Source organism: Dapis brunnea BLCC-M229 (genome assembly GCF_050015995.1).
GTDB lineage: Bacteria > Cyanobacteriota > Cyanobacteriia > Cyanobacteriales > Microcoleaceae > Trichodesmium.
In genome coordinates this window covers 1-41,421 of sequence record NZ_JBNHEP010000057.1, presented here as the reverse complement: position 1 = coordinate 41,421, position 41,421 = coordinate 1, and the positions used below count along the sequence as shown (strand labels likewise).

Here is a 41,421-nt window from a genome sequence, read left to right as displayed (position 1 = left end):
AACTGATAACTGATAACTGATAACTGATAACTGATAACTGATAACTGATAACTGAAATGACCCACCGCCAGACCTAGCTATTGAAATGGATGTTACTTCTAGAACTCAACTAAATGTCTATGCTAACTTAAGTGTACCTGAACTTTGGCGTTATGAGAAAAATCAGCTTAAGGTTTATCTTTTGCAAGGAAAAGATTACCAAGAAGTTTCTGCCAGTCCAACATTCCCAAAATTACTAATTCAGGAGTTGGTGGCAGAAGTTTTAGCTCAAAGTCGTGAGATTGGTAGAAGTCCTGCTTTACGAGCTTTTCGCAAAGAATTAAAAAAATACTCTACAAATAACTAAAAAAAATACTCTAATAGAATAATAGGTAAATCAGGACTTACGTCAAAAGAGAAGCTATTAACAATTTAGACAGCGGTTTCAGCAGTTATCAATCTTCTGAAAAGTTCTATTTTTGAAATTTAGATACAATTTAAAGACTATAAATAAGAGGTTTTCAAAATGCCTAGTTTAACTGTTAAAGATTTAGAAAAGCTACAAGCACAACATCCTGATTATCAAATGGAATTAGTAGGTGGAGAAATTATTTTTATGAGTCCTTCAGGTTTGGAGTCAGAAGAAGTAGCGATCGAAATTGCTGCTCAACTTCGGAATTGGGTACGTCCCCGTAAGTTAGGCAGAATATCTGGTTCTAGTGGTGGTTTTCTTTTGCCTAATGAAGATGGAGATGTTCGCGCACCCGATGTTTCTTTTATCTTAGCTGAACGTTTACCTCGCACTACAGAAGATTACGCCGAATTGCTTCCTGACTTAATGTTTGAGGTTAAATCTAAGAGCGACAGTTTGGCAAAATTGCGTGATAAGATACAGCAATTTCTGGAATTGGGAACTAAGGTTGGCGTTTTAGTCGATCCAAGAACTCGCATAATGGAAGTTTATCGCCCTAATAGTGATAAGGTTGTGCTAAAGGATGGAGATGTGTTGCAAGTTCCAAAATTACTTCCTGGGTGGGAGTTATCTGTGATAGAGGTGTGGGCACCTGAGTTTGATTGAGAAAACCAGTTTATTCTTCTTTAATGAAATAATAATTAAGCGATCGCTCAGATAGTTATAGTTACAAGCCATTTATATGATGGGGTGAGAAGTCTTCCTTTAGATGTTGAACTAAACATAAGTTCATCCTCTTTATCAGATGGTAAAGAGGATAAAGAATTTGTCAAAAAACCTGATTTGGCCATCAAGTTAGGAGTAATTCTCAATCAAGCAGATTCGTTTGCGCTGACAACCCCTTAATACAGCACCGACGCACTGGTTCCCCTCCTGGGAGGGGTTAGGGGTGGGTCTTAATCCAATCCTCAATCACACTCAAAACTCCCTCCACCTCACCACAAACTTCTTGTTCCTGAAACCGTAAAAATTGCACTCCCAAGGACTCCAAACGCCCTTGTCTTTCTGCATCTTGTTCTTGTGCTTCGGGACTATCATGGGAAGAACCGTCAATCTCAATGGCTAGCATCAGTTTTTTGCAATAAAAGTCCACAATAAATTGATCGATGGGACGTTGGCGATCGAAGTCATGGCCACACATTTGCTTTCCTTTAAGGTGTTTCCAAAGGGTGACTTCTCCAGGGGTCATGTTTTTGCGAAGTTCCCTAGCTCTTTCTTTTAATATTGGATTGTAGGAAATAATTTTAATTGCCATGAGAATGATAAGGATAACACTTTTTTGAGTCTTAGTCTAACACACTTAACTCACCCTAGTCCAACCCACTCCTGGCCTAACCCAGCCAAACAAACCCACCCCTAACCCCTCCCAGGAGGGGAACTGGAGGGGGGAGCGATCGCCTGATTTCTTGGCTTCAGAATTAGGTGTCATAAGTAGGGGCGAATGGCATTCGCCTACTATAGCGATCGCCTGACCGTTAGACAGAGCGATCGCTCTATTTCATCACTTCAGAATTAGTCCACATTCTTAGCTTTGATCATCTAATAAGCGATCGCCTGACCGTTAGACAGAGCGATCGCCCTATTTGCTAACTTCAGAATTAGCTCACATTCTTAGCCTTGATAATCCAATTAACGTAGATGTTCTTGGGACGGGTTTCTTTGCCACCCGCAGGACCAGTCTGCGACGGATTAAAACTCCAGTAGTCTCCCGAAAAACCAGGCCCTCGAATGATCTCTTGTGTCTTGTGCGTATGCTCCTTGAATTCATCCTCCTGCAACGAACCAACATTATCACCTGTAATTCCACCTGAAGCCGAGGCGGTACGAGTCGCTGCATCGGGATCTCGTCCTACCCCGTGATCTACACCTCGGAGAAAGCGTCCCCGCAAATCGGGTAAGTTGTAGGTGCTTGTGCTATTGCCTCCACCAAATAAAGTTCCAATTACATTAAACAATTCTGGATATTCCTGACGGTTTATTTCATCGCCATTGCAGATAAGCCAACCGGCATTAGCTAAAGGCGCAGTACCGGATACCAAGCCAGCATAAGCTAGGATTGTTCCAATAGGTACTCCTTGAATTGGCGGTATCACTTGCATTGCTAAAGTTGCTAATTCAACATCAGCCAGCAGTTCATTCTGCTTCTCTTGGGGAAGCGATTTAATTTTTTCGCATAGGATCTGATCAATTTCGGTCATTTCAGTTTTTCCTTTGTTGAATTTGAGTGTTTACTTGATAGTTCAATCCAATTTCATGAGACAAGAAATAGGGGTTTGATATTTCCTGTTATGGCGATCGGATTGAATGGTTTTGATTGTGAATTTTCATGATTTCAGATTCCCTATTGTTTGGTTAAAGTGTTGATTTGATATTCCTTTTCCCATTCAAGGACAGGAAATTGCGATCGCATTCATTAGCGTCGCCAGGGATTTCCAATGGGAGAACCACCCCAATAAGTCGGTTGGGTAATCACAGTAAACGGTAGTCCCACACTATTGGACATAGAAGGATTAAGTGCCAACTTTCCATAGAGAGATGAAGCATCAGGTCGTTCGTAGGAAGCAGCACTTGCAGCTGAACTTGTAGCTACACTACTGGTGCTATTTGTAGTAGAGTCTATTAAACTTTCGGTTGCTTTTTCGGCTGCCGACTCTGCCTTTCTTCCTATTTTTACCAAACGTTTTTTGTTAAATGCTTTTGAAGCCTTGCTTACCTGTTTAAGAGAACGATAGTTATATTCAGCTTGCTTTAATAGCGCAGAAGCACCACCAAATCCAGAAATCCCACCTCCTATAGCACCACCTACTCCTCCTACCACTGCTCCTTTCCAGATTGCATCAGACAAACTTCCTTGATTTTTCACCCCGAAAGCCTCATTAATTCCAAACTGGGCAGCAGCCTCACCAGCACCGACTCCAGCACCAACTGTAGCACCGACTCCAGCACCAGCTAAAGTTCCAAAGGCTAAACCTGCTGCTGTTGAACTCGCACCTGCTGCGACTGCTGAACCAGCAGCGAAAGCCGCTACACCCCCAGCCGCTGATGCTGCTCCTGCTACAGCACCGATTCCTGCCCCCGCAGCGATATATCCAGCTAAATCCCATCCTTCGAGTCCCTCTTCCACACCTTTATAAGCAGCAACGCCACCGCCAGCTGCTGCACCGACTAAAGCACCAACTGCAACAATCGCTAGGAAGGTTACAAGCTCTGCTCCATCTGGATCGACCAGATTAATCGGATTGTTACCCGCATATAGATAAGGACTGGCAAATTGCGCCTTTGGATCAGTAGCATAAAATCGTCCCAAACGCGGATCATAAAATCGCGCTCGATAGTTATACAGTTCTAACTCTGCATCAAATTCCTGTCCCGTATAGCGATAACTAATCATCTCTGGATTTCCGTGAGCAGTTCTCATCAAGTCCCCAAAAGACAAATAATCAAAAGCAGCAATTACCGTTCCTGCTTCATCCACCACCACACGAGTTGAACCTAGATGATCTTTAAGTATGGTGTAAACTTTGCCATCTATTATCAGTGCGACTAATCCACCAATCCCATAGATATACTGTACGGGTTGGTCACTCATTTCTAACAAAGGATAATCATTCAAACCATGAACATATAACTTGCTTGCGGTTTGCTTTCCTGAACTATCCTGAGATGTTTTCAAGACTCGCTGATTTCCCCCATCATACTTAAAGGAAACTGATGTTTCTCCCTCAAGCTGTATCTGAGTGGTTAACTGAGTTAAGGGATCATAATCAATGTTAGAAATCTGGCGATGAGACGCACTTGTAACATTCCCATTGGCATCATAACCATAGTTTTGAGGTTCACTGTCGTTACTAACCTCGTTTACCTTATCCGTATTCTCGATATATTCATACTCATTAGTCGTATCACCCTGTTTCAAGGTTTCAATATTGCCATTGATATCGTAAGTTGTCGGTTGATCAACTCCTAAACTTGCTTGCTCATTTTGAGGATTTTGAGCAACTTCTAACCGTCCTAACTTATCGTACTGATATTGATAGTCATAACTTTTGGGTGCATTCTCCCATGTCCCGTAATTAATGCTATTTTTGGCAATATTCCCGTTGTAATATCCCGAACCTTCATAACCATCCTCTGTATAAGCAAGAGATTGTTCCATCAACAGGGAGTTATTGGTTTGATTACCAATGCGAGTTGGCCAACCCGGAGAGTTATAATCAAAACTGTTTTGGATTCCCCCATTATTTAAGTTAGTTGTTGCCAAACTACCATCAGCATTGTAGCGATAACTAGCAAACCGTTGAGGATTTTCGGGTGTTCCGATAGCAATGGTTTCTCCCAAACTGTTATAGCTGTAAACCACTTCAGGAATACTATTACTGTTATCAGGATAGTGAATTTTGATAACATTACCGAGATTATCGTATTCGTAACCAACCGTTTGTGGTTCATGTCCCGTCACCTTCAGGGTTTTACTGGCTACATTTCCCAACTTGTCATAATCATAGACTTCTTCAACATCGGTATTACCATCCCCTTGATTACTACTTAAAACCTGCCATAAACGACCAATTAAATAAGGATTTGACCCATCTCCATCAAAGATATAATGTTTACGCCAAGCCGTTTGTTGAGGATAATTAGGATCAGTATCAGCTTTCTCTTGTAAAGTGCTACCATCACCCCAGTCTTCCGACAACCAACCTTCTTCAATTAAGCGTCCAATAACATCATATTTCTTATAAAGGATAGTATTGGGATTAGATTCTAACCCCACTGCATCTACCATAAACCGAGGACGACCTGCCTGATCATAGATATACTTAGTTGTTCCTGAATCTGGATTCGTTTGACTGGTCATTTGTCCCAGGAAATCATACTGCATCGTGATTTCCCATGCTTCAGGTTGCGAACCCGTCGGAGGGACAAACTGATTAGGAAGCAACACCTTAACCACATTTCCTGCATCATCATAAATACTGCGAGTGGTTTGATAAATATCACTATCTGTTGCAATGGGACCTGCTTTTTTCGCTAAAGTATTACCTAATTTATCTTTGAGGGTATAAACAGATGTTCCATCAGCATCCGTTACTTTTTCCACTAAATATTGTCCCGATGGATAATTATCTTCTGCAAAAAATCCTTGTATATTTGTCCCATATTCACTGGTAGTAATATGAGTATTGCCATTACCAATAGCAAACGTTTTCCCTGGTATTCCTTGCTGTATCGGACGACTCAAGGGTGATGCTTCAAAGACTGTCCTGCTGTAAGGATAACCTTCATCATCAGGATAATAATTAGCTACTTCTCCCGTTAATACCCCTGACTCCCAATCTATGGTTTCTACAAATGTTGGACGATAACCGAAGAGAGTATTATCAAATTGTGCTGTTTTAGTAGCGATCGCAGCACGATCTAAAATATCATAAACCGTTTCTGTTACCAGACAGTTGTTTCCTTCTAAGGCTTGAGTTTGCCTTTCTTCCCCTACACCATCATTATAAGTAATCCCAATTTTCGGATTTTTGAAAGTAACAATCTTAGAGAAACTAACTTCATCTGCGGTAAATATTTCTAGCGCACCAGCAATATTATCTTCTATAGTTAGAGTAAAGATTTGTTCACCATCAGCATAGAATAAAACGGTATTATTGGCAGCCACTAATAACCATTCATGGGGAAGAGAACCTGTGTTAGCAACTTGAGAAGATGTCCCCTTAAGGGTTAAAGTCCAACCTTGATTTTGTGTCCAAGTTACCGTTAAATTCTCACTAATACGAATACCTAATGATTGTTTTAATGTACCCGATGGATGAACTGATAGCCTTACCCCATAGTTACTAAAAGAAGCGGTAGATTGATAAGTAATGCTATCTGAGGTGTTTCCCGTATGAACTAAAGCATTATTCTCTACTTGCCAATTATTCGGCTGAGAAGATTGCCACTCATTCCGCCATTGTTCACCATTAATAAAGTTAGCATAAACGCCACCTAATGCTGCACCAATACTGAGAACACTGTTAGGTTTATCTTGAGGAAAGACAGAACTTTCATCCTCATTTCCCTGTTGAGTTAAATAGGATGTCGTAACTCCATTAACTGTTTCATCAAGTCCAATTTCTGCTACTTTTCTTTGGAAAGAATCATAAACATGACGAACCGTATCGCCACTATTTCCAAGTTGTGCGGTAACAATTTTGTACTTGGGTTCATAAACATTTGCTTGAAAACCACCCATCAACGGAGTAAAGCAAATATCATCAATTAAGAAAGATTTAGACGCTTTTTGATTAGATATTTCTAGTCCTAACTGTGTTCCTTTAATTTGACTTGGATTAATAGCATAATGTAAGTATTTCCAATCATTATCAGTTGCTTCAGTAGGTACAATGATTATATTTCCGACAGGGTTATTGTTATTGTAAAATTGTAGTTTAACTTCAGCTTTACCTCCATCTGTCTCAAATCCTGCTTCCGTTTTAATCCAAGCAGAAATAATATAGCTTTGCTGAGTATTGATTAGGGTTAGAGGTGTTTTTAAGTTGAGAGTAAGATTAGGTTTTAGTTGTAAACTAGACACCCCTGTATGAGCATCTCCTGTGACGATTAAATCAGTTAGATTCCCCTGATTTACATTCCAATCACTGGTATTTTCGTAAGCTTCAAAGCCGATATAAGTGGCTTCTTCAATACTAGCATTAGCAAATTGAGCAACAGAATAAAATTGCTGGTTATCTAATATGATTGACCTGTGAACTCCATTGACATCTATCGAATCTTGTGCTAATCCATTTGAGGTACGAGAAATCACTTCTGAAACCTTCAACCAATCTGTTGTATTGGGTTCAGTTTGATTGTCCCATTGGTCAAAAACAGCATCTTTATTAAGTCCTTGATAGGTTCGGTATAAACCCCATTTACCTTCTCCCCAATCTTTCCAAGTTGAGACTGCGATGGCGGTTGTTTTATCATTCGTTTTACTAACAGTTTGGACAACAGGAGTCAGGATGTTTTGTTGTCTCAATTCCTCATATTTTTCCCAACCATAGACAGAACTTTTGGTTAATGTTTCCTTCTCACCTAAACTATTGTAATTGTAAGTTGTTTGTTTTTTTAATAATCCTGTTGCTGAGTCATATTCATATTCAACCTCTCGTTTAACTTCCACATCTGAGGTATTCCCATTTGATTTTATGGTACTAATTTCTTGTCCATAGAGAATACTTTCCTCCCGTTTCTGTTGAATATGATAACCGTATAAATGAACCGGCTTCTTCGACTTTTCTAATGGCTGTCTGTGGGTTACTATGTCGTATTCCACAGTTTGGCGAGCCAACTCATCATCCGTAGAATTATAGGCTTTTTGTTGATGCAGAGAACCATGTAATAAACTGTAGTAATGAGGAGGCATTCCTTTAAAATCGGTTAATCCTAATCCTCCTGCTGAAAGTCCATTAAAGAAGTAATATTCAGTCTTACCAAAAGGAGGTAATGGTGAATTGTCACTGCCTTGAATTAACGTAACCTGAGAATATTCAGTAACAATTCCTTGAACACTAATAGCTATCTTGCTGGTGTCATAATCATAGCTAGTTTGGCTTTCTTGATAGCCATCATTGATAGTTACTTTTACTACGGGAAAATCAGTAACATTGCCTTGTATCGATTGATCAAAAACCTTATACAGTTTTAGGTTAGAAGCTTGATCAAAATTATTACCTTTATAAGTAACAAAAGCATTAAATCCAGCTAATATTGTTCCCGATTTCCCCTTACTGCTTTCGTTATCAACATAAATCCTTTCCGAGAGATATTCAGTATTAACAACCTTACCATTTTTCAATAATAATATCTGACTGTCTCCATCATTCGTCTCATAAGCAATATAATTAGATGCACGGTTAATAATACTATCTGGCTTAATTCCTGATGAAATTGATTGTCTATCTTTGTTAAGTTGTCCTTGATTATCTAGGTAAAAAATACCATTACCAATAGTGACAAAATTGCCACTAACACTAGGCTGATATTCATCTTTTGACCACGAACCTTCTATACTAGGATATGACCAACGATCACGGTAAGGATCATAAGCTTTTATATCACTAGAATTTGAACTAGAAGCGATCGCTAAATCAGAACCATAAGCAAACTTAGTTGTTTCATTTCCACTAGAAACGTTCAAATTACTATCTATCCACTCACTACCATTATATCGCCAGAGATGACCAACATTTGCCAGTAAGCTACCCGTCGTTAGGGAATAGCCAAAGGGTAGCTTTGTCTTTTGAGAGACGCTGTAGGATTTCCTTAAAGGTGAAGTGATACTAAATTCAGCATCCCATTGATAGACTCGCACTTCATAGTCAATATTAGTAACAAGCTTTTTGATAAAAGTTACTGTAGCAGAATTATTACTTAAACTCCAATTAAAATAGGGATTATCTTTTGTATCTTTTTCAACTGGACTAATAGTAGCAATATCTTTTCTAGGCCATTGTTTGTCGATTTCATCATGGTAATATAACGCCAGGTCACAGCTTTTAGAAGCAGCATCATAGATACCGATAGTGAAATAATTACCCAAAGCAGCTAAACTATAATTCCCTTTACGTATAAGTGTACTTTTACGCTCCCAAGTCTTTGACTGCTGATTCCAAACATAAAGACCTAATTCTGTGCTATTAGAAGCGCAAGCAACAACAAAATTACTGCCAACAGCAAGGTGTGTTTGCACATCACTTGAAGCTAAATCCAAAGAGTAATTTTCAGGATACTGCCATTGTCCAAACTGTCCCATTTCCTGATGAAATAGGTAAACCCTCATGTCAGATTGTGTCTTAAAACTCAGTGCAAAGAAATCAGCTTGAGTCACCACTTGTAAACTATCAATATCTAGCTTAAAATTAAATCCCCCTGCACTGGGTTCATCACTTATCCAATTACCATTCCAGCTATAAACTTTAACATCTAAATTACCCCGACTATCATCATAATAAGCAACAACGACATAATCACCACCAAACCAAACACGAGGAGTTCCTTGCCCAGAAATATTTATCCCGTGAGATGTACCAACTAAATCCTTTTTGTCATAAGTGAAAGTAGCAATACCACCAGTAGGATAGATAATATCCTTTAAAGCACCACGATGGATATTCTCCTTTATATCCTTCGTATAATATTCAAACTTATAACCCGGTAACGACTCCCCATCAGCATTTTTCTGAGTTATTCCTGTTAGATAACGCTTGTAGAAATCCGCATTATTAAAATCAGTTAAGGAAACATTCTCTAATTCATAATCAAACGAAAGAGAAAATAACAGCGAGTCTGATTTTTCTCTTACTTCGATAGAATCAAGAAAGTTTGTTTCGTATTTATCTTGATAAGCATGAAGGTTTGATTGTTCAGTAGATTGATGAGGAATTTGATACTCCTTTACTTTGTCATCATACTGTTTCTCTTGATAGATGAAATTAACAGTCCGTCCATCTAAAGCAGTAATTTGTTTTAAGTAAGTAGCTTGGGTATATTTATAACCATCGGAGCCAATTTCTTGTAAAACAACTTCGTAGCTAAAAGTGACTTTTTCACCCCAAGTATTTTCGATTTGGGCTAAATTCCAAGCTAGTACAATTGGTTCTTGTCCTGATGTATTTGTTGTACTACCTATCCAGTTACCATTACTACCACCCCATTTTATCCCCCATTGAATATAGGGGTTATTTTCTGGTAAGTTATCTTTCTTACCTCCATAAGTTTGTTTGACACCATTTTCTTTAATAAGAACCCATTTTTCATCTTTTGGATAATAGCGAATATCCCAAGGTTTATAATCTTCCGTTTCAAAATTCCATGCACCATCTTCAGTTACACCATCTTGATACAACCGATTAGCTGAACCACCAGAAACAAGATAATATTGATCATCGTAAGTAGAACCTGTATTTTTATTGTCAATGGCAATCATTTCGTATGGCATATTCCAGCCTAACCCCAGAATACCCGTCGGTGCTTCTAAATTCCAAGTATCCACCAGATTTTGGATGTTACTCTGGTACATGATGGCGACCTTAACATCTAGATCGCCTCTACCCGGAAGTGAGATTAATTCTAAAGGGAGGTTAACATCGTCTCGGAAGAGATTAACCGCATTAGGGATATTTCCGATACCTCCTCCATCCATCTGAAACGTTCGGATTGCAGGGAGTTGAGATAATGTGCTTGGAGAATAGTTACTAGACACTATAATATACTCCTTTGTCTAAGTTATTGGACTTTGGATAAAATTTGATTTTCTATCCTCCGTCTCTACACCCTTAAGACGATCTCAAAACCCAATTTCTGAATTTTTCGAGTTAGCAGCAATTTTTTCTCTCGACTCACCCCATTAAACCTACTTCAAAACCAAAAACCCTTTTGCACCAGATTTTGTGGCCATTTTAATGGCTTTATTGATATGGCGATCGCCTAATGAGGAGAAAAAGTAGGCATTTGAGTCGGCGAAAGCTCTTAGTTATTTCTATTTTTCAGTGATTTTTTTCACTGGAGTACAGAGGGATATTTTCCGATTTAGTTAGGGTAATTATTACGCTAACTACTATTCCTTTTTATCCAAAGTCCAATAAGTTAGAAACATTTTATTTTTATTACTCTGACAGACATCTAAATCATCAGATTTTCTATTCCTATTGATAAAGCTGCATTCAAAAGTGAGGGGGTCTGCTTCAGCCTTGCTTAAAATCAAGTGAATGGGCACACTTGGTAAGAGAAGGTTCCTAAGAAATTAGGACATTAAACTTTAAAATCTTTGGTATAGATTTAGGACATCAGCTAAATCTATAAATATCAAGTTCAGGTAATCAACCATAACTAAAATATCATTGCTAAATCAACTAAATAATTACAAAATGTAAATGTTCCTTGATTCTAAACTTTTGATGGATAAATAATGACCAAAAAATAAGGTCAATGGCCTCCCCTTGGATAAGGGACAAAAAAAGAAACTTCAGTATTTCAAGCATAAGGCTTAAGCCGGAGGTACTGTTAACTGATAACTGATAACTAATAACTAATAACTGAAATGACTACTACTTATACATTTTTGGGTAAAGGTGGCACTGGTAAAACAACTATTGCATTTGCCACTGCCAAACGATACGCTAGCCAAGGTAAACGAGTCTTATTTGTAGGACAAGAACCTGCTTCAACATTATCTTTAATATTAGGTGCAAATATTGGTCCAGAACCTACAGAAATAGACTCGAATCTCAAAGCAGTCAATATTCAGGCAGCAAGTTTACTAGAAAGCGGTTGGGAAGAACTGAAAAAACTAGAAGCTGAATATATCCGTACGCCTTTCTTTAAAAAGGTATATGGCCAAGAACTGGGAGTATTACCAGGAGTAGAAGGAATTCTGACTATTAACGTTATGCGGGGATATAGTGCTAGTGGGGAATATGACGTTATTATTTACGATGGCACGGGAGATAAAGAGACTTTACGACTTTTAGGTTCGGCAGAAATTATGAGTTGGTATATTCGTCGCTTCCGTCAAGTTATTCTCGACTCAGACCTCTACAAAGCTATTTCTCCATTTGTTCAACCTATTAGTAGTGCTATTCTGAATGTTGATTGGACAGGGGATAATTTTTCTCAACCGACTGAAAAAATTAATGAACTGTTAGATAATGCCAAAGCTACTATAGCTGACCCAAATAGGGTAGCAGCATATTTGGTTACTACAGATGATAAGGCAGCGATCGCCACAGCAAGATATTTATGGGGAAGTGCCCAACAAGTTAATCTTACTGTAGGGGGAGTAATTCTTAATCAAGCAGATTTAGCAGATAATGTTGCTGATGAATTTGCACCACTATCTGTAACTCCTATTCCGCATCGTTCTACTGAAGATTGGCAACCTCTAATGGATGCTCTGCCAGATTTTAGTCAAGCAGTTAAGGCTCCTCAGCCATGTATCATAGATATTGAAAAAAGTCAAGTAAGTTTATTTTTGCCTAGTTTTGATAAAAAACAAATTGGACTTACTCAATATGGACCAGAAGTAACTATTGAAGCGGGAGACCAGAGAAGAAATATTTTCCTTCCTCCACCTCTAAGTGGAAAACCTGTTACTGGCGCAAAGTTCCAAAATGATTATTTGATTATTTCTTTTTAACAGGGAGTAGGGAAGATGGGGTGATGGGGTGATGGGGTGATGGGGTGATGGGGAGTAGGAAAAAAGATTGATTTTTGAGTTTGGTCAAAAGTTTATAGTAGCAATTTCCATGTAAGTTTTCAGCTATTAGCTATCAGTTCTCAGTAATAAGAGTAGGTTGGTTAAGTTAGACGTGGTTTAAATCAATATCAACGACTTTATAGCGCTACTTGAATCGGGAATAGGGAACACTTAACTGGGAACAGTTGACTATCAAAAGGTTTCAGGATTTAGAAATGTCCTAATCTATTTGCGTAGTGCTATAAGCTTAAGAGAGCATACTTTTGTAGTAAAATTGAATTCTAAGTTAATTAATATGGCTTTTATCGTCCATGAAAGAAAGCTGATAGCTGATAGCTGACGCCTGAATGCTTATTTTTTACTAATCAGAATAATCTAATTAAAAATGACTAATCAAGAACAAAAAGAAGTTGAAAATAGCACTGCTAAAACCAGACAACTATTAGGAATGAAAGGTGCTGCAAGTGGAGAAACTAATATTTGGAAAATCCGCCTGCAATTAATGAAACCCATAACCTGGATTCCTTTAATTTGGGGAGTAGTTTGTGGAGCTGCATCTTCAGGAAACTACACTTGGAATCTAGAAAATTTCTTAATGTCTGCTGCTTGTATGTTATTAGCAGGACCTTTGATGGCGGGTTATACACAAACTCTAAATGATTTTTATGACCGAGAAATAGACGCTATTAATGAACCTTACCGACCTATTCCTTCTGGTGCAATTTCTATTCCTCAAGTTGTGACTCAAATTGTTGTTTTGTTATTAGCAGGAGTTGGTTTATCGTATCTCCTAGATTTGTCTACTGGTCACGATTTTCCAATTATTACTATGCTTTGTTTATTTGGTGCATTTTTGGCTTATATTTATTCGGCACCACCACTGAAGTTAAAACAAAATGGTTGGTTGGGAAATTATGCTTTAGGTTCTAGTTATATTGCTTTGCCTTGGTGGACTGGTCATGCTTTATTTGGAGAGTTAAATTTAACTATTGTAATTCTAACTTTGTTTTATAGTTTTGCTGGATTAGGAATTGCGGTAGTTAATGATTTTAAGAGTGTAGAGGGAGATGAAAAGTTAGGTTTAAAATCTTTGCCTGTAATGTTTGGTATTGGTACTGCTGCTTGGATCTGTGTATTAATGATTGATATTTTTCAAGCTGGAGTTGCAGCTTATTTAATTAGCATTCAAGAAAATTTGTATGCTGTTATTTTGTTGTTAATGGTAATTCCTCAGATTACTTTTCAGGATATGTATTTCCTCAGAAACCCTCTAGAAAATGATGTGAAATATCAAGCAAGCGCTCAACCTTTTTTAGTATTAGGAATGTTAATTACAGGTTTAGCTTTAGGTCATGCAGGAGTTTAGTTTCTTCAGTTATCAATTATTAGTTATTAGTTATCGGTAAGGAAGAAGGCTAATAATTTTTTAATAGATATCTCTAAAAATTAACAATCAAATCAATTGTTTATTCCTAGTATGTACTGTAAGGACGTTGCATGCAACGTCTCCTTTTTTTGAATTTCAAAATACATAATAAACTCGGCTATATAGAATGACCAAAAAGTTGATATTATCAGTACCTACAGACAAAATAAACCAGACTTTGTTAAATGACAAAAAAAGTTGATATTAGTAGTAAACCTATAATTAGAATTGCCCCTAGTCATTTCAGTTATCAGTTATCACTTATCAGTTAATAGAAATTGGATTAGAATTGAAATTTGGCGAATCAGGAAAAGAGATATTTTCAGAGATTAATACCATGGAAGATATTGAGGTTTTAGAAATAATTATTACCTCTCTCAAAACTGTCGCAACTATTGAGAAATTAAGGCAAATTTATCTTAAATAGGGATCAGGGAGTAGGGAGTAGGGAGTAGTTAGGAGCTAAGGGAATTATACCAATTCTCAAAAGTAATGCTATACTTGGGTAATACTTCAGTTATCAATTAATTAGTACATATCAAATCATTTTTTTGCTAGTTTGAGCTAATTTAATATTAATTATTGTCATATTTACTTCTCTGTACGGACGTTGCATACAACGTCCCTACTCCCCCACTCCCCTGCTCAACAAGATATAGAAAAGTTTTTGAGAAATGGTATTATAGGAGTAAAAGTCTTTGATTTTTCTGGAAGTGTTTAGCTCTATTAATTTAAACCCTGAACCCATCTCTACTATGGCAACATTTAATATATCAGTCTACTACAATAATATAGTGAGTCATTTTAGTTATTAGTTCTCAGACATAACTTTTGACTTTTGAATTTTTGATTTTTTAATTTTGACTGATGTGATGATGAAAGCTAATACAATTGAAAAAATTCCAACTCAGGTAAAGCAAGAAAAATCAGAGGAAAAAGTAGAATCCCAGAATTTATACCTGCGCCTATTTAGTTATGGTTTGCCACATAAAACACCTTTTTTAATAGGCATATTATTAACAATTCTGGCTTCATTTATTACATTCTTTATCCCTCAAATTAATCGATATGTTTTTGATGTAATTATTCCCGAAAAACAATTTAATATGTTGCCTTGGGTAGCAGGAATTATCCTATTGACGAGTTTCGTAGGAAGTGTACTGTCTTTTTGGCAATCGTATGCGATGAAAATCTTTGGAGAAAACACGGTTAAAAGTATTCGCGTACAGCTATATAAACATCTTCAATTCTTATCTATTAGTTACTTTGAAAATCAACGTACTGGGGAATTAATCTTAAGATTGGGAAGGGATGTAGAAATTATCGGGCAATTACTTAATTCTAATTTAATTTCAATTCTAATTGATAGCTTTGGTTTTATTGTCATTTTTATTTATTTTTTAATTAGCAACTGGCCTCTAGCAATCGCGATCGCTCTGACTTGGCCTTTGATGATTTATCTTTGGCAATTTACTCAGAAAAGACTCAACAAAATATTCCAAGAAACTAACCGAGCAAGGGAAATAATTAGTAATCATTTACAAGACACTATATCGAATATTACAGTTATCAGATCTTTTGGTAATGAACAATATGAAATTGATCGATTTACTGAATTTAGTCATAATTATATGGAGAAAAACCTTGAGGCAAATAGGTTTTTATCTATATCTAGACCTATAATTGATACTCTGAATAAAGTAGGTAATGTAATTACATTAGTTTTTGGTGCTTGGGGAGTAATGTTTGGTCGTTTGACTATTGGGGAATTAACAGCACTTTTGACTTATGCCACTATTCTTAATAGACCAATTAATCGCTTTAATGGATTAATGATTATGCTTCAAAGAGCAGCAGTATCTGCTCAAAATATTTTTTCAATTTTAGATACTAAGCTAGCAGTTAGTGATAAGGAAGATGCGATTAATTTAACTTCTGTTAAAGGTAATATTAAGTTTGAAGAAGTGGGGTTTGCTTATCAAGATAATGAGTTAGTTATTGACAATTTTAACTTGGATATTAAACCAGGAATGTCGGTTGCTTTTGTGGGGTCTTCTGGTGCAGGAAAAAGCACTATTGCTAAACTTGCAGCACGTTTTTATGATCCGAAAAATGGGCGAATTTTACTTGATGGACAGGATCTAAGAGATGTGAGTTTAAGTTCATTAAGATCGCATATTGGCATTGTTCCTCAAGAAACTTTGTTGCTCTACGGTACGGTACGAGATAATATTATTTACGGTAAGTTAGACGCGACAGATGAAGAAATTATAGCAGCAGCAAAAGCAGCAAATGCTCACGACTTTATTATGAATTTTCCTGATGGTTATGACTCTATTATTGGGGAACAAGGAGTTAAATTATCAGGAGGACAAAGACAAAGAATAGCGATCGCCAGAGTTTTGTTAAAAAATCCCCAAATTGTTATTTTAGATGAAGCAACTTCAGCTTTAGACTCTGAGTCAGAAAAATTGATTCAAGACTCTGTCAAACAACTTTTTCAAGGACGTACTAGCATAGTTATTGCTCATCGGTTATCAACTATTTATCATGTCGATTTAATTGTGGTTCTGGAAAAAGGTAAAATAGTAGAAATGGGAACTCATGCAGAGTTAATTGCTCAAGAAGGAAGGTATGCTTATCTTTATCAATTACAATTTTCTCAACTTTCTTTGGAAGAGGAAAAGTTATCAAGTTAAAAGTTAAAAGTTAAAAGTTAAAAGTAATCTCTGATAACTGATAACTCAAAAAAGGCAGGTATGCTTAATTTTATCAATGACAACTTTCTCAACTTTCTCTGGGATAGGGAAAGTTATCAAGTTAAAAGTCAAAAGTTAAAATTAACCTCTGATAACTGAGATAACTCTAGGAAAAGTTATCGACTCAAAAGTTATCAACTCAAAAGTTAAAAGTAATCTCTCACAACTGATAACCGAGATAATTCAAAAAAGGCAGGTATGCTTATCTCTATCAATGACAATTTTCTCAACTTTCTCTGGGATAGGAAAAGTTATCGACTCAAAAGTTATCAACTCAAAAGTTAAAAGTAATCTCTCACAACTGATAACCGAGATAATTCAAAAAAGGCAGGTATGCTTATTTTTCTCAATGACAATTTTCTCAACTTTCTTTGGGATAGGGAAAGTTATCAACTCAAAAGTTAAAAGTAATCTATCACAACTGATAACTGAGATAATTCAAAGAAGGCAGGTATGCTTATTTTTCTCAATGACAATTTTCTCAACTTTCTCTGGGATAGGAAAAGTTATCGACTCAAATATTTTCTATAAGTACCTAATATAGCAATCCTGAATAGGTTTTAATATTTGATCATATAGCGCTTTTCATATTGATGAACCACATCGTCACAAACAAAACCGAGTAGGGACGTTCCATGGAACCTCCCTACTGTGGTCTACCGTGCAGGAAAACTACTGTAAGTGCTACTGGATTTGATATAATATCATGTCCATTGGTATCGTTATCTGTAAAAGCTGGGGAAATATCTACCATATTTAAGGTTTTTCCTTATCTTAAAACTTCTTCCTTCTTCCTTACTTTCGCACTTACAATACCGATGCTACCGGACATGATATAACTAATAAAATCCTAATAGTAAAAAAACAAATATAAGAGGAAAAAGTGACAGATAAAGAACGGAAAAATATTAAAGAAATCTTCTCAGAAACAGAAGCAGATATTATCAGAAAGTCTAAGTATATAGAGTCTGAAGTTAGGAGCAATAAAAATCACTTAAACTCAGCCTCAAATATGTTGGGTGAAGAAAATAAAACTCCCCTACAAGCGCCTCAATTCGATGAAATAAAAAACCATAAAAAACAAGCTAATGCTACGGAAAAAAAGACAAGTAAAAATAGTATAAACATAAATATAAAAGAAATTTTATTTAGTCGGAAGGTATGGTTAGGATTAGGTTTGATTGGAATTAGTAGTATTGTTATTTACGGCGGGTGGCAGTGGCGAAAATTACAGCAAAGTTTACCAGAAATTGCCGATATTTCCTCCTATAGTAGAGACGGTACTTTAACAATAAAAGCCGCTGATGGTAAAATTATCCAACAAACCGGACCTGCTACTAGAGAAAAAATTAAATTAGAAGATATTCCGACTCCTTTAGTTCAAGCTTTTATTGCTATTGAAGACAGACGTTTTTATGAACATAGAGGAGTTGATTATCAAGGAGTTATTAGAGCATTTATATATAACATAATTGCTAGAGATGTAGTTCAAGGGGGTAGCACTATTACCCAACAGTTAGCGCGGATGGTTTTCCTCGATATGGAACAAACTATTTGGCGTAAACTCCGAGAAGCAATGCTAGCTTGGAAAATGGAAAAGGAGTTATCTAAAGAAGAAATTCTGGAACTATATCTAAATATAGTTTATCTGGGTTCCGGTGCTTATGGAGTAACTGATGCTGCCTGGGTTTACTTTAGCAAACCAGTCTCCGGTCTAACTTTAGCAGAAATGGCAACTTTGGCAGGTTTGCCTCCTGCACCTAGTGAATATTCACCCTTAGTTAACCCAGAAGCAGCTAAACGTCGCCGAAATATAGTATTAGCAGAAATGCAAAAAGCTGGTTTGATTTCTGATGAGCGGGCAAAAACAGCGATCGCTAAACCAATGGAAGTACAACCTAGTGCACCGAAACGTCTCATAGTTGAAGCTCCATATTTTGGTAACTATATTCAGAAAGAGTTACCCAAATATGTTTCTCCAGAAGTTTTGGCAAGAGGTGGTTTGACAGTAGAAACTACTCTCGATAGAAGTTGGCAGCAAATAGGAGAAAAGATAATTCAAGAAGCTGTTGATATTGATGGTTATCGCCAAAGATTCGATCAGGCAGCATTAGTTGCTATTGACACTACCACTGGAGAAGTGAAAGCGTTAGTCGGAGGTCGAGATTTTGCCGAGAGTGAATTTAACCGAGCTATTCAAGCGCAACGTCAACCAGGTTCGACTTTTAAAAGTTTTGTTTATGCTGCTGCAGTTGCTGCTGGTTTTCCTCCTACTGATGGTTATCGAGACTTACCGTTGACTGTAGATGGTTATAAACCCAAAAATTATGGTAAAAGGTATGCTGGTTGGCGATCGATGATTGATTCTTTGGCATATTCTATCAATGTAGTAGCAGTACAGGTATTGATGGATGTAGGGTTTGAACCTGTGATTAAGTTAGCTAAGGATATGGGGATTAAATCTGAGGTTAAAGCTACTTATTCTATGGCGTTGGGTACTTGGGAGGTGAATTTATTAGAGTTGACAAATGCTTATGCGACTTTTGCAGCACAGGGTAAGTATATTCCTGCTCATGGAATAAAAAGAATAATTAATCAAAATGGTGAAGTTATTTATGAGGGTAATTTTAAACCAAAGCAAGCGTTAGACAAGGATACTGCAGCAATTGTTACCTGGATGTTGGAGAATGTGGTGAAATATGGTAGCGGGGCGAATGCTTATTTGTACGATCGCCCTGTGGCAGGTAAAACAGGTACGACTGAAGAGGCGCGAGATTTGTGGTTTATTGGTTATATTCCCCAGGTGGCAACCGGAATTTGGTTAGGGAATGATGATAATAAACCTACTTGGGGTGTGAGTAGTACAGCAGCATATAATTGGCAACTGTTTATGAGGGAGGTCGTTGAGGATATACCTGTTAAAGACTTTCCTAAAAAACCAAGTTTTTACGATCGCAAACCTACTATTGAACCTAAACCTGTGGAACCAAAATGGATTAGATATGGTCAAATAGGGCCGGACGGTAGAGATTTGAATGAGAAGAAAAATTATAGAAATTATTAGACCTTGTATAAAATCCGGTAATATCGGTATAAAAAAGTATATAAACCGGGTTTGTATTAAGCCACACCATACAACACCTACTTTCCATAAACCCGGTTTCTTATAATATCAAATCCAGATAATTATATCATGTCCGGTTGAACAGTTATAAATAATTAGGCAGGAAACAGGAGACAGGAGACAGGAGACAGGAGATAGAAGACAGGAGATAGGGAAAAAAGTGTTTTCATCACGCTCTTATCCGGACATGGTATTACTATAGCCTGCGTCATTGCGACTGGAACTCGTGGAAGGAAGCAATCTCAGGGGTTGACGAGATTGCTTCCCTAGATATAAGACAGGAGACAGGAGACAGGAGACAGGAGATAGGAGATAGGAGGTAGAAGATTCGTCCTTTGTCCAACATAAAACGGTCGCAATGACAAGTGTTTAACTGGATTCTATATAATATCACCTCCGGTTAAATAGTTATAATTACAGGGCTTTTCAGATTGATGAACCACATCGTCATCACCAAAACCCTATAGGGGCGAATGGCCATTCGCCCCTACTGTGGTCTACTCAAATGAAAACTGCTGTAAAGCTTGTAGTAGGGCTTGAGCAATATCTATACTTCGGGCTAGAGCAATACTACAAACAAAAACTTTTTTATCATTAATCATCCGGACATGATATAACACACTAAAGCAAGCAGATTTGATATTATTTGCTCTATCAGAATAGACCTCTCCGGAAAAGAGGGAGTAGGGAGTAGGGAGTAGGGAGTAGGGAGTAGGGGGAAATAATTGATGGTTTATACCCGATAATTGATTTAATTTTTGATTATCACCAGATGTCTAATAGTAATAATAGGCAACTTTGATGAAGATTTGATGAACATGTAACCTAGTTTTATGAAGGTTTGATGAAGATTCTCATATCATGTCCGGTAGCATCGGAGCGTGTATATAATTAAGTCACAATTGTAATAAACCCTTCTGTAATCTGCCTTCTACACTCTGTCTTCCTTCCACCAAAAGTATAAGTATTCAAGCGGACATGATATAATTTCCTATTGCTATTGCTTTTTTTTGAGGTTATGGTTGTTATTAAAGATAAGCAAATCAAAGGAAATAAACATGAAAAGCATTAACTATAGCCAACTCAACCAACAGCAAAAAGAACAAGTCAGCAATTTAATTGCACAAATGGAAGGGCAACAACAAAATAGCAACTCTACTGTTCGCTTCGTTGCTCGCGGCGGCGATCCCGTTCCCGGTGGTGAGTTTGGCGGCCGATAATTTGAGAAATGCGGTTGGTTCAACCATGAATACCTATGGAGAAGTAACCAACTCAAACAGTAGGGACGTTGTATACAACGTCCCTTATTAAAATCTCGGATCGCATCCGGATGATTAGCTATTAAGTCATTGCGACTGGAACGGAGTGGAAGGAAGCAATATCAGGGGTGTTGCGAGATTGCTTCCTATTGTCGCAATGACTATTTTTTAGAAGGATTTAATATCAAATCCGGTTAAATAACCTCACAATCAATAAGCTCAAATCCTGATTATGCCCTAATTATATCTATGTGCAATTAGGCGGATTTAATATAATATCATTCCTATTCCTATCATAAATACCAGTAAATTTTCGTAAGAGTAAGCTAGTTTGATGAAGGTTTGATGAAGATTTTTATTTCCTATTGCTATTGCTTTTTTTTGAGGTTATGGTTGTTATTAAAGATACCTAAATAAAAGGAAATAAACATGAAAAGTATTAACTATAGCCAACTCAACCAACAGCAAAAAGAACAAGTAAGCAATTTAATTGCACAAATGGAAGGACAACAACAAAATAGCAACTCTGCTGTTCGCTTCGTTGCTCGCGGCCGCGATCCTGTTCCCGGTGGTGAATTTGGCGGCCGATAATTTGAGAAATGCGGTTGGTTCAACCATGAATACCTATGGAGAAGTAACCAACTCAAACAGTAGGGACGTTGTATACAACGTCCCTTATTAAAATCTCGGATCAAATCCGGATGATTAGTTATTAAGTCCGCAGCGACTGGAACGGAGTGGAAGGAAGCAATCTTGCGCTACCCCTGAGATTGCTTCCTATCGTCGCAATGACAATTGTTTAGCTGGATACAGTAGGGACGTTGTATGCAACGTCCCTATAATATTAAAATTTAAGACTCAAGTTATTCTATCAATTTTATGGAGCTGTAATGTCAATCAACACAGAGCTAGACTTTGAAATAGCTGAAAATCAATATGAACTCAGTCAATCAAGTTTTTTTTGGACTGACCCTAAACTTTTTGACGATCGCCAACAGCAGAATATTAATACCCTGATCGCTATACAACAAGTCTTGATGCGTCACCCTACGTTTGATGGTTCTGAGGAAGACATTTCGGAGATTCAAGAATTTTTAGAAGTTTATCATCAAATCGCTACAGAAGCATCAGAAAAGTTTAGCTTAATTTGGTCAGATCCTTTTGCTAATCATTGGTGTCTATTAGCATTCGATTTAGTTACAGCAACCCTAACCAAGAAACCTTTACCTCTCGTTACTCAAGAATATTGTCAGGCAATTCAACAAAAAACACCTCTTCAAGCACTAATATTTCACCTCAATCAGTTTAAGCTATTTGCACTTGCATACGGTTTTCTGTCTCAGCAAAGTTATCAATTTAAAACCCCTTTAATTTGTCATTTACCAGTAGCAATTCCTGGTACATCCCTTTACCTAGAAGGAAATGGAAAAATAGAAATTTATGGTATTAATTCAGAAAAATCAGAACTTTTAGTCACACACAACAAACAAACTCTAGAATTAACCACAAATGCAACATTAGCTGACGAGAATTTGAAAGTAGGCAAATCTCCAACTATTCAACTTGCAAGTCGGGAATTACGATTTCAACCTTATTGTTTTAATTCTCCAGCTTTTCCAGATGGTCAAACAGTTGTTGAAACAGGAATGACCTATCAGGGGCAATATGTCACCCTGGTTAAAGATGGATTAGCACTGATTGAGCAATATCATCCTCAGACTTTTGAGCAATTGCATTATTTTATGCAGGTATTAGCTCTCAAACCGATAGATGTAGGAACTTTCACCAACCTCACTAGCTCAGATTTTTCTGGCGCTCTAATTTGTAGCGTGATTGAAAACCCCTATAGATTAGCTGATAACTTTATTCACGAGTTTCACCATAATCGCTTATTCTTGATTGAACAAAATAATCCCCTTTTGTTGGATTCGGTTGAAGATGCTGAAGCTAGCAATTTGTATTATTCGCCTTGGCGTTTGGATTTGCGTCCCCTACGAGGAATTTTCCATGCCATATATGTTTATACACCTGTTGCTCAGTTTTGGTTAAATGTTTATCGAGCAAACCCTACTGGCGAACTTTTAGACTTTACCAAAAGCCAACTAATTAAGATTCCTTTACAACTGGAAATCGGACTTGAGCAGTTGCGCAAGTATGCTAAATTTACTCCTTTAGGTCAGGATCTTTTTAATGAATTAGAGAAACAACTTGCTCAAATTAACCAACAAATTGCTCTACTGCAAATCCCCTTAGATGTTCCTGACTTAGACTTTCAACGCAATGGATCTTTTCTTTATAATCTACGACGGGGAACTGCCGAATTTTTGACAGTTAAAGAAGCAACGTTAAATCACATCAAGCGTTTTGATTATTTTAAACAAATTGACACTCAATTACAAGCAAGTTTAGGTTTAGATGGGTTCTCTAAGAATGGAATAGAAGACAAAGTAGCAGCGATCGCCTACGGAGAAAGATTGACGGGAGCTTTTGAGTTCGTATCCTCTCTAGCAGAAACCTTAAAACAAAAAATCGATCGCTTTTCTGAAAGCGAAATAATTGATTTGAGGGAAGAGCAAGGAGTAACCAGAAATTATGGTGAGCTTTGGCAACAGTCTACAACCTTACTCGGTTACTTACAAGCACAAGGTTTATCTCCTGGAGATTTTGTGATCATTCATGTTGAACATTGTTATGATTTTGTAGCAGCGGTTTGGAGTTGTTTTTTAGGTGGTTTCGTCGCTGTACCTGTAGCAACTTCCTCCAATAGTTCCAACATTACTGCTCAAAATGCTAAACTGCAACAAGTTTGGCAAGCTTTAGATAATCCTGTAATTTTGACCGCACATAATCTGACAGAAACAATTCACAATATTCTCAAAGATTCTACTCCTAACCTACTAACTATAGAAAAATCCCAAGAATTTGCTCCGAGTCAGCATTTCTATGACAACCAACCCGAAGATTTAGCTTTATTGCTCGCTAGTTCTGGTACAACAGGTACTCCAAAACTGATTTCCTTCGATGCGGTTACAGCGATCGGTCAATTCTTATTAGGAAATGAGAAATCTGAGTCGTCTTACTGCTCCTTGACTTGGGTTCCTTTTGATAATGCGTCAGGATTTGGTATCGTCAACCCAAAATCAGCTAAAACCCTTTATCTTCCTGCAGAACGCTTTTTCGGAAATCCTTTGCTTTGGTTAGATATTGTTGATCGATACAAAGTGAATGGCAGCGTATTAACGAACTTTGCCATGACACAAATTATAGAGCAAATTCAGGAAGTTTCCAAACCTCGCTGGGATTTAAGCTCAATCGAAACCATTGGTTTAGGGGCGGAAAAAATTGTGCCTCAAACTTGCCGTTCTTTTTTACAGACATTACAACCATTGGGATTGGGTTCGGATGTGCTGAATGTTGGCTATGGTCTTTCTGAAACGGGAGTTGTTGCCAGTAACCGTGAGTGGATAGCAATGGGTTATAACCAGCGTGGCGAACAATTTGTACAAATTGGTAAACCTTTACCTGGTTGTGGAATTCGTATTGTTGATGATGAGAATAATTTACTTAATGAGGGTGAGGTTGGTCGTATCCAAATTTGGGGTGTAAACAGAACTGGTGTATATTACAATAATCCCACATTGAATAGGACGCTCTTTACAGAAGATGATTGGTTGAATACTGGAGATTTAGGATTTCTCAATCAGAATTACCTCACGGTGACAGGACGAGAAAAGGAGATAGTTATTATCAATGGCAAGAATTATTCCTGTCAAGAAATTGAATTGATAGTCGAAGAAATTGAAGGGGTTCAACCTTCTTATACTGTTGCGTCTAACATTCGACAACAAAACGGCGATACCGATGAGTTAGCTATTTTCTTCCATACACCAATTACGGAAGATAGTCAATTAGTTAAATTAGTCAAACAAATTCGCGGAAAAGTAACTCAAACCCTGGGTATAAATCCGAATTACATCATTCCTCTTGATAAATACGCAATTCCGAGAACCTTAACTGGCAAAATTCAACGCTTGCAACTAAAACAAAATTTAGAGAATGGTGGATTTGATGTCATACTCAAACGAGTCGATAAAATCATCCAGCAAGAATTTGAACAAACATTTGTTGCTCCCCGTGACGAAATAGAACTCCAATTGAGCAAAATATGGGAAAAAGTTTTAGGTATTCAGTCTATTAGTATTAAAGATAATTTCTTTAATTTAGGCGGTCACTCCCTATTAGCTACTCGTTTGTTCAGTCAAATTGAGGAGGAATTGAACAACAAGATTCCAATAGCTACTCTTTTAGAAGCACCAACAATTGAACAACTAGCCAAGGTAATTCGTGAAAAAGGATATTCAGCAAGATGGCGATCGCTAGTTCCCATTCAACCACTTGGTACTAAAACACCTATATTTTGTATGCACGCTCTTGGTGCGAGTGTCTTGTACTACCGAAGATTAGCACTTGAGTTAGGTTTAGACCAACCGTTCTATGGACTACAAGCACAAGGATTAGATGGAAAGGAACCCCCTCTGACTAAAATCGAAGATATGGCAGCTCGCTACATCAAAGAAATACAAACTATCCAGCCAGAAGGAGATTATCTCATAGGAGGCTCTTCCTTTGGAGGTATGGTAGCTTTGGAAGTAGCTCAACAACTAATCGCCCAAGGTCAAACGGTCTCTCTATTAGTTGTGTTTGATACTCCAGCACCAGGATGTTTCACTCGAATACCAGTAAATCAGCGACTTTCCGATCATTTTGATAACTTTTGGAAACTTGGACCCAACTATATCCTCAAGAAAATAACAGGGAGATTCCAGTGGTTCAAGCATAGAAATAAAGAGAGAAATCAGAGGAATTCCTTTTCCTTAGATAATATCAATCCCAACCAAATTGTGCAAAGAGCTAATAAACAAGCTGGAAGAAAATATGTTCCGCAAGTTTACCCAGGCAAAGTTGCTTTATTCCGAGCTATCCATAAGTCAGCACCTGAAGGATGGCAAGTTGACCCTCAAATGGGTTGGGGCAAACTAGCTAGTGGAGGAGTAGAGGTTTATGAAGTCCCTGGAGGTCACAGTACAATATTTAGAGAACCTCATGTTCGGGAACTGGCTGAAAAATTAAGAGTTGCAATAGATAATTTAGACTCCAATGGGATGACCACAATATTTCGGTAATATCAAATCTGGTAGCATTAGTATAGCGCTACGCGCTAGGGAATAGGGAATAGGGAATAGGGAATAGGGAATAGTAAACTGTCAAAGGGTTTGAGAATTTAGAAATGTCAAATACCTGAATTCGTAGCGCTATATAATTAGTCGTAGGGGCGAATAGCCATTTATTTGCCCCTACAGTATTTTGGTTATGACTGGTATCAGAAACTGGGTTTGTTGGAGGTTAATTTTATGATGAAGGGGTATTTACAGCGCTTTTCAAATTGATGAACCACATCTTCATATAAAATCCGGTTAAATATTATTATATATTTGGGCGAGATGGGGGGATAGGGAGATGGGGAGATTGAAGTCTAGATAGAATTATGAACATATACTATATAACCGGATTCCATATCACAAGCAAAAATCTTGTAGGGGCGAATGGCCATTCGCCCCTACTGTGGTCTACCCTGCAGGAAAACCGCTGTCATACAAACCCGGTTTCTATGCTTTTTTAGTGATAATTAAAGCTCATAGTAGGGCTTTAGCCCGAAGATACATATTTCTAGGGCTAAAGCCCTACTACAAACAAAAACTTTTTTATAAATAATTATCCGGACATGATATTAGACCACATTAGAAACGTTTTGCTGCGCAACATGAAACCCATTTTTGTTATGGAACGTCCCTACTGGGTTATTATTTTTTTAATGTAGTTCATTAACCTAAAAACTGCTGGAATTTTTCCTATTCCCTATTCCCTATTCCCTATTCCCTACTCCCTACTCCCTAATTAAAATGTTTGATTGTATTATAGTTGGCTCCGGACCAGCAGGAGCAAGTGCGGCATATCATCTAGCAAAAAACGGACGTTCTGTATTAGTTTTAGAAAAAGAAAGTTTACCTCGATATAAACCCTGTGGAGGTGGAGTTTCTCCTATTGTTCAAGAATGGTTTGATTTTGATTTTACACCAGCTATTTCTCTGAAAATTAACTCCATTCGTTATACCTGGAAAAAAGGGGATTTAGTAGAAGTAAAATTACAAAATCAACAACCTATTTGGATGGTGCGTCGAGAAATTTTTGATTATTTTATCGTTAAGCAAGCGCAAAAACAGGGAGCAGAAATTAGAGATAAAACTCCAGTTATCGGCATAGAATTTAAGAACAATAATTGGCAAGTTTATACAAATAATCAATCTTTTACTTGTCGCTATTTAATTGCTGCTGATGGTGCTAAAGGTTCCATGGCAAAATGGTTAGGTTTTAAAAATCGTAAACGGTTTGCTGGTGGCGCGATGGAAATAGAAGTACCAGTTAAAAATCAACAAATTGATAGTGCTTATTTTGAATTTGGAATGTTAAATAATGGCTATGTTTGGAACTTTCCTAAAGCTGATGGATATTCAATAGGAGTCGGTACTTTTTGGCGAAAGCACGGTCAAAATTTTGGAAGTTTATTAACAGAATATGCCACTCTATTTGAGGTAAATATTCAAAATGTTCAGAAGTTTGGTCATCCTTTATGTCTATGGAATGGGAATCAAAAATTACATACTCAAAATGCTGTTTTAGCAGGAGAAGCAGCTTGTATTGTTGACCCTTTTACTGCGGAAGGAATTCGACCTTCTATATTTACAGGTATTAAAGCAGCAACAGCAATTCATAATTCTCTAAATGGGGATTTATTTGCCCTAGAAAAATACACTCAAATAATTAATGAAGAATGGGGGAAAGATATGGTCTGGGCACAACGTTTAGCTCAAGGATTTTCTCGTTTTTCAAATATTGGTTATCAAGTAGGAGTGAAGAGACCTCGCGCTACTACTATTATGACGAAAATTTTGTCTGGAGAATTACGTTATTCTGATGTAGTGAGTTCTGCTTTACGAAAACTTTGGCAAAGGTAATACCGTTTCACGGAAGTTAAAAGTCAAAAGTAAAAATTTAAAAGGTAAGCACTCAGATTTTTGAATAAATTAGGCAAATAAATGAATTAATAACTCATAATATCATGTTCGGATAATCACTTATAATAAAGTTTTTGTTTGTAGTATAGCTCTCACCCCTATCTACAGTTCGGGCTGAGAGCTATACTACGAACTTCAATTATAATAACTATTTAACCGAACATAATATAAGCTGTTGTATCTCTAGATTCTATATTCCCTATTCCCTTTGACAAAAATTGAATATATAGTCTCAATGCTAAACACCTTAGTTGATAGCTGAAGTATGAATGCTTACGTTAAAAATTAAAAGTTAGATTTTATACGCTCAAAACTTTGACGCTAGAGTAATTTAAAGTTTTAAACTATTTATAACATTCTTTTTTAAAATCTGTAGAATAGTAAGCATTCAGCTATTAGCAGTCAGCTTGAGCGCAATAAAAATGAACGATGTAGCTCCATAGACTTTTAAGGTTAACTGATAGACTTTTACAGTAACTTTTAATTAGCATGAAATCTCGCTTATTACTTTTTCCTCTTTTAAAGGTAATGAAGCTGTTAACGTTTCGCGGAGCGACTTGAATTGCGAAGCTCCTCTGAAAGAGGCAGTTACGACCCAGGAGGCTAGCTGAGAGCTGACCGCTGAATGATTACGTAGAATAGGGAATAGGGGGGTATAAAAAACTCTTTTATTCTTATCAAAACTCAAGTTTTCCCTAACTATAAAAAATCAATTTTGCCAATCCATTTATATCTACTACCTATAGAATATTCATAATAAATATTCTTCCTTCTACTCTCTTCTTTTTGGTATAGCAATCCTAAATTAGTTTTGAAAATTTTTCTGACAGTTAATTTTAACTTAAAACCTTTGAAATTGTGACTCCTGACTCCTGACTCCTAAGTATCACCAAAATATAACAACTGAAATAGGGTTGCTATATATCTTTCTCAATCTTGATTGTTAAAATCTACTCTTTCATAAATATCGCTGAAAGCTATTTGAAAATCTAGAGAAGTTAACTTTAATATTGACTCTTCAGATTCATAATATGTGACTTCCCATTTTTCCTCAGCAGTTTTAACATACTGTTCAATATAAAACTGGTATTGGTCAATCAAAATATACTCTTTAATATCGGGAATTGAGCGATACAATTTAAACTTTTCACCTCGGTCATAATTTGCTGTTGATTTTGATAATACTTCAACAAGTATTGAGGGATTAGTAACTGTATCAGTGCGATTTTGATAATAGTTAGGTTCACCTTCAATTATCATTAAGTCAGGGTAGGTATATAAATTATAATCAGGTATCCACAAACGTACATCACCGATAAATACGCGATAATTTTTGCCTTTTAAAGCAAACTTTAAGTAAGCACAAAAATTACTGGCAATTTCGTTATGATTAGTAGTTCCGCCTGTCATTGGTATAATTTTTCCATTTCTATATTCATGTTTATTTTCAGCAGTTTCCTCTAATAAAAAATATTCTTCAGGAATATATATTTTATTTTCTGTTTGAACTTGCATATTTTTCTCCAAGAGTATTGTTATCTACAGCAGGTTATAAGTATATGAAGTACAAATACTTTTCCACAATTGTCAATTATTAATTATAGGGTTTCTCAGGGTACGGAGGTACACCTATCTTTATTTCTATTCTATTCCCTAAAACAAACGAATTTTGTACCTTACCAGTATGGAAATTGCTATATAAATTATTCAGAAATAAAATATTTGTAGTGCGGGAATATTGCCCGCTAAAGGTTTACCTCACTGATATAAAATCTGCTCTAATAGAATCTTTATTGGGGTTGATCGTAGTTATAATGATAGAGGTTTGGAGATTATATCAAATCCGGTTAAACAGTCATAGATTGGTTAAGTCAAAAGGAGTCAGGAGCCAGAATTCAGAATTCAGAATTCAGGAGGAAAGAGAATCACTTTGACTTAGTAGTTATGACGATTGGAGAATTTTTTTATGTCTAATCAGACGGATTTGATATTAAATTCCTTTTCTCTATCTCTTTTTTTAGATTGACAGCAGATTTCAGATTAATGTGGTACAATTAATATTTTTTGCTTGTTATATAGAATCCGGTTATATAATATATGTTGATAATTCTATAATTACTTCAAGCCTTCAATCCCCCCACCTCCCCATCTCCCAATCTCCCTAAAGGGAAAAGTCAAAATTGATTTGAAGTAATTATTACCCTAGGTTCAGCAAGATATAAATCAGTACGATAAACGAAATAAACTAAACCTTTTTTATCCACCCATCGCTCATATAATATCTTTAAATTTTTCGTAATCTCTTCCCGTTCATAACCTTGATTTGGGACTGATGAAGAACTCATTATTCGACCAATTAATCCAGGTAAATCTAACTCTTGCCGATGAGCAAATACTGAATGTCTAAAATTAACAAAATGCGGACTTTCTTCTAAAGATGTAATCGAAACATGACCCTTATTTTTGGCTAGTGGATGAAGTTTAGATATCTGCTTCATTAAATTACTATTTTCTTGAGTAAATCCATCTTCTTTATTCCAGTTATTCCGTACAATAGCTAACCTGCCAGATGGTTTTAAAATTCTATGAAATTCTCGTAGAGTAGGTTCCAAGTTAAACCAATGAAAAGCATGAAAACAAGTTACTAAATCTACAGATTTATCGGGTAGATTTATAGCTTCTGCTGTTGCCTTCTGAAACTTGATTAAAGGATGAGGTGCAGCAACATTTATCATTTCAATATTTGGCTCAATAGCGATTACATTGATTCCCTGTTCAGCTAACATTCTAGAGCCAATCCCTGTACCTGCTCCAATATCTGCTGCTACTAATTCAGAAGGATTGTCAAATCCACCTATTATAGCAGTAATTGCTTCTTTTGGATAGTTGGGTCTATACTTGGCATAATCTGTTGCTCGGTCAGAAAACCGATTTAGTGGGTTCATGTTATCTTAGTAGCCCTTTATTGATATTATTTTCATCCACAACTTTAACTCAATTCTCAAATAATGGTATTCTGGAAATATAAAGTAAATAAGCATTCAGCTCTCAGCTATCAGCTCTCAGCAATAAGACCCTACTTTTGTAGTAAGATTTAACTCTGGCTTAATAAAACCCCGCTCTGTCTGGTTGCTTTCAATAAAGCTTTTATCTAAAACCAAAAGCAATAGCTAGACCTCTTGCAGAAGTCAGGCAATAGGGAATAGGGAATAGGAAATGAAGTCACCAATTTCAAGATATGAAATTGATTTAATTAAAACTTTTGCAAGAGGTCTACTAATAACTGTTAACGTAGTTCCGAGCCACGAGGCTAGCTTAGAGCTGAATGGTTACGAAAGTAATGTATCATTTATAAAATAGATTAGGTACAGAGGTTTTATATTTTAGGAAATAGAAAACATAAACGAGGGAAAAAATACTGTTTCTCATTAACAAACCGTTATCTAATTAACAGAGATTAAGAAAATATTTAATATTTAAAATTTAGTCTGGATTTTGATAACTTAAAAAGATTATTAGCATTCAGCTTAAAGCTTTTCCTCTTTTAAAAGAATCAAGCAATTACGAAGGTTAGCTGATGACCTTTTTCTTTCCTGTGGAATGCTGAGTAAACATAAGTTTTAATTCTCCTTGGAAACTAATTCCTCCTTCGGTCTGATAAGGAGTTAATAACTGATAACTGACGGCTGAATGCTTACATTAATCCTATTTACCAAACTAATAAAAAACAGTTATAGACATTTGTAAATATTACTGAAAAATGAACATTGACCCCCGTGAATCTTTAATCTGTGCAGCGACACACTTTTATCAAAAAGGTTGGATGGTAGGTACTGCTGGAAATCTTTCTGCTCGTCTACCAGATAATAGTTTTTGGATTACTGCTAGTGGCCGCCCGAAAGGAGAATTAACTGCACAAGATTTTCTCCGAGTAGATATAGATGGTCAAGTATTAGAAAAGCCAAATCCTCATTTTCGCCCTTCTGCTGAAACAAGTATTCATCAAGCTATTTATCAATGTTTTCCAGAAGCTAAAGCTTGTTATCATGTACACTCTATAGAGGCAAATTTAGTCTCGAATTTTACTGAGGGAAATGGTTTGCTTTTACCATCACTAGAAATGCTTAAAGGTTTCGGCATTTGGGAAGAAAACCCTTCGGTAGAAATGCCTTTATTTGTGAATCATTTAGAAGTTAAAAAAATTGCCGATGAAATAAGCGATCGCTTCCTAGAATCTCCACCAAAAATTCCTGCTCTACTAATTCGTAATCACGGTGTAACAGTTTGGGCAAACTCTCCTGAATCTGCTTATAATTATATTGAATTAGTAGAATATATTTTCCGTTATATGATGGCTGCCAGACAAGTTAGTTTTTAAGTCATAAAATATGACTTAAAAAAAATAATTCAGGAAAAATAATTGAGGATTCAGAATTGTTGAGAAAAACTCACTCTATCTAGCTATTCTGTGTTAATTTTTTTCTGCCTAAGAGACTGTTTGTAAAATAAGTCTTAACAGAGCAAATAATGACTAAAATCTAAAAGCGGTAGTACTTCAAGAGATTGAAATTTCCTAGATACCAGAGGTTTAAAGGTACATATATTCCCAGATTTTTAACTTACAAATAGTTGTCTTGATTTCTTCCTCCCTCCATACCTATTCCCTATTCCCTGTTCCCTGTTCCCTGTTCCCTATATCCTTTTTATATTTCCTTTACAAACAGTCTCTAAGCATTGTTATTTCAGTTATCAGTCAATTATACCAATTCCAAAAAATAATGCTATACTTGCTCTGTGACTTTAGTTATTAACTAATAAGTAAGCTTCAGGAATGTTTTTAACGATTATAGGCATTAAGCGCCATTACTACTTGTACCATTTATCAAAATTAATGCTACCCTTGGAGTGTAGTCAAAATAACCAGAGAAATAACATAAAGTTAGTAAACAATCAAATTACATCAATCAATAGTATTCATAAATATAAAATTCAAGTATAGCAAAGTTTTTGAGAATTGCTATTCTTCTAAAGAACCATACTCTATACTCTTAAAAAGATATAGCAAGACTTTTGATATTTGGTCTTAGTAAATAATAAAATCAGTAAAACTATGAAAAAACAACTGCTCACTATATCAACAATATTAATCATCATCCTCTTAGGAATTATCCTAACAATTACTTTACTTTTCCAACAGTCATTAACTGCCGACCTCAAAGAATTAAAAGAACTATTTGAAATCCAACTACAAAGATCCTACACACAAGCAGTTGAAGATGCTGCTGATGCTAAGGAAGATGAAATATACAACAAATTATGGTCAATTACTTCAGATAATCCCGATCTAATATGGCGAGAAATAGATGGAAAACCCCAAGTTATTGATGGTAACCTGGACTTCCTGGAATGGCTATGACGACAACGTAGGTAAAAAAATGCAGTTAAGTCGAGAAGTCTGGACTACTCCTGTTCCTCAGTTACAAACCTTTGGGTCTCAACTTAACCTGAATGAAGAGAATTTAATCCTCAGACTCGAACAATATCTCGGCTTACCTTCTGACAATGGTAAAACTAAATTTGTACAGATGTGGGTTGAACCTCAAGATTTATTCCGTCCTTGCCCAGATCCAGAAATTAGGGATACTAGCTGTAGCTTGGAATTTCCTTCTACCGTTGAACCCCTACATGAGGAATGGGTAAATGAACAAATACTCATTTCTTATGGTGAAAATGGTTATCCTTGGACGAGGTTGGGCTATACTTATGATTGGGGAAATATTGCTACAAAAATTGGAGGAAGTGAATTTGTGGTTCGCTCAGGTGCAGAAGTGGAAATTGATTCGGTTATTAATACTATGGAATATGTTCAACAAAATTCGGCTTTGAGTTAAATCTAAAACCTGCCCTAGTTTTGTAAAAATTATGAAAAAGCATCTTCGACTAAGGAGCATTGACTTAATAATAGAATAACGATATGATGCGTAAAAAAGCACACTTTTAGGCAAGTTTCACTTAATAAAAAATCGGCATTGCTGAATAAATGTATGATATTAAAGGAGTCAGGAGTCAGGAGGTAGAAAGGAGTTTTTTCCGCAACTTTGGGTAGGAAATAGGTATGATTTGCACTTCATATTTTGGACTCAAAACTTACATTCTTAGGAATTTCATACCGTGTTTCAGCAACGCCAAAAAATCAAATCAATTATCCCACATAAACCATCAATTCTTTCTCCCTGCTCCCTGCTCCCTACTCCCTACTCCCTCTTTTCTGGAGATGTCTATTATTGTAGGGTGGGTACTTACCGCTAAAATCTAATCTCTCAAAGGTATTGAACAATACTGGTATTGGGTTTCGCTACCGCTCTACCCAACCTACATTTTTACAAATAGGTAATTCAAGAATTAATAATTAAATAATTCACGCCTTGAAGCCTCCCCTTGGATAGGGGAAAAAGCGGTCGGAAAGCGGAGCAGTCCGTTAGGATGGGATGGCGAGGTCTCCTTTCCCTCCGGGACGCTATCCTAGGTCATGCTCCGCAAACGCGTTTCATGTCGCGTAGCGAAACGCTAGCTTCCAATCTCCCCTTGAAAAAAGAAAATATTCCTTATATTCAATTCCGTAACGGTTAAAACCCGAGGTAATTATCAATTATCAATTATCCATTAATGAAGCGTGTCACTCCAGTAGTGAATTGTCTCAGCTAAAATAGTGGGATATATTTTGGGGAAAAGCTTGAATTGACAAAGATTTAAGCAATATTCCTCAAGCATCATTTTAGTTATGTCGGTCTAGCCAGTAGGGTGTATACTTACGGCTAAAATTTAGACTTCGGGTGGCATTTAACAATCTGTCGCAGGGCACCATTGCATAAGTGTCTCCACCATTACCACTAGACAAATACTATTGCTTCAACACCACAAAACAGCCATAATTATTTTGGTAGATTTGAGGATTTCCCAAAATGGCAGCAATTAATGGCGTAATGATGCAATATTTCCACTGGTATATTGACCCTAACCTCATCCTATGGAATCAAGTGGCCAGTAAAGCTCAAGAATTAGCAGATGCAGGTTTTACTGCAATGTGGTTACCACCAGCTTACAAAGGTATCGGGGGTACTTATGATGTGGGATATGGGGTTTACGATATGTATGACCTGGGAGAATTTGACCAAAAAGGTACCGTTAGAACAAAATATGGCGATCGCCAACAATATTTAGATGCTATTCAAGCTCTGCATAATGTTGGTATTGATGTGTATGCTGATGGAGTGCTCAACCATCGCATGGGTGCTGATGGAACAGAAATTGTTAAAGCAACTCCTTTTTCTAAGGATGACCGCATTCATCCCAAGGGTGAAATGCGTGAAGTTAAAGGTTATACTCATTTCCCATTTCCTGGTCGGCAAAAAAAGTATTCTGACTTTGAGTGGCATTGGTGGCATTTTGATGCAGTAGATTATGATGACTATAGCAAGGAACAAAATACAATATATCTATTTGAAGGAAAAAGCTTTGATGATTATGTAGCGTTGGAGAAAGGAAATTTTGCTTACTTAATGGGAGCTGACGTTGACTTCCAGAGTAAAGAAGTTCGGGATGAAGTGATACGTTGGGGTAAGTGGTATATCGAAAATACGGGAGTGGATGGTTTCCGTCTAGATGCTATCAAACATATTTCATCCTGGTTTTTTCCTCTGTGGATAGATGTATTAGAACATCATTTTCAGAAGGATTTATTTATGGTGGGGGAATATTGGTACAATGATATTGGCACGTTGCACTGGTATATTAATTCAGTTGGTGGCAGAATGTCTGTGTTTGATGTTCCTCTACATTACAATTTTTACTATGCGAGTAAGGCGGGGGGACATTATGATATGCGCTATATTCTCAATGGTACTTTGATGCAGGAACGTCCGGTCAATGCTGTTACTTTTGTGGAAAATCATGACTCCCAACCATTACAAGCATTGGAAGCTCCTGTTGAACCTTGGTTTAAGCCTTTAGCTTATGCTATTATTTTGTTGCGTAGTGAAGGATATCCTTGTATTTTTTATGCTGACTATTATGGTGCAGAGTATGAAGATTATGGGAAAGATGGTAACCGTTACAAGATTTTCTTACCATCCCACCGTTGGATAATTGATAAGTTACTTTTTGCCCGGAAATATTATGCTTATGGGGCACAATATGATTATTTCGATCATTACAATACTATCGGTTGGACTCGTTTGGGTACTGAAGAACATCCAAAAGCAATGGCTGTAATTATGAGCGATAGCTATCCTGGTTACAAGTGGATGGAAGTAGGTAAGCCTAATGCTAAGTTTTATGACCTCACGGAACATATTCAGGAACCTATTTATACAAATGAGTGGGGTTGGGCAGAGTTTCGTTGTAATGGTGGTTCGGTTTCTGTTTGGTTGGAGGAATAAAAGTAGTTCAACAATTAATAATTAATAATTAATAATTAATAATTAACAATTACCTCTCCTTGAAAACAGAATAGGATTGACTCAAAGGAAAACTTTTTCTCTCTTGGTCGATTTGATATGGTTAGGTAACCTATCCATCCCATCCTGACGGAATGCTGCCTCTTTCAGAGGAGCTTCGCTAACGCAAACGACCGCTTATTTCTCCTTTAAGGGAGAGGCTTTAAACCTTAATTATTTGGTAATTGCCAGGAGGTGAATTTAATAGTTTATATTAGACGTTAATTCATCGCTGGCTAATTTTTCAATAATTAATAATTAATAATATCATGTCCGGTAGCATCAGTATTGTAAGGTAAGGAAGAAGAAAGAGGAAAGAAGGAAGAAGAAAAAAGGTTTAAAAGGTTTAAAAGGTTTAAAAGCTGGAAAAAACTTAAATTTCCTGTAGATATTCACCCTAGCTTTTACGCAAACGATACCAGCGGACATTATATTACTCGTGTCTGGATATTCATGGGGCAGAAGTATCATTTCAGTTATCAGTTATCAGTTAGCTTCGCAGAAGAACTGCTTTCATACTACCTCCTATTGAAGTTGGAGACTTGAAATGCCGAATTTTCTTTATTTCTTGGTTAATTTTTCTGACATAATTACCTCCAGATTAATTTTTAAATTGTTTGATATCTTATAATTTGATGTCTTATAATTAGAAAGTACAATTCACTCAAGAATAACCGCTCTTTAATTTAAGAATGTTAATTCATTATAGCTGGCAGTTAGTTAACATTCTCAACTTATATTAACAACGTAAGGCTATATATAGAAATTCCAAATAGGTTGTAATAAGTTTTATAATAGTTAATTTTAACTGAAATATTTTAAATTATAACTTATGTACGTTGCTAATTTGAGGGTTCCCCTTCCTGATTGCTAACTACTACCAAAATATTACAACTAAAATAGGATTGCTATATAAAATCTAGTTATGGGTAAAATGGGTTCATTAATTGATAATGAATAATGGATAATTACCTCTGGTTAAAACCGTACTTGATTGAATATAAGGAAATCTTTTTAATTGATAATTGATAATTGATAATGGATAGTGGATAATGAAAACTATCTCTAATTATCAATTATTGATTAATAAAAGCTATCTTTAATTATCAATTGTCAATTGTCAATTATCTGTTGGTAAATATTTTTTGCTTGTTCCTTATTATCCAACCTATCTTCCCTATTCCCTATTCCCTATTCCCTAAAACTATGAAAGTAATCAAAAAAACTATCCTCCATTATCAAGATGATCGCTCGGATAAAATTTATGAAGTTGAGCTATTTGAAGTGAAGGAAAATCAGCATTATATGGTTAATTTTAACTACGGTCGTCGTGGTTCACAATTAAGACATGGCATTAAAACAGATGGCTACGTTTCTTTTGCTAAAGCTGAAAAAGTTTTCTATCAAGTAATACAAGAAAAAATTAAAGGTGGTTATCGGAACGTCACTGGAATTTCCTTGAATTCTCTGCCTAAAAAAAGCGAAATTCCTAACCATAATCATCTCCGTAAACAAGCAATTCTCGAACATTTAGCTAGAGAAAAAACTAATCGTCCTCTGGAAAGAATTATTTGGCGGGCAGGAGAATTAAAAATAGCTGAAGCTACTCCGATGTTAATTAATTTTCTCGGCACTGGTACAGATTTAAGAGATTATTGTATTGCTTGGTCGTTGGGTTGGTGTGGGGGAAAGGATGCTCTTGCTGCTTTAATTAGACTTTATGAAAATCCGACAACTTCAGAGTTTGTTAGTCGGATAGTTTTTGAGGCGATTTTAAAATTATCTGACTCTGAAATTCGCGCCGAATTACAGACGGAAATGATTGAGTTTTTATCGCCAGAATTAAGAGAGTTTGCTCTTCATGGAACGGCAGAAAAATTTGAGGAAGTATTTAACCAAAGTTTGGCGGAAGGTAAAAGTTTCTCAGACATAGAAAGGCTATATCAAATAGATAATGAATATGTGCGATCTGCTCTTTTAAATTTTCTCCGCACTGCTCCATTTCAAGAAAACTTTTTTCAGCCAATTCGTCATATTTTTAAAATGGCTGAATATCGTCGAGACCCAGAAGTTTTTGGCATTCTTACTTATAGATTTGACAAAGAAAATACAACTGGTAGGGAAGTTTATACTGAAAAAACTCGTAATTATTTACGGAAGCGAATTTGGCGAACTTTAGAGAAACTCGGCATAGACAATGATGTTGAATATATTAATTTAGCTGTAGGTATTTTACGGCAATATTCTGATGCTGATGTTATGTATTATCGGCTAGAAAATAAATTTTATTCTGAACTACAACATAGATTTGTTAATTTTCTAGTCTTATCTCATATTCTCTACACAAATCATTCTCGTTATTCTTTATCTTCCGATCGCCTAAATTGGCGGTTTAACGGATACTTTGAACGAACTAATAAGGAGATAAAACAACGGGGAGAAGCTTTTCCTGAATTATGGGAGAAACAACCAGGAATATTGGTGCAATTATTATTAGAAAGTAACTGTCATGCTGTACATAATTTTGCTGTGAGAGTATTGGATAGTTGCCAGAGTTTTTATCCAAAACTAAATATCAAAACTCTCATAGAATTTATCAAAAAACCTTATGAAGTTACAGTTAGGTTTGGATTTGAATTAGCTATAGAAAGATATAAAAAAATAGACCCCGATCTAGACTTGGTTTTAGCATCGGCAAATAGTATTTTGCCTAAAGCACATACAGCAGCTTATCGCTGGATAAATAAACAACCAAATAGATTTTTAAATGCTAATTTTATGGCAGCTTTAATTACCAGTCAGGAACCAGAAACTCGTGATTTTGTTAAAAATTTCCTCAGTTCACATAGTCTCAAGGAAGGTACTGCCAAAGTATTAATTGGTAAAGTTATTGCTGAGTTATTAACTTTCAAACAAGAAACTTATTGGATAGAGCGAGTCGCTCAAGATATTGCGGATATATTGTTGAGTTGTTTGAGTTATCAATTAAAACAATTAGGCATGGGAGTTATTATAGATTTACTCCAACATCCATTAGTAGAAATTCAAGAGTTAGGAGCAAATATTCTGGAAAACCATGAAACTCCTGCTGCTGAATTTCCTACTAATTTAATTGAGTCGTTGATTGAATCTCCATATCCAAAAATTCGGGAAATTGGTATTAGAATATTTGGTCAGTTGCCAGAGGAAATTTTGATAAGTTCTCGGCGAGATTTAATTATTGCTATGGCAGTTAATTCTGAGGAAGATATTCGGAGTTTAATTGAACCTATAATTCAGGATTTGACAAAGAAATATTCAGATTTTGCCAGTCAGTTAGCGTGGGAATTTATCGATATTTTGGTAATGCCAGAAAAGTCAGAGGGAGTTCACGATTATTTAGCAGGTTTATTGAGGCATGATATTCCGGGATGGCAAGAAAATATTAGTTTAGAAAAAACCAAGCAGTTATTAAGAGCTAAATCCGATATTGCTCAAGAATTAGCAGGTTTAATATTAAAGGCAAATTATCAGGAATGGGCGGGAGATTTTGCCACAATTGAAATTGTTAAGTTGGCAAATTATCAATTAGTGGCAGTCAGACAAGCTGCATGGCAAATATTTGCAGAAAATATTCGTCGTTTTCGGAGTAATTCTCAGGAGATGTTAGCTGCAGTTAGATTGTTAGAATCTGATTGGGAAGATTCTCGCAATTTTGCTTGGGAAATATTTCAAACATCTTTTGATGAAACTGATTGGTCGCCGGAAATAATGGTAAGTATTTGTGACAGCGTACGGGATGATGTAAGAGTGTTTGGGCGTGAGTTAGTTAGTCGTTATTTTGAGGATAGTTACGGTCAAGATTATTTATTGAAGTTTAGCGAACATCCTTCAGGAGATATGCAGGTTTTTGCTACGGATTTTTTGTCAGATTATGCAGCAGATAATGTGGAAAGATTACGAGATTTACAACCTTATTTTATTAGTGTTTTGTGTCAGGTAAATAAGGGTAGGGTGGCAAAGAAGCGAGTATTTACTTTTTTGGAAAAGGAGGCAGAAAAAAGTGAGGAAGCGGCGCGAGTTGTGGCGGATATTTTGACTAGGCAATCTGTGACTATTGCCATTGGGGATAAGGCAAAGGCGATCGAAATAATGTTGAAAATTCATAATAGTTATCCAGAGGTTTCTTTGCCTATTTCAGTTAAGTTTGTTTCTAGAAAAGAGGGAGTAGGGAGTAGGGAGTAGGGAGTAGGGAGTAGGGGGAAAGAATTGATAATTTATGCGCATGGGATTGATTTGATTTTTTATTATCACCAGATGTCTAGTAGTGGACTGAAGCACCCCGCCAGAGGTGATGGATAGTGAAAATTTCCTTCTATTGCGTCAAGAGCAATAATAAATTCATCTCCTGAAGCACTCCGCCAGAGGTGATGGATAGTGAAAAATTCCTTCTATTGCGTCAAGAGCAATAATAAATTCATCTCCTGAAGCACCCAGCCAGAGGTGATGGATAGTGAAAAATTCCTTCTATTGCGTCAAGAGCAATAATAA

General features: G+C 36.4%; 21 protein-coding genes and 2 pseudogenes. 17 read left to right on the top strand and 6 right to left on the bottom strand.

Annotated elements, in window-relative coordinates:
* Window positions 1-70: 70 nt before the first annotated feature.
* From ACP6PM_RS06325 to ACP6PM_RS06315, 3 genes and pseudogenes are all read left to right on the top strand, one after another.
* Window positions 71-346 (top strand): annotated as a pseudogene (locus tag ACP6PM_RS06325) (PDDEXK family nuclease); the annotation flags it as partial.
* Between the two features lie 159 nt (window positions 347-505).
* Entirely contained in the window at window positions 506-1,057 is a 552-nt protein-coding gene (locus tag ACP6PM_RS06320) for a Uma2 family endonuclease (protein WP_426582874.1), read from the top strand.
* 51 nt (window positions 1,058-1,108) lie between these two features.
* Window positions 1,109-1,249: pseudogene (locus ACP6PM_RS06315) on the top strand (IS701 family transposase); the annotation flags it as partial.
* 85 nt (window positions 1,250-1,334) lie between these two features.
* On the opposite strand, the gene ACP6PM_RS06310 reads toward ACP6PM_RS06315, so the two are convergent.
* The 3 genes from ACP6PM_RS06310 to ACP6PM_RS06300 form a co-directional block, all read right to left on the bottom strand.
* Window positions 1,335-1,706, bottom strand: coding sequence for an endonuclease domain-containing protein (locus ACP6PM_RS06310; RefSeq protein WP_426582872.1), 372 nt, complete (start codon window positions 1,704-1,706; stop codon window positions 1,335-1,337).
* A 343-nt stretch (window positions 1,707-2,049) separates the two neighbouring features.
* A complete protein-coding gene (locus ACP6PM_RS06305; RefSeq protein WP_426582870.1) occupies window positions 2,050-2,649 on the bottom strand; it encodes a phage tail protein in 600 nt (199 codons plus the stop codon).
* Between the two features lie 215 nt (window positions 2,650-2,864).
* Window positions 2,865-10,703 (bottom strand): RHS repeat domain-containing protein, encoded by a 7,839-nt coding sequence (locus tag ACP6PM_RS06300; RefSeq protein WP_426582868.1) that lies wholly within the window; start codon window positions 10,701-10,703, stop codon window positions 2,865-2,867.
* Between the two features lie 837 nt (window positions 10,704-11,540).
* Here ACP6PM_RS06300 and ACP6PM_RS06295 point away from each other — a divergent pair.
* The 5 genes from ACP6PM_RS06295 (at window position 11,541) to ACP6PM_RS06275 (ending at window position 19,944) form a co-directional block, all read left to right on the top strand.
* Window positions 11,541-12,635 carry a Get3/ArsA fold putative tail anchor-mediating ATPase NosAFP gene (locus ACP6PM_RS06295; protein ID WP_426582866.1) on the top strand — a complete coding sequence of 365 codons (1,095 nt, stop codon included), beginning with the start codon at window positions 11,541-11,543 and terminating at the stop codon, window positions 12,633-12,635.
* 445 nt (window positions 12,636-13,080) lie between these two features.
* The gene (chlG, locus tag ACP6PM_RS06290) at window positions 13,081-14,061 is read left to right on the top strand and encodes a chlorophyll synthase ChlG (protein WP_426582864.1); all 981 of its coding nucleotides are present in this window, start codon (window positions 13,081-13,083) and stop codon (window positions 14,059-14,061) included.
* Window positions 14,062-14,410: 349 nt separating this feature from the next.
* Complete coding sequence (locus ACP6PM_RS06285; protein WP_426582862.1) at window positions 14,411-14,548, top strand: hypothetical protein; 138 nt, start codon at window positions 14,411-14,413, stop codon at window positions 14,546-14,548.
* A gap of 445 nt (window positions 14,549-14,993) precedes the next feature.
* On the top strand, window positions 14,994-16,820 hold the full coding sequence (locus ACP6PM_RS06280) for an ABC transporter ATP-binding protein (RefSeq protein ID WP_426582860.1): 1,827 nt from the start codon (window positions 14,994-14,996) through the stop codon (window positions 16,818-16,820).
* A 943-nt stretch (window positions 16,821-17,763) separates the two neighbouring features.
* On the top strand, window positions 17,764-19,944 hold the full coding sequence (locus ACP6PM_RS06275; RefSeq protein ID WP_426582858.1) for a transglycosylase domain-containing protein: 2,181 nt from the start codon (window positions 17,764-17,766) through the stop codon (window positions 19,942-19,944).
* A gap of 557 nt (window positions 19,945-20,501) precedes the next feature.
* On the opposite strand, the gene ACP6PM_RS06270 is transcribed toward ACP6PM_RS06275, so the two are convergent.
* Complete coding sequence (locus tag ACP6PM_RS06270) at window positions 20,502-20,624, bottom strand: hypothetical protein (protein ID WP_426582856.1); 123 nt, start codon at window positions 20,622-20,624, stop codon at window positions 20,502-20,504.
* Window positions 20,625-21,062: 438 nt separating this feature from the next.
* Here ACP6PM_RS06270 and ACP6PM_RS06265 point away from each other — a divergent pair, with 438 nt between their 5' ends.
* The 4 genes from ACP6PM_RS06265 to ACP6PM_RS06250 all read left to right on the top strand — a co-directional run bounded on the left by ACP6PM_RS06265 (window position 21,063) and on the right by ACP6PM_RS06250 (window position 28,336).
* Window positions 21,063-21,224: a hypothetical protein gene (locus ACP6PM_RS06265; protein ID WP_426582854.1), complete on the top strand. Its 162-nt coding sequence runs from the start codon at window positions 21,063-21,065 to the stop codon at window positions 21,222-21,224.
* A gap of 468 nt (window positions 21,225-21,692) precedes the next feature.
* Window positions 21,693-21,854: a hypothetical protein gene (locus tag ACP6PM_RS06260; protein WP_426582852.1), complete on the top strand. Its 162-nt coding sequence runs from the start codon at window positions 21,693-21,695 to the stop codon at window positions 21,852-21,854.
* 299 nt (window positions 21,855-22,153) lie between these two features.
* Window positions 22,154-26,446: an AMP-binding protein gene (locus tag ACP6PM_RS06255; protein WP_426582850.1), complete on the top strand. Its 4,293-nt coding sequence runs from the start codon at window positions 22,154-22,156 to the stop codon at window positions 26,444-26,446.
* A 777-nt stretch (window positions 26,447-27,223) separates the two neighbouring features.
* Window positions 27,224-28,336, top strand: a complete 1,113-nt coding sequence (locus ACP6PM_RS06250; RefSeq protein ID WP_426582848.1) for a geranylgeranyl reductase family protein — start codon at window positions 27,224-27,226, stop codon at window positions 28,334-28,336.
* 990 nt (window positions 28,337-29,326) lie between these two features.
* Here the strand turns inward: ACP6PM_RS06250 and ACP6PM_RS06245 are convergent.
* Window positions 29,327-29,911, bottom strand: coding sequence for a Uma2 family endonuclease (locus ACP6PM_RS06245; RefSeq protein WP_426582846.1), 585 nt, complete (start codon window positions 29,909-29,911; stop codon window positions 29,327-29,329).
* A 659-nt stretch (window positions 29,912-30,570) separates the two neighbouring features.
* The gene (locus tag ACP6PM_RS06240; protein WP_426582844.1) at window positions 30,571-31,341 is read right to left on the bottom strand and encodes a class I SAM-dependent methyltransferase; all 771 of its coding nucleotides are present in this window, start codon (window positions 31,339-31,341) and stop codon (window positions 30,571-30,573) included.
* A gap of 815 nt (window positions 31,342-32,156) precedes the next feature.
* Between ACP6PM_RS06240 and mtnB the strand changes: the two genes are divergently transcribed.
* The 5 genes from mtnB to ACP6PM_RS06215 all read left to right on the top strand — a co-directional run bounded on the left by mtnB (window position 32,157) and on the right by ACP6PM_RS06215 (window position 41,115).
* On the top strand, window positions 32,157-32,774 hold the full coding sequence (mtnB, locus tag ACP6PM_RS06235; protein WP_426582842.1) for a methylthioribulose 1-phosphate dehydratase: 618 nt from the start codon (window positions 32,157-32,159) through the stop codon (window positions 32,772-32,774).
* A gap of 732 nt (window positions 32,775-33,506) precedes the next feature.
* Entirely contained in the window at window positions 33,507-33,812 is a 306-nt protein-coding gene (locus ACP6PM_RS06230) for a hypothetical protein (protein WP_426582840.1), read from the top strand.
* Window positions 33,781-34,287: a hypothetical protein gene (locus tag ACP6PM_RS06225; RefSeq protein WP_426582838.1), complete on the top strand. Its 507-nt coding sequence runs from the start codon at window positions 33,781-33,783 to the stop codon at window positions 34,285-34,287. Before ACP6PM_RS06230 ends, ACP6PM_RS06225 begins: the two co-directional genes overlap by 32 nt.
* A 1,071-nt stretch (window positions 34,288-35,358) precedes the next feature.
* Complete coding sequence (locus ACP6PM_RS06220) at window positions 35,359-36,834, top strand: alpha-amylase (protein ID WP_426582836.1); 1,476 nt, start codon at window positions 35,359-35,361, stop codon at window positions 36,832-36,834.
* A gap of 1,263 nt (window positions 36,835-38,097) precedes the next feature.
* Entirely contained in the window at window positions 38,098-41,115 is a 3,018-nt protein-coding gene (locus ACP6PM_RS06215; protein ID WP_426582834.1) for a WGR domain-containing protein, read from the top strand.
* Window positions 41,116-41,421: the final 306 nt, after the last annotated feature.

What these genes read in the sequence shown, in the direction of transcription:
- ACP6PM_RS06320 (WP_426582874.1), top strand. Translation starts at nt 506, where the DNA reads ATGCCTAGTTTAACTGTTAAAGATTTAGAAAAGCTACAAGCACAACAT.
- ACP6PM_RS06310 (WP_426582872.1), bottom strand. Translation starts at nt 1,706, where the DNA reads ATGGCAATTAAAATTATTTCCTACAATCCAATATTAAAAGAAAGAGCT.
- ACP6PM_RS06305 (WP_426582870.1), bottom strand. Translation starts at nt 2,649, where the DNA reads ATGACCGAAATTGATCAGATCCTATGCGAAAAAATTAAATCGCTTCCC.
- ACP6PM_RS06295 (WP_426582866.1), top strand. Translation starts at nt 11,541, where the DNA reads ATGACTACTACTTATACATTTTTGGGTAAAGGTGGCACTGGTAAAACA.
- chlG (WP_426582864.1), top strand. Translation starts at nt 13,081, where the DNA reads ATGACTAATCAAGAACAAAAAGAAGTTGAAAATAGCACTGCTAAAACC.
- ACP6PM_RS06280 (WP_426582860.1), top strand. Translation starts at nt 14,994, where the DNA reads ATGATGAAAGCTAATACAATTGAAAAAATTCCAACTCAGGTAAAGCAA.
- ACP6PM_RS06265 (WP_426582854.1), top strand. Translation starts at nt 21,063, where the DNA reads ATGAAAAGCATTAACTATAGCCAACTCAACCAACAGCAAAAAGAACAA.
- ACP6PM_RS06260 (WP_426582852.1), top strand. Translation starts at nt 21,693, where the DNA reads ATGAAAAGTATTAACTATAGCCAACTCAACCAACAGCAAAAAGAACAA.
- ACP6PM_RS06255 (WP_426582850.1), top strand. Translation starts at nt 22,154, where the DNA reads ATGTCAATCAACACAGAGCTAGACTTTGAAATAGCTGAAAATCAATAT.
- ACP6PM_RS06250 (WP_426582848.1), top strand. Translation starts at nt 27,224, where the DNA reads ATGTTTGATTGTATTATAGTTGGCTCCGGACCAGCAGGAGCAAGTGCG.
- ACP6PM_RS06245 (WP_426582846.1), bottom strand. Translation starts at nt 29,911, where the DNA reads ATGCAAGTTCAAACAGAAAATAAAATATATATTCCTGAAGAATATTTT.
- ACP6PM_RS06240 (WP_426582844.1), bottom strand. Translation starts at nt 31,341, where the DNA reads ATGAACCCACTAAATCGGTTTTCTGACCGAGCAACAGATTATGCCAAG.
- mtnB (WP_426582842.1), top strand. Translation starts at nt 32,157, where the DNA reads ATGAACATTGACCCCCGTGAATCTTTAATCTGTGCAGCGACACACTTT.
- ACP6PM_RS06230 (WP_426582840.1), top strand. Translation starts at nt 33,507, where the DNA reads ATGAAAAAACAACTGCTCACTATATCAACAATATTAATCATCATCCTC.
- ACP6PM_RS06225 (WP_426582838.1), top strand. Translation starts at nt 33,781, where the DNA reads ATGGTAACCTGGACTTCCTGGAATGGCTATGACGACAACGTAGGTAAA.
- ACP6PM_RS06220 (WP_426582836.1), top strand. Translation starts at nt 35,359, where the DNA reads ATGGCAGCAATTAATGGCGTAATGATGCAATATTTCCACTGGTATATT.
- ACP6PM_RS06215 (WP_426582834.1), top strand. Translation starts at nt 38,098, where the DNA reads ATGAAAGTAATCAAAAAAACTATCCTCCATTATCAAGATGATCGCTCG.